The organism is Paenibacillus sp. Y568 (genome assembly GCF_059445545.1).
Map to the genome: position 1 here is coordinate 403,701 of NZ_JCAIUM010000002.1, position 57,550 is coordinate 461,250.

29 protein-coding genes and 1 pseudogene (1 of these 30 running past the window's edge) are annotated in these 57,550 nt (G+C 40.3%); 25 read left to right on the forward strand and 5 right to left on the reverse strand.

All coding sequences use genetic code 11. The annotated features are described in order from the left end of the window. Positions 1 to 180, reverse strand: partial view of an enoyl-ACP reductase FabV gene (gene fabV / locus AC1D7X_RS04935; RefSeq protein ID WP_495457828.1) — the 5' end (the start) only. Its footprint begins 1,011 nt before the window's first position; only the first 180 of its 1,191 coding nucleotides appear in the window; the start codon lies at positions 178 to 180; its stop codon lies off the left edge, out of view. 145 nt (positions 181 to 325) lie between these two features. Next, on the reverse strand, positions 326 to 1,489 hold the full coding sequence (locus AC1D7X_RS04940; protein ID WP_495457829.1) for an MFS transporter: 1,164 nt from the start codon (positions 1,487 to 1,489) through the stop codon (positions 326 to 328). 92 nt (positions 1,490 to 1,581) lie between these two features. Here AC1D7X_RS04940 and AC1D7X_RS04945 point away from each other — a divergent pair, with 92 nt between their 5' ends. The 8 genes from AC1D7X_RS04945 to AC1D7X_RS04980 all read left to right on the forward strand — a co-directional run bounded on the left by AC1D7X_RS04945 (position 1,582) and on the right by AC1D7X_RS04980 (position 8,980). After that, complete coding sequence (locus tag AC1D7X_RS04945) at positions 1,582 to 1,752, forward strand: DUF3977 family protein (protein ID WP_495457830.1); 171 nt, start codon at positions 1,582 to 1,584, stop codon at positions 1,750 to 1,752. Positions 1,753 to 1,830: 78 nt separating this feature from the next. Then, positions 1,831 to 1,977, forward strand: coding sequence for a hypothetical protein (locus tag AC1D7X_RS04950; RefSeq protein ID WP_495457831.1), 147 nt, complete (start codon positions 1,831 to 1,833; stop codon positions 1,975 to 1,977). A gap of 292 nt (positions 1,978 to 2,269) precedes the next feature. Beyond that, complete coding sequence (locus AC1D7X_RS04955) at positions 2,270 to 3,283, forward strand: LLM class flavin-dependent oxidoreductase (protein WP_495457832.1); 1,014 nt, start codon at positions 2,270 to 2,272, stop codon at positions 3,281 to 3,283. Between the two features lie 15 nt (positions 3,284 to 3,298). Continuing rightward, complete coding sequence (locus AC1D7X_RS04960; protein WP_495457833.1) at positions 3,299 to 4,201, forward strand: LysR family transcriptional regulator; 903 nt, start codon at positions 3,299 to 3,301, stop codon at positions 4,199 to 4,201. A gap of 299 nt (positions 4,202 to 4,500) precedes the next feature. Then, a complete protein-coding gene (locus AC1D7X_RS04965) occupies positions 4,501 to 6,567 on the forward strand; it encodes a BglG family transcription antiterminator (protein WP_495457834.1) in 2,067 nt (688 codons plus the stop codon). A gap of 27 nt (positions 6,568 to 6,594) precedes the next feature. Continuing rightward, a complete protein-coding gene (locus AC1D7X_RS04970; RefSeq protein WP_495457835.1) occupies positions 6,595 to 6,873 on the forward strand; it encodes a PTS sugar transporter subunit IIB in 279 nt (92 codons plus the stop codon). A 20-nt stretch (positions 6,874 to 6,893) separates the two neighbouring features. Continuing rightward, entirely contained in the window at positions 6,894 to 8,267 is a 1,374-nt protein-coding gene (gene ulaA / locus AC1D7X_RS04975; protein ID WP_495457861.1) for a PTS ascorbate transporter subunit IIC, read from the forward strand. A 2-nt stretch (positions 8,268 to 8,269) separates the two neighbouring features. After that, positions 8,270 to 8,980, forward strand: a complete 711-nt coding sequence (locus AC1D7X_RS04980; protein ID WP_495457836.1) for a transaldolase — start codon at positions 8,270 to 8,272, stop codon at positions 8,978 to 8,980. A gap of 506 nt (positions 8,981 to 9,486) precedes the next feature. Here AC1D7X_RS04980 and gdh read toward each other — a convergent pair. Both gdh and AC1D7X_RS04990 read right to left on the reverse strand, forming a co-directional pair. Continuing rightward, positions 9,487 to 10,272, reverse strand: a complete 786-nt coding sequence (gene gdh, locus AC1D7X_RS04985) for a glucose 1-dehydrogenase (protein WP_495457862.1) — start codon at positions 10,270 to 10,272, stop codon at positions 9,487 to 9,489. A 16-nt stretch (positions 10,273 to 10,288) separates the two neighbouring features. Beyond that, positions 10,289 to 11,155, reverse strand: a complete 867-nt coding sequence (locus AC1D7X_RS04990; RefSeq protein ID WP_495457837.1) for a GRP family sugar transporter — start codon at positions 11,153 to 11,155, stop codon at positions 10,289 to 10,291. A 244-nt stretch (positions 11,156 to 11,399) separates the two neighbouring features. Here AC1D7X_RS04990 and AC1D7X_RS04995 point away from each other — a divergent pair, with 244 nt between their 5' ends. From AC1D7X_RS04995 to AC1D7X_RS05025, 7 genes are all read left to right on the forward strand, one after another. Then, positions 11,400 to 13,142: an SGNH/GDSL hydrolase family protein gene (locus AC1D7X_RS04995; protein WP_495474760.1), complete on the forward strand. Its 1,743-nt coding sequence runs from the start codon at positions 11,400 to 11,402 to the stop codon at positions 13,140 to 13,142. 235 nt (positions 13,143 to 13,377) lie between these two features. Beyond that, complete coding sequence (locus AC1D7X_RS05000; RefSeq protein WP_495457839.1) at positions 13,378 to 14,256, forward strand: YitT family protein; 879 nt, start codon at positions 13,378 to 13,380, stop codon at positions 14,254 to 14,256. A 171-nt stretch (positions 14,257 to 14,427) separates the two neighbouring features. Further along, positions 14,428 to 15,315 (forward strand): ArsR/SmtB family transcription factor, encoded by an 888-nt coding sequence (locus AC1D7X_RS05005; protein WP_495457840.1) that lies wholly within the window; start codon positions 14,428 to 14,430, stop codon positions 15,313 to 15,315. A gap of 237 nt (positions 15,316 to 15,552) precedes the next feature. Continuing rightward, positions 15,553 to 16,851, forward strand: coding sequence for an ABC transporter substrate-binding protein (locus tag AC1D7X_RS05010; protein ID WP_495457841.1), 1,299 nt, complete (start codon positions 15,553 to 15,555; stop codon positions 16,849 to 16,851). 73 nt (positions 16,852 to 16,924) lie between these two features. Then, a complete protein-coding gene (locus AC1D7X_RS05015; protein ID WP_495457842.1) occupies positions 16,925 to 17,803 on the forward strand; it encodes a carbohydrate ABC transporter permease in 879 nt (292 codons plus the stop codon). Between the two features lie 18 nt (positions 17,804 to 17,821). Further along, entirely contained in the window at positions 17,822 to 18,661 is an 840-nt protein-coding gene (locus tag AC1D7X_RS05020) for a carbohydrate ABC transporter permease (RefSeq protein WP_495457843.1), read from the forward strand. Positions 18,662 to 18,674: 13 nt separating this feature from the next. Continuing rightward, positions 18,675 to 21,398, forward strand: a complete 2,724-nt coding sequence (locus AC1D7X_RS05025; RefSeq protein WP_495474761.1) for a glycoside hydrolase family 2 protein — start codon at positions 18,675 to 18,677, stop codon at positions 21,396 to 21,398. Positions 21,399 to 21,723: 325 nt separating this feature from the next. Here AC1D7X_RS05025 and AC1D7X_RS05030 read toward each other — a convergent pair. Next, positions 21,724 to 22,796, reverse strand: a pseudogene (locus AC1D7X_RS05030) (IS1182 family transposase); the annotation flags it as partial. A gap of 595 nt (positions 22,797 to 23,391) precedes the next feature. On the opposite strand from AC1D7X_RS05030, the gene AC1D7X_RS05035 reads away from it, so the two are divergent. The 10 genes from AC1D7X_RS05035 to AC1D7X_RS05080 form a co-directional block, all read left to right on the forward strand. Beyond that, the gene (locus tag AC1D7X_RS05035) at positions 23,392 to 23,715 is read left to right on the forward strand and encodes a PadR family transcriptional regulator (protein ID WP_495457845.1); all 324 of its coding nucleotides are present in this window, start codon (positions 23,392 to 23,394) and stop codon (positions 23,713 to 23,715) included. Beyond that, positions 23,708 to 24,250 carry a DUF1700 domain-containing protein gene (locus AC1D7X_RS05040; protein WP_495457846.1) on the forward strand — a complete coding sequence of 181 codons (543 nt, stop codon included), beginning with the start codon at positions 23,708 to 23,710 and terminating at the stop codon, positions 24,248 to 24,250. Before AC1D7X_RS05035 ends, AC1D7X_RS05040 begins: the two co-directional genes overlap by 8 nt. A gap of 5 nt (positions 24,251 to 24,255) precedes the next feature. Continuing rightward, on the forward strand, positions 24,256 to 24,999 hold the full coding sequence (locus AC1D7X_RS05045) for a DUF4097 family beta strand repeat-containing protein (RefSeq protein WP_495457847.1): 744 nt from the start codon (positions 24,256 to 24,258) through the stop codon (positions 24,997 to 24,999). Positions 25,000 to 25,061: 62 nt separating this feature from the next. Then, positions 25,062 to 25,790 carry a thioesterase II family protein gene (locus tag AC1D7X_RS05050; RefSeq protein ID WP_495457848.1) on the forward strand — a complete coding sequence of 243 codons (729 nt, stop codon included), beginning with the start codon at positions 25,062 to 25,064 and terminating at the stop codon, positions 25,788 to 25,790. A 5-nt stretch (positions 25,791 to 25,795) separates the two neighbouring features. Then, a complete protein-coding gene (locus tag AC1D7X_RS05055; RefSeq protein WP_495457849.1) occupies positions 25,796 to 26,578 on the forward strand; it encodes an ABC transporter ATP-binding protein in 783 nt (260 codons plus the stop codon). 6 nt (positions 26,579 to 26,584) lie between these two features. After that, positions 26,585 to 28,981, forward strand: a complete 2,397-nt coding sequence (locus AC1D7X_RS05060; RefSeq protein ID WP_495457850.1) for an ABC transporter permease — start codon at positions 26,585 to 26,587, stop codon at positions 28,979 to 28,981. Positions 28,982 to 29,328: 347 nt separating this feature from the next. Next, positions 29,329 to 30,531 carry an ACP S-malonyltransferase gene (fabD, locus tag AC1D7X_RS05065; RefSeq protein ID WP_495457851.1) on the forward strand — a complete coding sequence of 401 codons (1,203 nt, stop codon included), beginning with the start codon at positions 29,329 to 29,331 and terminating at the stop codon, positions 30,529 to 30,531. 51 nt (positions 30,532 to 30,582) lie between these two features. Beyond that, positions 30,583 to 46,443 carry an amino acid adenylation domain-containing protein gene (locus tag AC1D7X_RS05070; protein WP_495474762.1) on the forward strand — a complete coding sequence of 5,287 codons (15,861 nt, stop codon included), beginning with the start codon at positions 30,583 to 30,585 and terminating at the stop codon, positions 46,441 to 46,443. A gap of 55 nt (positions 46,444 to 46,498) precedes the next feature. After that, positions 46,499 to 54,226, forward strand: a complete 7,728-nt coding sequence (locus AC1D7X_RS05075; RefSeq protein WP_495474763.1) for an amino acid adenylation domain-containing protein — start codon at positions 46,499 to 46,501, stop codon at positions 54,224 to 54,226. Positions 54,227 to 54,262: 36 nt separating this feature from the next. Then, on the forward strand, positions 54,263 to 57,550 hold a 3,288-nt coding region (locus tag AC1D7X_RS05080; protein WP_495474764.1), incomplete at its 3' end, for a non-ribosomal peptide synthetase.

Here is a 57,550-nt window from a genome sequence, read left to right on the forward strand (position 1 = left end):
CGCAACTATACGAGATGCTAGGCCGTAACCCGTCGATGCTCCGACTACTAATACATTTCGTGGACCCTTTATTGCTGGATGTGCTTGTACATATTCTATTTGTTGCTGTACCTGACGGGCACAGCCCTCTGGATGGGATGTCGTGCAAATAAATCCACGTGTTCTCGGTTTAATAATCATGGGTCTGTAAATTCCTCTCTTTAACAGAAACTGCTTTAATATCTTATCTTAATTATATTCAAATTGTTGGCAGTTGTCTCGTTATGTAATCCACCCTATACAATAAAACTGTCATTTTCGGTGGAAATCGTTAGATAAAAGTGGTTTACACCTCGGTTTCGGCGTTCCGATGTGAACGTCCGTACATTCGGTAAAGGACGAGACCAAATATCATACCTATAAAGGACATAGCAGAGATGGTTAGAAAAAGTGCTTTTCCACCAAAAACTTCATATAAAGCTCCTCCAACATAAGATGAGATAATACCAGACACTCCGAAGAACAGAAGTGCTAATACCGTCTGACCGGTTGCACGCCATTCAACAGGTACGATCTGATAAAGATATTGAATGGCCGCTGTGTAGAATACCGGGAATGTAAGTAGTTGTAGAACTTGCAAATAAGCTAGCATGTGTGGATCTGTGATCCAAGCGGAAATAAAGAATCGAATGAAATAGAAACCGCCTGCAAGAGAGATAACGATGAGTTCTTTCCCTTTTCTCAACCACCAGAAGCTTAATGCAAATACGACAATTTCACTCCCTGCTGCAAGAAACCATGCTTGCCCAACCAGTCCAGGTGTTCCCCCAAGTTCGAGAATATAGACCCCTAGAAACGTATCGTTCATCCGTGCTGGAATAGAGCTAATGAAGACTAATAATAAGAATAATAAGGTTTCTTTTCCGCTCAAAAAATGCTTGAGACTCTTTATTGTAACTGGTTTGCTAGCGACAGGCGCATCAGGTATGGCAAGAATAACGATAAAGCTTAGGAGTCCTATTCCCGCAAAGAGTATCGCTAAACTGTGTGCTCCGAATTGAGTCATTAAGTAACCTGTCAATAACGACATAACCGCATAACCTAAAGCCCCAAACGTACGGATCGAACCATAGTTAATTCCTGCAGATTCAGATATCCGGAAATTTAAACTTTCTGTCAAAGGATCAATAGGCATTAAGAAGAAATAAGTTAGCATTGCGAACAGAACAAGTAAAGTGTAGCTACTCGTATTGTATAAAAAATATCCGGTGACAGAAGCAAAAACAATTAGCAATAACAGTACTTTACGAATCGTCTTCGTCCGGTCGCTTATCATTCCCCACAAAGGCTGGGCAATAATGGTGATGATACCACCTGTTCCAATGATGAATCCGATCTGTGACTTACTTAATCCCTGTTCAGCAAAATAAACGGGAAGAAAGGGAATAAACATAGCCAATAGAGCAAAATACAAAAAATTAAAGCCACGTAATGGTGTAGAAAGTTTCATAAGTTCTCATTGTCCTCACATGAATTGGTTTATTATAGATAAATGACAGCCTTAATATTGTACCATGAATGTAATGGGGAGAGATAAGTGTAATGAAATATATTGAAGTTAAAGGGATTTTGCGTCCTTTTAGACTTCAGTCGATATACATACGGCTGTGGGTAGGGAGAAGAGTATTCGTTATTGATTCCAAAGAAGGGTTCAAACAATACGCGAAAAGCAGAAAAAAACTAAAATTGATTCTTGGATTTCGTGGCATGTGATGCATAGTTGGGTTAGAATACTGCAACACTATTATAGTGAAAACCTGAATAAAAATCGATGCCAAGGAGGAATTAAATATGAGCCCAAGACATCCAGATAAGAATCTGATGAATACGGTAAAAGATTTAGAAACGACACCTGTAACGAGTCAGCAAGCACAGCAATTCCAACAAAAGAAAAATGATAGACGGAAAGAAATGCTTCAAGATGATTCAAAAGAATAGATTTTAAATCATACCGCTTGCCGAAGTCGTACAAGAAGAGGGGGAGATTGAAATAATCTCCTTCTATTATGTTATCTTCCCTACATGAATTGGATTACACAAGAATATGATGCTATACTATATGTTACTTTAATTTGCTAAGAGAATGGAACCTGCAAAAGTTAGTATGAAGATATAATATGATAATCACTTACTAAGCTCTTTGTTAAAAGGGCTTTTTATAAACCTTGGTAAGGTTTCTACTGGTATCACTTCAAGATTTCCACCATAGAGAAGAGGAGTTGTCTTTAGTATGTTAAAGTTAGGCGTGCTTGATCAGGTATATATCAATGAAGGGCAAAATGCAACGGAAGGTCTTCAGCTATCCACACGACTTGCTCAAGCTACGGATGGTCTAGGGTATACGCGATTCTGGGTATCTGAGCATCATTCTATGCGTGCACTTGCTTTCTCAAGCCCAGAGGTGTTAGTTGCACACCTTGCCGCTGCAACGAATCGCATTCGTGTCGGATCTGGTGGGATTATGCTCCCACATTACAGCGCGTATAAGGTCGCAGAGAATTTTCGATTGTTGGAAGCTCTTCATCCAGGACGTATTGATCTGGGTCTAGGTCGTGCTCCAGGGGGGATGCCACTCGCTACAAGAGCTTTGCAACAGGATAAGTACGTTGACGTGAATAAATATCCGCAACAGGTGCTTGATATTATCGGCTATTTACATAATTCCATTCCTGCTGGGCATCCGTTTGAGAAATTAGTGACTTCGCCAGTTATCTCTAGTGCACCTGAAATCTGGCTATTAGGTTCAAGCGGCGAAAGTGCGAGAATTGCTGCGACACTAGGTACCTCATATGCGTTCGCAGAGTTCTTTGGTACACCTGGAGGAGAGCAAGCGACTCAACATTATAATGAGAATTTTGAACCTAATCATGTATTAGAAGAGCATCCACGCTCAATGATTGCAACACTAGTTATTTGTGCGGAGACGGAAGAAGAAGCGGACGAATTGGCGAAGAGTGGGGATTTATTATTCCTTGGTATTAGAACAGGGTTAGAAATTCCGTTCTTGCCTTCGGTAGAGACTGCCACCAACTATCCATACACAGAGATGGATCTGCAACACATCGAGCAAATTCGTAAGCGTCGGATTATTGGGACTCCAGATCAGGTGAAGGAACAGCTACTACAAATGAGTAAGGATTTCCATGTTGGTGAGATTCTCATCAATAGTCCAATTCATAACGAACAAGCGAGAATCCATTCTTATAAGTTGATTGCAGATGCTTTTGGAATGAATGAGAAGTAGGGAGGATTAGATCGCTTGACACTACAACAATTGAAGTATGTAATCGAGATTGCTAGTCGTGGTTCCATGAACTTAGCTGCAAAACGTTTGTTTATTTCCCAGCCTAGTCTTTCGAATGCGATTAAGGATCTCGAAGAAGAAATTCAGATTACGATTTTTGAACGAACAAATAAAGGGATATCCTTGTCGAAGGAAGGGGTAGAATTCCTTGGTTATGCTCGTCAGGTTGTTGAGCAAGCAGAACTTCTGGAAGCCCGTTATCTAGATGCGAAGCCCTCACCACAGCATTTCTCAGTATCTACTCAACACTACGCTTTTGCGGTGAATGCATTTGTGAATATGGTTCGTGAATATGGTCAAGATGAATACGAATTGGCATTACATGAGACCAAGACCCATGAAATCATCCAGGATGTAAAGAGTTTACGTAGTGAGATCGGGATCATATATCTTAATGAATTTAATACAAAAGTCATCAGTAGACTTCTCAAGGATGCGAATCTACAGTTCAACCGTTTATTTACGGCAAAACCACATATTTTTATTAGTAGTAAGAATCCCTTAGCCAAGCAGGCTAGAGTTACCCTCGATCAACTACAGGAATATCCATATCTGTCCTTTGAGCAGGGTGAATACAATTCCTTTCATTTCTCTGAGGAGATTCTTAGTACGTTGTCGCATCAAAAAAGTATTCGTGTCAATGACCGAGCAACGCTCTTCAACTTATTGATAGGATTGAACGGATACACGATTTCGACAGGTGTTCTCAGTTCCGATCTGAATGGGAATGAGATCATTCCGGTTCCATTGGATTGTGATGAAGTGATCCATGTTGGATGGATTTCTCATAAAAATGTTGCACTCACGAAGCTCGCATCGGCTTATATTGAGCAACTTCACCAAGCCATTGTTGAATAATAATACGGGTATAGTTTAACGCTAACTAGATATTGGGCCATATAATAAGCACTCCACACCTGTGGAGTGCTTATTAGTTATATTTAGAAGTAAAGGCGTTGTAACAGTAAATCCATTTTCTCATAGTTATCAAAGGGTTGGAGGATAGCTTGGGTAACATCATGGGGAATTAGGAACTCGCCCAGCTGAGATATCGACCCAATCATGTACAAAGCAATGAACGATAATAGGGTTAAATGGAAGCGCATACATTGTTAAATCTATACTATAATTGGAAACGAGAGCAGAGGAGGGATGAGATGTTAGACGAACGAGCTGCTAAAGTATTGCATCTTATATTGTCTAATCGGGTTATAACTCTCAGACAGTTGGAACTTCAGCTTGATAGTTCAAGGCGTAAGGTGAATTACGATGTTCAAAAAATCAACGATTGGCTATTAGAAGAAAATTTACCGCTCATCCAAAATAAGCGTGCACACGGTTTCACCGTTGATAAAAAGACAAAAGAGAAAATCTCAGGTGCACTATTCAAAGTCACACTGAAGGAATTTATTCCGTCACCCATGTTAAGAAACGATATGATGCTCCTGAAGATTTTTATGAAGAATGATTATTTATCCGTTAACCATTTTATTTCAACGTTCAAAGTTAGTAGAAATACTGTGTTGACTTATATCCAAAATGTTCGCTCAGAGGCGAAACGAGCTGGAATCTCGCTGAAATACAGCCGTCAGGAGGGATACTGGCTGGATGGTGATGAGATGGACATCCGGACGTTAATCTTAAGTAGTCTAGCACGTGTGGTTCAGCAGCCAAGAGGACTTTATGTCCTTAAAACCGTATATGATGAGCAAAAACAAGACGGAGATTTTGACCAAAGCTATGAGGCTGTCATGGCATCTCTCAATCGAATTGAGGACAGCTTGGACATTACTTTTGTTGAGGAGCGCATGAAGGAATTCGCGTCCTTTACGACCCTTCTGCTTGCAAGACTAGAAGGAGAACACAACGTCTCTGTAACTAGCAGTATCATGAAAACCATTCAGGGAACAAAGGACTATCAGGCTGTGGAAAGCATGCTGGTTGAATTAAAAACCAAGCTCCCCGAGCAAGAAAAGACGTATATTACGATCCTTATGTTGGGGTTAAGTCTCAGGCATGATAAGAAGATTTATGAGCAACAAAATAGCAAAGAGTTCAATAGGATTACCAACGAAATTCTATCTGAATTTGAAATGCTGGCCTATGTGGAATTCAAAAATCGAGAGCATGCCATCAAATCATTGATGCTGCATTTGAAACCGGCTTATTATCGTCATATCTTTCACATTTCCCTGACCAATCCTTACTTGGAAACGATCAAGGATGAGCACTTTGACCTCTTTCTTCTTGTTAGAAAAGCACTTAGGAAATTTGAAATGTTTGTGGGTTCATCACTTTCTGATGATGAGATCGGTTACATTGCCCTGCATTTTGCTTCTTTCTTGAATGATCAAGCGATCATCGTAACTCGGAAGAAGGGTATTATCGTATGTCCGAACGGACTAGCCACATCCAATATGCTGAAGCGGCAAATTGAGAGAGTCGTTCCCGAACTGGAGATTGTGAAGGTCAGCTCTATCCGCGAATATGATGATTCTCACGAGGAAGTGGATATTATCTTTTCTACGGTTCTTCTCCGTACACAAAAGCCTTTAATCATCGTGCAGCCTATTCTGACATCGATGGATAAAGCTAAGATCATTCAGGAGGTTGATTTCATTTTACATGGAACCAAGACCTTGAAACCGAAGGTGAATCGTTTGATGCAAGTAATTAAATCTTTTGCGAATGTCCATGATGAGGAAGGCCTGTATACCGCCATTAATGACACTCTTAATGGAAATACGCTAGACAATATCGGGAGGTATAAGCCAGTGCTAAAGGAACTGCTTACGAAAGACATGATACGGTTTGAAGAAGGGGTGGACAATTGGGAGCAGGCAATTCGAATGGGAGCACGACCCTTATTGGATATCAATGCAATAGGAGACAGATATGTTGACGCAATGATCCATAATGTGAACACTCTGGGAGCCTATATTGTCTTGGCTCCGAGAGTAGCGGTACCCCATGCGCGACCAAGGGACGGCGTTTCCAAGTTGGGAATGAGTCTATTGAAGCTAGAACGTAGTGTGTCATTTGCGGACAATGATCCCGAGAAAGACGTGAATATTATCATCGTCTTGGCCGCTATAGATAATGAATCACATCTTAAAGCGCTGACACAGTTAATGGAACTACTTGAGGAAGAAGGGAATATTGAGAAACTGATTCAGGCCGATCGTTTAGAACCTATCCTTGCTTTAATCGAGCAGTATAGCTAGATATCGAATATATGAGGAGGAATAAGCATGTTGAATATTGTGACCGTATGCGGTAATGGAATTGGTAGTAGTCTGATGTTGAAACTGAAGATTGAGGAAATATGCTCTGAAAATGGGATCAAAGCTTCCGTTGAATCCTCGGATTTCAATGCAGCCAAAGGTCGAAATTGTGATCTAATCGTTACAGTGAATGAATTGGCATCCCAATTTGATAATAGCCAGCGAGTGGCTGTCACCCGTAGCTATATCAATAAGAAGAAGATCCAGGAAGACATATTAGAAATATTACTAGAGTTGAATAATTAAATATCGGAGGGGGAGTAATGATGAGTTTTTTATCTGGATTGTTGGAGTTTATAAAGGATATTTTGTCCCAACCGGCTCTTTTAATTGGAATTATGTCCTTTATTGGGTTGATTGCCTTAAAAAGACCAGGACACAAAGTATTAACTGGAACTTTGGGACCCATTCTCGGTTACCTTATGCTCAGTGCGGGAGCAGATTTCATCGTTGCCAATCTGAATCCACTAGGAGCATTGATCGAGAAAGGGTTTCATATCCAGGGCGTCGTTCCGAACAATGAGGCCATCGTAGCCTCAGCACAAAAGCTACTTGGAGTAGAAACCATGTCCATTCTGGTGCTTGGTCTAGTGCTCAATCTGGTGATCGCCCGTTTCACCAAATATAAATATATATTTCTAACGGGGCATCACAGCTTCTTTATGGCTTGTCTATTATCAGCAGTACTAGGTACTTCAGGAATGTCTGGTGCTCTCTTGATTATTGTAGGCGGGTTCCTTCTGGGCGCATGGAGTGCAATCTCACCAGCGATCGGTCAAAGATACACCTTGAAGGTTACTGATGGAGATGAAGTGGCGATGGGCCATTTCGGAAGCTTGGGTTATTATTTGGCGGCTTGGGTTGGTAAAAGAGTTGGTAAACCCGAAGATAGTACAGAAAAGATAAAAATTCCGGAAAAATGGAATTTCCTTCGCAATACGACAATTTCAACGGCTTTAACCATGGTTGTATTTTATTTAATCGCTGCATTTGCGGCCGGACCCGAATTTACATCGACGTTATCTGATGGGATGTCGCCGTATTTGTTCGCTGTCATGACAGGGTTGAAGTTTGCTATCGGTGTAACCATTGTTTATTCGGGAGTCCGGATGATCTTGGCAGATTTAATTCCCGCTTTCCAAGGGATTGCAACCCGAATCATTCCTAATGCCATCCCTGCGGTCGACTGTGCGGTATTCTTTACGTATGCGCAAACCGCTGTCATTATCGGTTTCGTATGTAGCTTCATCGGCGGTGTCATCGGAATGTTAATTCTAGGTGTGAGTGGAGGAGTGCTTATCATCCCCGGTCTCGTTGCTCACTTTTTCTGTGGTGCGACAGCAGGGATATACGGTAATGCGACAGGAGGTCGCAAAGGAGCAATTATAGGCTCTTTTGTCAATGGATTAGCGCTGTCATTCCTTCCTGCTCTTCTGCTACCTGTGCTTGGTAATTTAGGTTTCTCTAACACGACCTTCGGAGATATTGATTTTGCCGTACTGGGTATTACTCTTGGTCAAGCTGGTTCAACAGGAATATACGTTATTGTAGCTATATTAATCATCATTTTGTTAATCCCTAATTTTATCAAGACCAAATCAATTACGTTAAACAACTATGAAGATACTAAAGGAGACTAACTATGAATAATCTAAATATCAAAATTTATGCAGATGGTGCCGTTGTAGAGGATATGCTAGTTGCTTACCGATCCGGAAAAATAAAGGGGTTCACGACAAATCCTACTTTGATGAAGCAGGCTGGAATAAAAGACTATGAAGAGTTTGCTAAGGGAGTACTACAGAGTATACCAGATAGACCGATTTCATTTGAAGTCTTCTCCGATGATTTCGCTGTGATGGAGGAAGAAGCCAAAAAAATTGCTAGTTGGGGTTCAAATGTGTATATCAAAATCCCGATTACTAACGCTCAAGGAGAAACTTCTATTCCTTTAATCCGCAAGTTATCGGGACTAGGGTATTCACTGAATATTACTGCTATATTAACGCTTACTCAGGTCGAAGAGACCGTGAATGCTTTCGCACAAGGGACGACTAATGTGGTCTCGGTATTTGCAGGGAGAATGGCGGATTCTGGAGTAGACCCTGTACCGATGATGAAAGAAGCTGCAGCCATCTGTCATGCTAAAGAAGGAACCGAGCTACTATGGGCAAGCCCAAGAGAATTGCTTAACATTTTTCAGGCGGACCAATGTGGATGCGATATTATTACCTGTACACCAGCAATCTTGGGCAAACTACCCTATGTGGGGAAGAAAATGGAGCAAATCTCACTAGAGACCGTTCAGATGTTCTCCAAAGATATTCAAATGCTCGGCTATTCCATTGTGTAAGGTTCTAGTGGTTCTGAAAGGACGCTCCGCGAACGGACCGTTTCTCCAATCGCTGTGGTCTCCAAATTTCTAAATTGAAACCGCTCAGCGGTTAAAATTCGGAGACAGCGTATGCCTTCGAAGTAGCTTTCCTTTGGAAAGCTTTTAGGCGACCGCTATCGCTTTTACGAAATCGTTCCGTCCTCTGCGCTGCCTTAAGCATATTTTTGCAACTTTTCAACCAAAACAACAAAAAAATCGCTCTTATTGGTAAAATGGAAGTACGACCAACCATACCAAAGGGAGCGATTTTTTGTACATTCATGTACCTTGGATCAAATTTTCTAGTCGATGGGTTTAGAAGAAGACATTCCACAAAATCACCTAGTTCGTCTCGTCAATGCAGCTGTAAATCTAGCTGAACGATGCGATCTTTGACGCTGCTCTGCGTTTTTGATCAAACGCGGTTTGTTTCATTAGATTGTGGCCAAGTAAAAACCAACCGCTTGATCTAACGTACATCAATATTATCCACGGCCCGCTTGGAAAGATGGATATTTAGTCATTCCGCCATCGGCAAACAATGTAATGCCTGTGACATAGCTTGCTTCAGATGAGGCTAACCATGCGGCAACAGCAGCAATCTCTTCTGGTTCACCAATATAACCCATGGGGATCATACTTATTACATCTTGCTTCTGTTTGGGATCTGCAAACTTTTCTGCGTTAATGGGTGTATTAATTGCACCTGGACCAATGTTATTTACACGAATTCCCTTTGGTGCGTACTCTAAGGCTAATGTTTCAGTCATTAACTTTATGCCCCCTTTACTTGCTGCGTAATGAACGAATAAAGGCCATGGAATTTTCTCATGAACGCTAGACATGTTAATAACCGATCCCTTAATATTATTGTTCACAAAATATTTGATAGCTTCACGACTTCCTAAAAAAGCACCCGTTAAGTTTGTACTGATAACTTTGTTCCAATCCGATAAAGGTAGCTCATGTGAAGGGACTGCATTCTCAACTCCAGCATTATTGATCATAATATCTAATGTACCAAATTGCTTAACAGCAGATTGAACAAGGTTAATAACATCTTCTTCTTTCGTTACATCACCTGGAACGATCATTCCGTCTCCGCCTGCGGTTCTAATGGCTTCTAATACTTTTGCCGCTTCGTCTGCATTTGACCGGTAGTTTATGACTACGTTGGCATGTTCTTTACCGAATCGAATGCCCATTGCTTTTCCTAACCCTGTTGAACCGCCTGTGATTACGACCACTTTTCCTTTTAAATCTGCATACATCATGAAAACTCCTTTGTTAACTTTTAGCAAGACCTAACAGTACGCCAGCTGTGATAATAAGTAGGATGCCAATAGTGACCCAAATGTATTGACGTTTCGTTTTTTTTTCATGTAATATTAATATCCCGCCAAGGGTTGAAATAACAACGCCCATCTGAGATAGAGAGAAACTTGTGGCAACTCCCACGCGAGGTTGTGAAATAAATAAAAACATGTTTCCTGCAGCCCATATCAAACCTGGAATAATATTTCTAATTACATATTTGTTAAAGGGTTTATGTCTGAAGGTTAGTAGCACTCCACCGATCACCATTCCAATTGCTTGAGGTAAAAGAGCGGACCAGCCATCTACTTCAAATAGTCGTAAAATGACTACATAAACTAAATAACCAACGGTAGAAATTAAAAGAATCAGAATTCCCTTTTTAAAATCACCTGATTTGAGACCTTGTTTGTCTTGTTTGCCCTCTTTGTCCTCTAATGATGTTAAAATCACACCACCGATAATTAAGACTAACGCCAAAATGCCTAAAACAATGGATGTGATCGTAGACCATTCGTGAAAGACGATAACACCAAATAATGTTGTTGCAACTAATTGAAGTCCCGTTGAAATCGGAATTGTCTTGGATACGCCCATTAATTTAATGCTTTTTAATTGATTAACTTGACCAATTGCCCAGAATAGACCTGATACAATCCCAATTCCAAATATCAAGGGCGATAAAACAGGCCGAACAAACAGGTACACACAAATTGAAAAGATAAAAGCACCTATGGTAGTTCCTAGAGTTTGACTATAGGGCCCACCGCCTAGTTTTACATTGAAAAGGACGATGCTTCCCCAAAAAAATGCGGGTAAAATCGCAAACAAAATATCCATTTTTTATTACCTTTCCTTAAAAGATAATCATTCTATCCATAACATTCCCTTGAAGTCATTTTTGAATGCATACCATTTAATTAGTGCCGAAAGATTGAAGCGGAGACTTATTAAAATAAAGGGATTCAAAGATGATTTAAAGAAGTAGTTAACATGTTTTTAGTAATTCCTTGAATTTTCTATATACGGACTTGTATCAGAGGCAGGGTTCACATTTGATATTGAGAAAGGCTGGATGGTAAATATGACAGAGGAAAGTAAGCTATATTCTGGGGGAAGTAAAGGAGGCCCAACGGCGCCGAAGGATCCAGTAGATAGACGGAGTGGCTTTTTTTTAATGTACGATTCTCAGATTGAAGCTACTCCCCGAAATGAAGGCGAGCCTTCACAAGAAATCTATTTAGAGGGAGAACAAATAAAGAATAAGGCAAGGCTCGCAGGTGGCGTGACCGATGAGAATATACTGAAATTGTTGGAGAGTTGCGAGGGTTTCCATTCCTTGGTTCATAGCATAGGCATATCCATTAGATCCGAACAAGATCCTGGGGGAATTATCAACGTTGTACTGCAAAATTGGGGGAAAGTGAATAAATATGAATCAGGTACCCTACTCAGAATTCCATGTCCCAAGAACGGAAGTGAAGTAATTCTGAATCTGGAAGACTATGAATGGTCTCTGGAGGATGATGTCCTAGGCAAAATAGCATTTGAATTTGACCAAGCCGGACAAATAGCGATAGCAAGCATTAAGTTCTATCTGAATGACGGGTATCACGTTCCAGAAATAGAGATGGAACCCCCAGTAGATTTTGGATCAGCAGGCTATCAGGCTATGATTGCTAAGTCTCTGGTAAGCATGGGAAATTCACTCAGGTTGAAGACTGCAATAGAAAGAGCGGAACGTGGCGATGAGGTCACGATAGCTTATATTGGAGGATCAATCACTCAGGGAGCAGGGGCAAAGCCTATTCACACCGGTTGTTATGCATACAAATCCTATTTGAAATTCAAGGAGATGTTTGGACAGGGAGAGGGAGATCATCTCCATTTTATAAAAGCGGGAGTAGGAGGAACCCCCTCTGAACTGGGCATGATTCGCTATGAACGGGATGTATTAAGAGACGGCGACATACAACCTGATATTGTTGTGGTTGAGTTTGCCGTAAACGATGAGGGTGATGAGACTAAGGGGAACTGCTATGAAAGTCTGATTCTTAAGATTCTTGCCAGTGAGAACAAGCCAGCCGTTGTTTTATTATTCAGTGTATTTGTGAATGACTGGAATCTGCAAGATAGACTTTCACCTGTAGGCAGACATTATGATCTTCCCATGGTTAGTGTAAAAGACGCTGTTGTGGAACAGTTTGGACTAACTAAAGCGGCCGGAAACGTTATTTCGAAAAGACAATTCTTCTATGATATCTATCATCCGACCAATGATGGTCATCATGTTATGGCGGACTGTTTGGCTTATCTGTTCGCTGAATGCAAACGCAATTCTTCGAATCAGGTAGATATTACAATCCCTGAGTCCCCAGTGCTGGGGAATGACTTTGTGGATGTTCGGTTAGTCGACCGAAGTAGCGATCCAAGCGTTGCTAAGATCTCAGCAGGTGGATTTATAGAAATCGACCATGATCTGCAATTCGTGGAGCTGGATGATCGTCCTGAGCCAACACCGCAGTTTCCTCATAACTGGATGCACACGGTCTCTTCTGGTCAAGAAGGTTTTAAAATGACCATCCTGAGTCGTAGTCTCATTCTTGTTTATAAGGATTCGGGAAAAGGTGAGTTTGGAAGCGCGGAGGTTTTTGTGGATGGCTTGTTGGCTAAGACAGCGAATCCCCATGAGAACAACTGGACGCATTGTAATCCCGTCATTCTGTACAGTGAAGAGAGTTGCAAAGAGCATAATGTAGAAATTCGAATGGCCCCAGGTCATGAGGGAAATTCTTTTACTATCTTAGGGTTTGGATACACCATATAAGGGGATCATAATTTTAAAGATGAAGTCAAATTATCATATGAATGATATTCTGACTTTATCTTTTTTTTATGTTGAGAAAAAACGGATCTACAAACATAAAGTGTAACAACTTGCCAAAACTAAGCGATTTATTATAGACTATTTTCTATCGGCTCTTTTTTTAAAGACCCTTATGTGATGCAAAAGATTGAAGATATAGCAACAAAAAGAAATTAATCTGGAACGGGGAAATGAAATGAATGAAGTCGCAAGAAGACAACGTAAAGTCAATAAACTGAAGATTATTTCTAAAGTATTACTAATTATTATTGGGGGACTAATAGCTGCCTATGGTCTAGAAGCAGTATTAATACCTAACAACGTCTCAGACGGTGGTGTGACAGGTCTAAGTATCGTAGGCTCAGAATTATTTGGATTACCGTTAGGGTTATTAATTGCCTTAATCAACATTCCCTTTGTGTGGTTAGGATATAAGCAAATTGGTAAAAGTTTTGCCATTTATTCAGTTATTGGTATTGCGTCACTAGCTATCGGGACGATGCTTATGCATCACGTACATACAATTATTCATGGTGATACGTTGTTAGTTACCGTTGTGGGTGGTATTATCATCGGTTTTGGAATGGGACTAGCATTGCGTAATGGTGGCGCATTAGATGGGATTGATATGTTAGCCGTATTACTTTCACGGAAATTACCTTTCGGAACAAGTGATCTCATATTATTTTTAAACATGTTTGTGTTTATTATTGTTTCATTCGTATTTGATCTACAGGCTGCTATTCTATCAGCAATCGCATATTTTATTGCTTCAAAAGTCATCCATATTGTTGAAGAAGGATTAAGTGGGTCCAAAACTTTTAAAATCATTACAAGTCAACCCGAACTAATGGTAGAGACGATTCGTGATCGATTAGGTCGTGGTGCTACATATAGTGATGCTTACGGTGGTTATTCAAAAGAACAATTCAAGGAAATCACTTGTGTTATTAACCGTTTGGAAGAAAGCAAAATAAAAGAAATCATTAATGAAATTGACGAAAATGCTTTTGTTACGGTATATGATGTAGCAGAAGTTAAAGGTGGTAGTTTCAAAAAGAAGGATATTCATTAATGACAATTTAAAAAGAGTGTTGAACATGAGGGCTCAAGCACAATGCTTGAGTTTTTTTGTATCTTTTTAATTTGATCCTTTCGAGTTGCATCCATTTTCTGTTATAGTATTATAACAAGAATAGTTGTAATAAAAGCGGGGGTGCTTCTCATAAAGATATTACAGTTAACCATGGATGAAGCAGTTGAAATAAGCAAAGTAATCTCCAACGAACATCGGATGAATATTTTGAAAATATTAGGCACAGGTCCACACAACGTCAATGAATTATCAGAAAAGTTAGGTTTACCGTTTTCTACGACAGCCGTAAATGTAAGAAGGCTGGAAGATGTCAACTTAATTACTACTGAACTAGTGCCTGGACGAGGAACACAGAAGGTGAACACTAAAAATTACGATCGTATTATCATTGACTTGTTTACAGAGGAACCAGAACCAGAAAAGAATGTCATTACGATTGATATGCCGATTGGTGAATATGTTGATTGCCATGCAGAACCTAGTTGTGGACTGGTCAGTGATAAGGATTACATCGGGATGCAAGACGATCCACGTTCATTTTACGAGCCCGGTCATAGAGAGGCGCAATTGCTCTATTTCCGAATGGGTTATGTTGAATATCGTTATCCGAATCGGATTCCGTATGGGAATACGGCAACAGAAATAAACTTCAGCGCAGAAATATGTTCTGAAGCACCGTATCACAAGTTGGATTGGCCATCAGATATTACAGTTTGGGTTAATGATATCGAGATTGGTACATGGACTTCTCCTGGTGACTTTGGTGGGGTGCGAGGCTTCAATACACCTGAATGGTGGTTGATTTATTTCACGCAATATGGGCTTTTGAAGTATTGGAAGATCAATCAAGATGGAAGTTTTATTGATGGCGTGAAGATGTCAGATGTCACCATAGCCGAATTAAATCTTAGCGAAAAACCGTTTGTTTCGCTAAGGATCGGAGTCAAGAAAGATGCAGTCAATGCAGGTGGTCTCAATTTGTTCGGCCCGAACTTCGGTAATTATCGGCAAGGAATCATTATGAATGTACATTATTAAGACTTTGCTACAATAAAATAGACTATAAAAAAAGAGAGCGGACATGATTGTTCCTCTTTTTTTATAATATAACCCCATATAACCTATTAAAATGTTATTAATGTTAAAATAATACATTAATAGCGAGATTGAAGCTAAAATATCGAGATTTTTATTTAAAAATATATTGATATATAACAATAAAACATGTTATATTAATTTTGAAAAAAGACAAATCACTTTTTAGGGGGTTATGGAATGAAAAAAGTCATGTCTCAACTTGTACTTGTTCTGATGATTATTACGGTAGTATTGAGTGGTTGTTCGACGGGGGATAATTCTAAATCTAAAAATGAAAGCGCTAACAATGGTGGCGGTGAAAAAGGGAACGAGGTTGTGAAGTTAACATACTGGGTTCCGTTTAGTGGGTCTGATGGAGAATACATGGAGAATATGGTTAAGTCATTTAATGAATCGCAGAAAGAAATTCAAGTCGAGTTCATGAATAACAATTGGGATAATTACTATCCGAAGCTTCTATCTTCCCTTGCGGCAAAATCAGCACCAGATGTAGCAGTGGCGCACGTGTCACACTTGGCTGAATTGATTCCAACAGGGATGGTTGAACCGCTTGACGCGTTAGCGACAGAAGCTGGCCTTGATTGGTCAACCTACGGGAAGAATCAAGAGACGTCAGTTATTCGCGATGGTCAACATGTTGCCATACCGCTAGATACGCATGCGGTAGTCATGTACTACAACAAGAAGTATCTTGGTGATGCAGGGCTTCTAAACGCCGATGGTAGTATTAAAATGGATCCAGGCGCAGAAGGTTTCACTAAGATGCTAGAAGTTCTTAAAGAGAAGTTGCCTGCTGATGTATCGCCTATGGTTATCGGAAGTAACAATGTCTTTACGTACTGGATCTGGTATGCCCTTGTTCAACAACAAGGAGGTACTTATTTTAAAGATGGTCAGCCAACGATCAATACACCTGAGGGTAAAGTTGCGATGGAACTGCTTCAGACTTGGTTGAATAAGAAATTGATGTTACCTGACATCGGTGATAATAGTTACGATCTTTTCAAAACATCTAAAGCAGCAGTTACGTTTACTGGCGTATGGTCAACAGGGAACTTCGAGAGTGAAGCATCCCTTGATTTCGCAGCAGCTCCATTTCCTCAACTATATGACCAACCGGCCGCATGGGGTGACTCGCACACATTGATTGTACCTAAGCAAGATAACAAAGAAAAACAGGTCGCTGCCGTTAAATTCGCGGACTGGTTAGCAGAACATGGTGCAATGTGGGCAAAAGCAGGTCATGTACCATCTAAACCATCCGTATTAGCATCGGAAGATTACAAAGCAATGCCATATCGTGCAAGTTATGCAGCTGTTATGGATGTCGTAAAATATATGCCAGATACACCAAAGCTTGGTGCAATAAATGACACGGTTCTTGAATCGCTTGTTGAAATCAATTATGGACACCAAAGTATAGATGAAGGATTGGCAGCAGCACAGAAAAATGCAGAAAAATTAATGACGAGATAACCAAACAAATGATATATCTACGGGGTATTTAAGTGATATCCCGTGATATCTTCATTTGAAGGAGTGAGAAAATTTGAAATTCAAAAGCCAAAGTTATAAAAACTATTTAGCAGCCCTAGTCTTTTTGGCTCCGTTCATGATTCTCTATTTAGTATTTTGGATCTATCCGATACTCAAAGGGTTTATATCAAGCTTATTTGCTGGTACTTTAGGTGCGGAGAAAACCTTTGTGGGAGTGGACAATTATGAATATATGATGAGTGATGAGAAGTTCTGGAGCTCCTTATGGAATACATTGTACTTTATTGTCATCTCCACACCTTCAATTGTCATCTTAGGATTAGGAATGGCGTTACTTGTTAATATGAAGTTGAGAGGCACGACAATGCTCAGAACGGTTTATTTCATGCCTTACATGCTCTCAGTATCCGTTGTAGGTAGCATTTGGGTATTTATTCTGCAATCTAGAACAGGGTTGATCGCTGAAACGCTTAACTCTATGGGAATGACCATGGAGATATCCTGGTTTGGTAGCTGGGGTATGGGTTGGATCTCCATTTTGATCTCCACGCTTTGGTGGACGGCAGGATTTAATATGATATTATTTCTCGCAGGATTACAGGAAATTCCGGATGATTTATATGAAGCAGCAGATATCGATGGGGCCAATAGGTGGGCGAAATTTCGGTATATCACCATGCCTTCGTTAAAGGGTGTCACCGCATTGGTGATTCTGCTACAAACGATAGCCTCCTTCAAACTGTTTGGCCAAACCTGGCTCATTACCAAAGGGGGACCTGGATCATCCACAACCCCACTAGTTCACTATATTTATCAAATCGCGTTTAGGCAATGGGACACAGGGTATGCTTCAGCCGTATCTTTCGTTTTATTTTTGATCATTGCCATGATTTCATTGGCTCAGTTCAAACTATTGATGGGGAAGAAATAAAGAAGAGGTGAACCATGCATGAGTAACATAAAACGAATGATGAACATAAGAATTTGGGGCTACATTATTGCATATGCGTTTGCCATAATCATGCTCGCACCTTTGCTGTGGATGTTCATAGCTGCTTTCAAAGCGCCAGGATCCACGGTAACGATCGTCGGGGAACTGTTTACAACGAAGTTTTCTCTGGATAGTTTCATGAGCGTACTGAAACCTGATGGAACAGCTATGATGTGGCGATGGACATTGAACAGCATTATTGTCGGTATTGTACAGACAGGTATTACGGTATTGATTAGTTCATGGGCAGCATTTGCGGTGTCCAGAATTCAATTCAAAGGAAAGACCTTTGTATTTGCACTTATCCTAGTAGGGATGATGGTACCTGTAGAATCGATTGTAGTTCCATTATTCGAAATGATAACCGATCTAGGTTGGACGAATAGTTATAACGCGCTTATTTGGCCAGGGATGATGCTTCCGCTCGCATTCTTAATTCTTAAGCAATTTATAGATCAATTACCTAATGAATTATTGGAGGCTGCCAAAATAGACGGCGCAAGTATTTTTACGATTTGGTTGAAATTAATATGGCCATTATCTCGCAGCTCTATGGCTGCGGTCAGTATATTTATTTTCATACAGTCTTGGAATAACTTATTGTGGCCTTTGTTGGTGGCACAAGATACTTCAATGATGACATTACCTGTAGGAATTCCAACATTCCAAAGTATTTTCGCAACAGATTTGGCTGTACCAATGGCCTCAAATGTTCTTGCGAGTATTCCAGCTGTGCTCGTATTCCTGTTATTCCAAAAACACATCATTAAGGGTATCTCTACAACAGGTATCAAGTAAATGGGGGAAAAGTATGAGAGAGAACTGTAGCTTAAATGGGTCGTGGAATTTCCTGATTGACCGAAAGGATCAAGGAGAAAGAGATACTTGGTTTGTGAAAGGTTTAATAGATGCTCGACAAGTTGAAGTTCCACATATATGGCAAAGAGAAGAAGAATACGTGCACTATTGCGGTACAGGATGGTATGAGAAGCAATTCACTCAGGCAGAACTTTCCACCGGTATGAACCTGTATTTATGTTTTGGAGCTGTGGATTTTCAGGCAAGAGTATGGTTGAATGGGGTCTACATTGGTGAACATGAAGGTGGGTTTACACCATTTGAATTCGATGTTACCCAGGTAATAAATCAGGGGGGAATGAACCGCCTAACCGTGAGGGTGTTTGATCCTCAGGATAACGCTGAGATCCCAATTGGCAAACAAGGAAGTTGGTATACGAGAATCAGTGGCATCTGGCAGGAGGTATTCTTGGAGCAACGTTCTAATTGTTTCATTGAACATGTTCATATTTCTCCGAATATTGATGATGAAATAGTAGAAACATATTTACGTATTTCCGGAGAGTTCAATGAACCACTCATTGTTGAGTATACCATTACAAATCACGAGGATTCAGACAACAAGATTGTAGTATTCCAAGACATGATCATGAATAATGAATCTCGTCACCATATACCTCTTGAGAATGCGATTTGGTGGTGTCCCGATAATCCTCACTTATATGATATGACAGTTACCATCAAAGAAAATCATGGCGACGTTATCATCGATGAGTTCGTCACCTATTTCGGTATGCGGAAGATTGAATTTGAGGAAGGTCAGTTGTTGCTCAATCATCAACCTTTGTATGTCCGAGGGGCGCTAGATCAAGCATTTTACCCGGATACAATCTACATTGCGCCTTCAGACGAGTGGATATTAAATGAAATTAAGCTTGCCAAACAAATGGGATTTAACCTACTACGTAAGCATATTAAAATCGAAATTCCTCGTTACCTCTACTGGGCGGATCGCATGGGCATGTTAATATGGGCCGAGCCACCCAATGTAGTGAAGTGGTCAGCACAGAGCAGGCAAAGATTCTATAGCGAGCTTCGCGGAATGATTAACCGGGATTTCAACCATCCATCGATTCTTATATGGTCTTTGTATAATGAGGAATGGGGATTGGAATGGGACCTAGCTAACGATATTGAGAAGCAAGAACATGTGAAGATCATGTATGATGACATTAAAAAAATGGATTCGACCCGGTTGATCTGTGATAATTCAGGCTGGGTTCATGTGAAGACAGATATTAACGATCATCATCGTTATTTTGTACTGCCGGAACAAATCGAAGATTGGAAGACCGACATAGAAGAATATATGGTAGGAAATCCTGAGAAGAACTACGTTAACGGTTATAAACCACAAGGTGAGCCAATTATCGTATCTGAGTTCGGAGTATGGGGACTGCCTAGTGTTCAGAAATTGATAGATTACTATAAGGGTGAACCTTCGTGGTTCGCGAATCTTGGAGACGACACCCATCGAGAAGATTTTAAAAATCCACTTACCGCATTAGCGAATTTCGATAAGTATCAATTAAATCGAATTTTCGGAGATTTCGAGAATTTGTCGTTCTACTCTCAGCGCAGAATGGTTCGAGCTGTGAAATCATTAATTGAAGAGATGCGTAAACAACCACAAATCAACGGATATGTGGTTACTGAATTTACAGACGTTGAATGGGAAACAAATGGTTGGTTAGATTACACTAGAAACATGAAAATCGGTTTCGATAGAGCAGGAGATTTCAACGGAAGTCTTATCGTTATGGCAGATCGCTTGAAGCGTAATCTCTGGTGCGGGGAGACTCAATCTTGGGATGTGATCATATGTAATGACGACCTGCGTCCGCTACAAGGTGAATTGAAGTGGGAAATTAGGGGTACGGATGTGTCTGGCAGCATTCCGATTCATGAAGAGAATCAAGCTTATGTTCGACTGTCGGAAGGTATTCGATTTACTACGCCAAGGGTTCTTACTTCGGCATTTCATACATTAAGACTAACTTTGGTTATGGACAGCGAGGCCGTGGCAACGAACGAAGAGGAATTAACCATTACACCGCAGGAAATTATGCCTTCTGTTGCCGTCTACGCTTATAAAATGGATGCATGTTTTCAGGCTTCCCTTGAAGCCAATGGATGGACAGTGATTGAAAATTTCACATCTGCTCAAGTCGTTATTACTTCTGTCCTAGATGATTCAGTATTGGAGTATTACCGTAACGGGGGGCATGTATTGTTCTTAGCAGAAGAAGGAGATAGGTTATCCGACAAGGGGCAGTTTACGTTCCGAGAGCTTGTACGAGGCGAGAGTTGGAATCGCACTTCCTCATTCAATTACGTCGATCCGACCTATTTCGATGGCATTCCACTCCATCATGAGATGGGCTGGGAAATGGAAGGGATTTATCCTGAATATATTGTGCCATTTAGTAACTATGATAAATTGGGTGGAACGATGGGACGCATTGTCTATATGTTCGGCAATGAGAGTATTACCCACACAAGCGAGATTGTCTCAGGATATTTCCAAGGTTGGATTGGTCAAGCTGGCGGGTCTCTTGTAGTCCAGAGAAGTGCAGAAGGAAGTCTTACTTTAACAACATGGAAGTTAAAAGAAAGTTATGGAACCCATCCAATTGCAACGCAATTGGTGAATGCTTTGATCATGAAGTTCATATAGGTTGAGTTATCCAGGAAAAGATTGCAGAACAAAAGGTAGTTAGTGTTTTGATTTCGATATCCATATGAAGAAGGATCTTCATTATCCTCCTTTAAAATAAAGAAGAACCGTAAACACATGGGGTTACCTAAGGTGCTATAAAAGGGGCTGTCTCAAAAGTGGATAAATCATTTGAAGAGGTAGCCGATTTCCCAAAAAAATATTGATGCACAAAAAATAGTAGGTCAAGTGGGTTATCCTTGCCCTACTATTTGGCGCTTTTAATCCATTGTGGCTTGCTTCAACAGATTTTGGGCAAGTGAAAGCCACCCGACCTCAAGGCTAACTTTTTGCAAACCTCGAAGCAGACGACAGCTCGAATTTCTTCTGCCTCTTAGGTATGCATAGTTTTCTTCTCCACCATATCCAGCATCAGCGATAACTGTTTTCGGGACGACTCCCCATGTGGCTTTTATCTTCTCTAAATGCGGTTTCAGACAACGCGTATCCGTGGGTCTTTGATGGATATTGTACCCCACAATGAACTGGTTTTCTGTCCCGATTTGCACGTTGTATCCAGGTTTCAACTGACCATTCCGCATATGATCCTCTTTCATCCGCATGAATGTAACATCTGGATCCGTCTTATTAAAGCTGTTGCGTTGACCGAGTGTTTCCTGATATTTCTCGTACTTTTGTAGACGAGGGAGCAAGTCCTTACGAAGCACTCGAACTGCCTTTTTCAAGGGCTTGTCTTTCGGCGTTTCCAGATGACGGTTTTCGAGTTGTTGAACGGCTTTTTCTAGCTTTTGACTGGTAAGTTCATCCTGACCACTTAACTCGGCGAGATCTTGATCTTTGAATTCTTGATCTTCATGTTTTTGAGTTTCTTCGATGGTAGCAAATAGAATCTGTACTTTCTCCTGAAGTTTGGCCTTATGCTTGACGATAGCTTTACCCCAAACAAACGTATAGCGATTCGCATTTGCTTTGATCTTAGTCCATCCATAAAGTAATGTTCTAACGTAACATACTTTTCTTCGATGAGAAACTGAAGCACAGCAGTAAATGCCGTTTCAAGTACGTCTTTCATTCGCTTTGAACGAAAGCGATTAATAGTCCGGAAATCTGGGCGTTGTCGTCCGGCCAACCACATGAACGGAACTTGTTCTCGTATGGCTTTGGCAATTAAGCGAGAAGAATAAAGCCGCTGAGTGTACGGATAAATGATAACTTTAGTGAGCATTTTTGGGTGGTAACTATCCCTGCCACAACCGGGATAAGCGGCATCAAAAATAGAATCGTCGAGTCGATTCACAGCCGTGTTAATGAGGCGAACGAGGTGGCTTTGAGGAATCTCTTCTTCCAAATCCATTGGCAGAAAAAAGCTAGCTGGTCCATGGTATATTGAATGTACAAAAAAATCGCTCCTTTGGTATGGTTGGTGGTACTTCCATTTTACCAAAAAGAGCGATTTTTTTGTGTTGTTATCGGTTGAAAAGTTGAAAAAATACGCTTAAAGTAGCGTAGAGGACGGAACGATTTCGTAAAAAGCGATAGCGGTCGCCTAAAAGCTTTCCAAAGGAAAGCTACTCCGAAAGCATACACTGTCTCCGAATTTCAACCGCTGAGTGGTTCCAATCCAGAAATTTGGAGACTGAGAAACGGTCCGTTCGCGGAGCGTCCTCTCAGAACACCTAACTTTCTCCTACAAAAAAAATGGGGTGCCCCTAGCCATTTTCATGACTTATGGGACAGCCCCAGGTATAAACACCTTGGCATTAATTAAAATAAATGTGTACTTTCTAGTTGAATGTATAAATTGGAAATAAATTTCTTGAATACCTTGTAAAAATTAGTATTACATAGTATTATAATTCCAACAAATGTATATAATTATGAATAAATGGATTTTTTGATACAGTACCTTGTATAGCGAGGTACTGAAAAGTGGTTTTTTTTTGATCCGGTACCTTATATTGCGAGGTACTGAAAAAAAGAGATGGTGGTATATGTGAATATACAGTTTAAAAAGGGTGTGCTGGAACTATGTGTGCTAGTACTTACTGCCAAGAAGGATCGTTATGGGTATGAATTGGTAGAAATGATATCACGGAAATTCGAGATTGCGGAAGGAACCATCTATCCTCTACTGCGTCGACTAACGATGGAGAATATGTTCTCAACCTACTCAATTCAGTCAAGTGTGGGGCCACCACGGAAATATTATAAGTTGACGGAGCAAGGTAGGAAATCAATGGAAGAGATGTTAGCTCAGTGGAGTCTATTCGCTGATGGTGTGCAAGACATGATTGAGGAGGGTCTTCGCGGTGAATAAACAAGCGTATATGTCAGAGTTGGCACAGCATTTAAAGCCATTAAAACAATCCGAACTTCAAGTCGTTCTTCAAGATTATGAGGAACATTTCGCTAATGCTTTGTATGGGGGACGTGATGAAGGAGAAATAATACGACGATTGGGTAGCCCATTAATGGTATCGAAGGAAATATTCGCACAGACAAAGCTTCGAAATGCGACAGTTTCACCTTCACTTAACAAGGTGATTAAGGCAGTTTTAGCTATAACTGCTTTAACAACCTTCAATATAATTCCTGTGTTATTACCTTTTGTGCTCACATTGTTAGCGTTGGGGATTATGTATATTATTTCTATTATATTCATCGCGTCACCTGTGATTCTATTAATTCAAGACGGTATAAGTCAAACTTTCATGTATGAACTATTCTGGATATTGGGATTGGTTGGCTTTGGAATGATGATGATGTTGGGACTGATCAGATTGACGCAATGGTATTACCGCCAAGTATTACGTTATTTAAAGTTTAGCCTTCATAGATTGGAAAGGGGATGAGTAGATTGAATGGACTTTTATTGAAAATAGCGTTAATTCTAATTATTGTTGCAGTAGCTGGGAACATTATCTTATTCATGATAGGGGTATCGCCGTTCAATATGGTGTCAGTAAATGTTGAAAAAATGGTTAATCCCGCTGGTGTACGGAATATACAAGTGAAGTCAGATACAGAAGATATTGAATTCTTAACTTACTCAGGAACTGAAATTCAAGTGAAGTTACATGGCAAGACAGCAAAGCGATGGGAAAATGATTATGATCTTCAGATTGAAAGAAATAATGGGGAGGTATCTATATCTGTCCAAGAAAAAACGAAGCAGAAGTTTTTCAGTATCTACACCAATATTAAGTTGACCATTCAAGTTCCCGAAAATGTATTTGATCTAATCGACATAGAAACAGATACTGGCGACACAACAATTAATCATGTGGTGTCTAATGAATTTCGTTTAAATAGTGATACGGGGAATCTCAATGTCAATGTTGAAGAAGGAAAGTTTGATATATCTACAGATACAGGTGATGTTGCACTCCAATTGAAACGTATTACATCGGATATTGCGGCAACAACAGATACTGGGAATATAACCGTAACTGTAGCAGAATCGCCCAATAGCTTGCAGTACCAGTTAGTAACAGAAGATGGCAATCAAGAAGCTGATATCCCGCAAAGTTCAAGTGGTGAAGGTGGACCCAATGTAAATTTAACCTCGGATACAGGGGATCTAAAATTGGTTCAACGTTAATAGTATTTGTTCATAAATATGATTGAATATATGAATCTTAAAGAATAAGGAGTTAAACGCCAATGAAGCAGATTTCCTTATTTTGTATCCCTTATGCAGGAGGGTCCTCATCTATATATTATTCATGGAATGAGTATGCCCATCCTAATGTTAAATTGATCCCCATTGAATTGAGGGGTAGGGGTAAGCGATTTACAGAGCCGATGTTAGAAACAATGGCTGAGGCTATTGACGATCTTTATCAGGTTGTGGAATCAAGGCTAGATGATGCACCTTATAGTCTGTTCGGTCATAGCATGGGTGGGTTGTTAGCATACGGCCTAGCACATAAAATCAGGCAAAAAAAAGGATTGGAGCCGATACATCTGTTTATTTCCGCAAGCAGAGCTCCACATCTGCACAATAACACAAAACATCTTCATCAGCTTAAGGATCCGGAATTTCTAGCAAGAATTTCACTACTTGGCGGAATACCTAGTGAAGCATTGGAGAATCAAGAGCTCATGGATTTATTCACACCCATTATTAAATGGGACTACAAGCTTTTTGAGAGCTATAGATACTCGCCTCCCGAGAAAATTCTGAATTGTCCGCTAACCGTGTTTACAGGCTTATATGATAAAACAGTCTCATACTCGGAAGCTTTAGCTTGGAAAGAACACACAGATAACGAATGTAACGTCCTTCAAAAAAATGGTGGTCACTTCTTTATTAATAATCTATCGAGGCAAATGGTAAGTATGGTCAATTCCATATTAACAGATACAAACATGAATCATGAATGGGGATGAGTTAGATGAAAGTTCAATTACAGACCAGTGAAATTAAAAAAGTCATCCTGAGAGCTGAGAACTTGTACAAAACATATACAACTGGAACAGAAAAATTCCATGCAACAGAGAATATTAATCTGGATATTTATGAGCGAGATTTTACAGTTCTGATGGGGAGTTCAGGGTGTGGGAAGTCAACCTTGCTATACATGTTAAGCGGACTAGATGACGTCAGTTCCGGCAGTGTCTATTTCAGAGAAGAGCGTATAGATCAATTCTCAGAAGACAAGATTACCATGCTGAGATCGGAAAAAATCGGTTATGTATATCAATCCATTAATTTGGTACCAGATCTCACGATGTATGAGAATATAGCTCTACCAGGTTTTGTGGCAGGCAGGCCAAAAAAAGAAGTAAAGGAAAAGGCTATGTCACTTATGAAGTTAATGAGCATCGATGGTCAACAAAGTCGGTTACCATCTCAAGTATCTGGAGGTCAGCAGCAAAGGGCAGCGATTGCCAGAGCCTTGATTAATTCTCCAGAAGTTATATTTGCAGATGAACCCACAGGATCACTGAATCAAGAACAGGGAACGGTTATTTTAGATTTATTGACCAAAATTAATAATGAGGGACAATCGATCGTTATGGTGACTCATGATATTAAGGCGGCTTGTCGTGCAGATCGTGTCATTCTTATACGTGATGGAGAGATTGGCGGTTGTTTGGAACTCGATAAATATAAGCCGGAAAACCAAAAAGATAGAGAAAATAAGATATTTCTATTCGTTTCCGGAAAGGAGTAACAACCTATGTACCCAGTATGGTTATTATGCAGTTCCAACCTTAGAAAGAAGAAGGTTCAAAACTTTTTTATCGCTCTGATCATTCTGCTCTCTTCTGTACTGCTGATGACGGCCGTAGCTGTAATAAATAATTCTGATGACGTCTATTTGAAAACACATAGTCAATTGGACGGAGCGCATCAAATCTTGAAAATTGAAAATGGATTGCATGATCCTTACAAGGTTGAGCAGTGGTGGGAGAATCAGCAAGGGGTTACAGTATCTAAGATTATGAAATATCAAAATGTAACTGGAGTTACTCACGAAGGACAGGATTATTCGAACGTCGATGTTATTATGATTGATGGGCCAGATCAGCCATCTGCTGTCGATCGATTGTTATTCGATCAAGGGGAAGAAACGGTTGAACCGCAATCCGGGACGGTATGGATTCCAACCACACTGGCGAGATCAAAGGGGATTCTGCTAGGGGATACGATAGGATTTAAGACGGAACAAGGTTCGCTTGAATTTAAGGTTTCGGCAATTGTTGTAGATATATCTTACAGTGCACCTTTCACATCTACTGCGCGTATATGGATGAATTCGAATAATTACCAGCAGAATCTTTCAGCTATGCATGACTCAGACAAGTTCATGCTTGGATTGAGATACGAGGATTATAACCAAAGTCAGACTTATTGGAGAGCTTTTGAAGAGGGATTGGGATCACCTTATCTAGAATCAAAAGCGGAGTATGAAGGCCTATCATCCTTTTACTTGATTACCAATAAACTTATTGGTTTTGTCATGATATTTCTTGCATTAATCATGACTGCTATCGCATTATACACGATTTACTTTACGATCTCAGATGAAATAATTTCCTACTATAAAACGATTGGGATATTAAAGTCGGTCGGTCTCTCATCAAGGAAAATCATTCGTGTCTTTGTGATACAATATACATTTCTTGCCGTAGTTGCAGTAATTCCGGGAATATTGCTCAGCTATCTTTTCTCGGATTTTATTATTGACAGTTCAGTCTCTTCGCTCAAAACAGGAACATCAGATATTAACGTACTGTCTATTGGTTTCTCATCGTTAATGGGTGCTCTAATTATCTTGATCATTCTTGGAGCAGCATGGTTATTCTCAAATAAAGCGAGAAAAATTGAGCCAGCACAAGCCATTCGTTACGGGATGTCCGAGAAGAAATCTGCACGGAAATCTTCCCTTCTGGGTAGAATGATTCTTAGTTTCGAACGCCTGCCAGTGACACTTGTCATCGGATTAAGAGGAATTCTCAAGAACATTCGCGGTTCGTCTTTGATGATTATCATCTCAGGTATGACTTCTGCAGTGCTGGTATTCGGGTTTATCTTTATTTACAGTATTATTTCAATTGGGCAAACCATACCCAAGTGGGGTTACGATTCTTCTGATATATCCATGCGTATTGATGATCCCTCGAAACTATCATTTGAACAATTACAAACAGAGTTTCAAGCAGATGAACGAGTTGCTAACTTTAGTAGATTTGGAGAATTAAATGGCATTATTCCTATTTCTGCTGATGTGTTAGAACAAGAACAGACTTCAATCGGAATTTATTTAACCGTACTAGATGGGAATTATGATGACACAGGTGTTGTTAATATAAAAGGACGGAATCCTAGCAATGGGGATGAAATCGCCATCGGAGTAAGTGTGGCTAAGAAGTTAAATAAAGAGATTGGTGATTCCCTCGAAATTTATATTCAAGGACAGCCGATTACCTTGAATGTTACTGGGATCTATCAGGCGATTGCGAATGGGTCGAATTCCGCTAGAATCAAGGCGGAAGCCGTTCAGAAGATTCAACCTAACTACAAAGATATGGATTCGTTCCTTATAAATTTGAGAGATGGAGAATCAGCAGACTTCTACGTGAAGGAATTAAATCAAAAATATGGAATCGCATTATGGACTGCGACACAGCAGACTTTGGTAGATGAAGTATTCTCTGAAGCCGTGACTATACTTGTAATTCCATTGGCCATCATGGGAATATTGTTCATTATGGTTACGTTCATTATCATTTACAGTGTAAGTCGCATAAATATTAAAAAGGAAAGTAAAACCTACGGTATTTATAAAACGTTAGGAATGACTTCAAGAAATATCAGAATGTCTATCACTTCAGGCATTTTTGTACTTTCACTAATTGGTGGGTTGGTAGGATCGCTGATTGGAATATTCGCACTTCCACAACTGCTTAATATGGTATTATCGGACTTTGGAATTGTAGATATACCGTTAATAATGAATTGGATAGGAATCATACTGATGGTGCCTATAAGTGCATTAGCAGCTGGACTCGGATCATGGATGGCCTCTAAATTGGTACAGAGAACATCTCCTAAAATCTTGACAATTGAATAAAAGAAGGTTCAAAAAAGCTGAAAATCAATAATTGATTTTCAGCTTTTTTGCGATTCATATTTATGATAGATTAATATAAAAAGAACAATATTTTACACTAATTTACATAAAAGTGCTTGTCTTTATATATTAAATAGATTAAGATAATACCAAATTCTTATATATTTAATAATTTTTAGTGGATACCTGCGATATTCTGTACGTCTTTGGTCGGACTCAAGGAATATCTTGGGAGGGACATAATACCTAATAGAAAGATTGGATAAGTATGTCTATTATTAGTCTACTATGGTGTGAACATTGATATTCATTGTTGTAAATGATAAGAGAAATGGGGTGGCTTGCATATGGATAATGTTGCTTGTTTATTTCCAGGACAAGGCTCTCAGTATGTTGGAATGGGTCAAAAGTTCTGGCAGGAGTATCCTCTTGCAAGAGAGCGGTTTGAAGAGGCTGAAGAAGTATTAGGATGGAATCTCCGTAAATGCTGCTTTGAAGGAGATCTCAGCGAATTAACACAGACCATGAATGCTCAACCCGCAATTCTAACTCTAAGCGTCATCTCGTACGATATTTACATGCAGGAGATTGGTGTTCTTCCTCGATGGCTTGCTGGACATAGTCTGGGGGAATATTCAGCCTTGGTATGTAGTAAGGCGCTTGCATTTTCTGATGCTGTGAAACTTGTTCGTGCACGTGGGAAGTTCATGCAGCAGGCTGCTACATCAGGTATTGGGGCTATGATTGCCGTTTCTGGGATGGATACAACTGATCTAGAAATATTATGTTTTCAGAATTCGACAGAAGCTGAACCAGTTGTTATCGCCTGTCGAAATACTGAGTTCCAGAATGTCGTTTCAGGTTCTAGAATTGCAGTGGATCGCCTAATCGACCAATTGGAAGAACGTAATGTGAAGTATTCATTTTTGCAAGTTAGTGGTGCATTCCATAGTCCTCTGATGGCTACAGCCGCTATAAATTTAGAACAAGAGTTAAAGAAATATACCTTTCAAGACTTCCAAATCCCCGTCATTTCCAATGTTACAGCTGAAGTATACGACAATCCTCTACAAGTTACTGAATTATTGAAGCAACAAATGACAATGCCTGTTCGATGGCATGAATCAATGAAATTACTGAATCGTACTGGAGCGAGTACTACAATCGAACTAGGACCAAAAACAATATTAAGCCAAATGATGAAAAAAGTAGTACCAGCGGTTCAATGTCTTTCATTAGATTCTCCATCTGATTTAAATCGACTTCGTTCTCTAGTAAACAATGCTGACAAGAACTACCTAGAAAGTTTAGAAAGTTACTTTACCGCTGCTACGATAACAAGAAATTACAATGACAATATAGCGGAGTACGAGCAAGAAGCACTTCCACTAATAGCACGTTTGAGAAAGTTGATACTAAATTTCAACGAAAGTTCACATAAGCCGGGACAATTACAAGTGATTGAAGCGAAGGAACTATTGAGATTAGTGCTGTTCATGAAGAAGTTGCCGGAGGATGAACAAAGAATTATTTACAATTCAGTCAAATAATTTTTCAGGGAGAGAACATATATATAACTATTCCGATAGAGGAGGAGAATAATGTTTACACTGAAATTCAAGAGTTTGACAGAAGTTATTGAAAATCGAAGTCTCATTCAAGATAAGGGAATTACTATTATAGGTGGTGAACAAGAAGAGGAGCTTGTTACTTATTATGATCTTTATCAGGAATCACTTGGGTTTCTTAATAAACTTCAGAAGCAAGGATTACAAGCTAAGCAAGAAGTTATATTCCAAATCGAAGATAATCGGAAATTCATTGTAGCTTTCTGGGCTTGTTTATTGGGAGGTATGATTCCAGTACCTATCAGTATCGGAAAGAATGATGAACACAAATGGAAAGTGTTAAGAATCTGGGATATTCTTAATCGTCCTTATATGATTGCTACACCCAAAGCTTTTGAGGAGATACATAAGTTTATAGACAAACAACAAGAGTATAATTCACATCATTCTATGAAGGGAAATATCATGATGATGGATGGTGAGTTAGGCCAACCGAAACAAGCGGAAATCTATATATCCCAACCGGAAGATATTGCATTTATTCAGTTTTCATCCGGATCAACAGGGGATCCTAAAGGGGTAACGCTGACACATCGGAATCTTCTCTATAATGCCTGTGGAATAATTCATAATACGGAAATTAACGAGCAAGATTCATTCTTGTCTTGGATGCCTCTCACTCATGATATGGGTTTAATTGCTTGCCATATTACACCTTTAGTGATGGGAATTTCGCAGTACTTGATGTCTACAGAATTATTCATTCGCAAACCAATCTTATGGTTACAGAAAGCGGATGAACACCGGATTACAATACTATCATCTCCAAATTTTGGATATAAATACTTCTTGACCTTTTTTAAACCGGAGAAGATTGGTCAATGGGATCTATCGTCTGTTCGTGTCATTTACAATGGAGCAGAACCAGTATCTGCACTATTATGTAATGAATTCTTAAGTACTTTAGAACCATATGGTTTAAAAAGAACTTCAATGCTTACGGTATATGGGTTAGCAGAGGCGTCTGTAGGTGCTGCAATTCCTATTCCAGGAAAAGAGTTCGAAACTTTGTTCTTACATCGGAATCATCTTAATCTAAACGAACAGGTTGTGGATGTGCCACAGGATGATCTAACAGCTGTCAGCTTCGTCAAACTAGGCAAAGCTATTAAATATTGTGAGATTAGAGTTTGCAATGAAGAGTATCAACCATTGCCTGAGAATATAATTGGGAACATACATATAAGAGGAGAAAATGTGACAAAGAAATACTATAACAACGAGTTATCAACATTAGCTGTTACGACTCCTGATGGATGGATCATTACAGGAGATCTAGGTTTTTACAGGGATAACGAACTTGTTGTTACTGGAAGAGCGAAAGATATTATTTTTGTGAATGGTCAAAATGTATATCCTCATGACATCGAGAGGGTAGCTGAAGAAATAAATAATGTTGAACTTGGTAGAGTGGCTGCGTGTGGTGTGTGGGACGACGAGCAGGATAAAGAGGATATTGTTTTGTTTGTAGTGACTAAGTGGAAGTTGGAGAAATTTATTCCGTTGGCGCAAGAGTTGAAGAAACATCTTTACAGTGTAGGTGGATGGGATATTAAACAGATTATTCCAATCCGACAAATGCCTAAAACTACTAGTGGCAAAGTACAAAGATACAAGCTGAGTAAACAATATAACGAAGGTGAATATACGGACATTACCCGACAACTAGAGTCTTTGATCACTGCTGAGTCCATTCAACACGAAGTTCAAAATATTCATGATATCGCTATTCATGATATTGAAGAACAACTACAGCAAATTTGCAGAGATATATTGAAGCGGGAACGTATCGGCCTTCACGAAAGTTACTTTGATCTTGGGGCAAATTCTATCCAATTAGTACAAATATCGGAACGAATTGAGAATAAATTTGGAATATCTTTTGCAGTAACAGATTTATTCGCCTACCCGTCCCTTGCTCATCTTGCGAAGCATCTCTTTTCACAGATCGCAGAGAGTAAGGATCTACAGAGTGAACTTTCACATTCAACGAGTGAGGATGATATTGCAATTATTGGAATGGCCTTTCGCTTGCCTGGGGCTTCAACGAAAGAACAACTATGGAATAATCTGTGTGTTGGTGTTGATTCCATTCAACCTCTAAATTTCAAGCGCAAGCAGGACGCCAAACATTATCTATCTGTTCTTCAATGGGATAAGCCGGAAAGTGACTATGTTGAGGGTGGATATCTAGACGAGATTGATACTTTCGATTATTCATTCTTTAGAATGAATCCGAAGGAAGCCGTCATGATGGATCCAAATCAGAGGCTTTTTTTGCAAAATGTATGGCATACCCTTGAAGACGGTGGTTATGCTGGTAAACAATTACAAGGAAGGAAAGTTGGGGTATATGCAGGGTATTCCAAGGTTGGTTATGACTACGAAAGGCTAGTATCCAAATGTAATCCAGATTCATTACAGCAGTATATAGTGGGTAATCTACCTTCAGTTTTAACCAGCCGAATCTCGTATTATCTTGATTTGAAAGGGCCTGCTGTTACGGTTGATACGGCCTGTTCATCATCTCTTGTTGCTGTACATTTGGCGTGTAAAGCCATTCAGCAGGGAGACTGCGAGATGGCCATTGCAGGTGGAGTCAATACTACTCTTCTACCGATCCCATTGGGGTTAGATATGGAATCGTCTGATGCACGTGCCAGAACTTTTGATGCTCAATCTGATGGAACCGGTGTGGGTGAAGGCGTGGCTTCTATACTGCTTAAGCCATTGAACAAAGCCATCGAAGATGGGGATCATGTATATGCAGTAATTAAAGGTAGTGCAATCAATCAAGACGGTACAACGGTAGGAATAACGGCTCCCAATCCTATCGCACAATCAGATGTTGTGGAAGCGGCTTGGAAAGATGCTAGGATACATCCAGATACACTCACTTTTATTGAGGCTCACGGAACAGGTACAAAGCTTGGAGATCCAGTCGAAATTAGTGGTTTAACACGAGCGTTCAACAAATATACGAAGAGGAAACAATTCTGTGCTATTGGGTCAATCAAAACGAACATCGGACATTTATTCGAAGCGGCTGGCATTGCAGGGCTAATCAAGGCTACTCTGATGTTGAAGTACGCCAAGAATCCCCCGTTGCTTCATTTTAATAAGCCGAATCCGAATATACATTTTGAGAACTCTCCTTTCTATATTGATAGAACGGGTGTTCAGTTTACGAAGAGTGATCAACCGCTTCGTGGCGGTGTAAGTGCATTTGGGTTTAGCGGTACGAATGCACATGTTATATTGGAGCAATTTGTTGAACCTGTACAATTGAATCCTAAGGAAAAGGAAGACTGTTACGTCTTTACATTATCGGGCAAGACGGAAGAAGCGCTTCAACAACTGGTATCCATGTATCGATCAGATTTGATTGAACAAAAATCTGAGGATTTGGATGATATTTGTTTCACAGTAAATACAGGTAGAACACATTGGGAAAGAAGGATTGCTATTATATGTCCAAGTCGTGATGTTCTATTGAAGCAGTTGGAGAGTATTTCTGCAGGAGACCTGCAGATCGAAGGAGTATACCGTGGTCACTATTCAATAATTCCTGATTCATATGCACCTTCTTTTCCAGGTGCAATTAGTGAGACTTCTCTTAAGAATATACAGGAACAAGTGGATAAATATCTCCCATCCGTTGGTAATTCAGAGCGCTTGCAACAGGAACAATTACACACTATTTGTGAGCTTTATGTTCAGGGAGCGAGCGTGGACTGGAATACATTGTATGGCTCGAAAGCAATGAAGAAAGTTCCACTTTCTTTATATCCTTTTGCACGGAATCGATACTGGATTGAGGGAGGAATAGAATCCCCTGCGGTGATTTCTACAAATGGCAATGACCTGAATTCTAGGGGGGATGTTGAGGATGGTTCCCCATTTCAAACACAAATATCAGATGCTCTGATGAATATTGTGAGCAGGGCTTCTGGTCTGGAACTGACTGTGGGAGATATCAACACACACTTTCTCGAAATGGGACTGGATTCAATTATGTTGGTGCAAGTTAGAAAGGAAATTTCTGATAAGTTTAATATCCATATCCCTTTGGAGAACTTTTTTGAGACAGTCACTAATTTGTACAATTTAGAACAATATATTTCCAGTGTGGTTACTCCACACCTGCAAGTCGCAGCCACGGTCACAGCCACAGCGAATGTAGTGAAACATAATGACTCTATATTTAGCACTGAAGAGAAGATTGTACTTGGTAATATACCGAAGAAAGACTTGAAGGCTGACCAACAAGATCAGGCTCAAGGGATGAGCGAAAGTTTACCTTCTGCTAGGCAAGGAAGTCTGGACCATGTTATTTCACAACAATTAACGCTAATGAACGAACAGAATCTTCGATTCAGCCAATTAATGTCACAGCAACTAGATGCCTTGAAACAATGCGCCACACAACAATTTCGTGCTGATTCAAATGAAATTTGTTCAGCTCCTGAAATCCAAATTGCTCCTTCTAGGAGTAACATATCGAGTGAATCTGAATTGGTTTCTAAGCCATTTGTTCCGTATCAACCGATCAGCCTTGATATGTTGAGTGGTTTTACTAACAAACAACAAATTTACATGAATCATTTCTTGGCTGATTACCAACACAGAACACTGAAATCCAAACAGCTTACTCAAGCGACTCGATTTGTGCATGCTAATAATCGGAACGCTTCAGGATTTCGTTTATACTGGAAGGAAATGGTGTATCCGATCATTGCTGAGAGCTCGAAAGGATCCAGGATGGTGGATGTCGATGGCAATGAATATATTGATTTAACGATGGGTTTCGGTGTTAATCTATTTGGTCATAATCCCGAATGGATTCAAGAGGAATTGACTTTAAATGCTGGACGGAATCTGCCTCCTCTCGGTCCCATGTCTAATCAAGCAGGGGAAGTTGCCTCATTAATCTCAGAAATGACTGGGGTTGAACGTGTAGCCTTTTACAATTCTGGTACGGAAGCAGTGATGGTGGCTTTACGCTTAGCTAGAGCAGCGACAGGACGTAATAAAGTGGTTATCTTCTCGGGTTCATATCATGGAACCTTTGACGGTGTGCTCGGAGTTGCCAATCCGACACCAAATGAAGCAGGGGCAATACCTATGGCACCTGGCATTGCGTCAAATTACCTACATGATGTGCTGATGCTGAATTATAACCATCCTGAATCTCTGGATTATATTAGTAATCATGCTCATGAACTAGCTGCTGTACTGGTAGAACCAGTGCAGAGTCGTAGACCGGATATTCAACCTACCTCCTTCTTACAGCAACTTCGTGCCGTGACTGCGGAGGCTGGTGTTGCGCTAATCTTTGATGAGGTTATTACAGGATTCCGAATAGCACTTGGTGGAGCACAAGCATGGTTCGGGATTCAAGCTGATCTCGTTGTATACGGAAAAATTGTAGGCGGTGGACTACCAATCGGGATCGTTGCAGGTAAAGCTCGATTTATTGATCCTGTGGATGGGGGAGTGTGGTCATTCGGAGATGATTCTTATCCTGTAAATGCCGAACAGAAGACCTTTGTAGGAGGTACATTCTGTACACACCCACTAACGATGAATGTTTCACTTAAGGTCCTTCAATATTTGAAATCGCAGGGATCACAAATGTACGAGGGTCTGGATCAGAAAGCGGCCTATTTAATAGACGAATTGAACCTTTATTTCAAGAATGAGCATGTACCGATTCATATGATAAGATATGGAACGTTATTCCGCTTTGTGTCATATGGAGATATTGAAATATTCTATTATCATCTTATTCATAAAGGAATCTACATTTGGGAAGGACGCAATTGTTTCCTATCAACTGCGCATACCATGGATGATATCCAGAATATTATTCAGGCGGTTAAGGAAACAGTAGTGAATTTGCGAGGTGGAGGATTTTTGCCACCATCTCCTGATACCCCAGATGGTGGTGGATCGGGAATCCGCTCGGGCAGTGGAGCGAACCGTGAAATAGATGTAGTACCTTCAATATTCGGAGAAAGCTCTGGTGAAAAGCAATTCCCATTATCTAAGGAACAGAAACAAATGTGGATCGCTTCAGAATCCAATGAATTAGCATCAACAGCACTTCATCAGTCTGTTGTATTAAACATGCAAGGGAAACTAGATTTGGAGAAGCTTCATCAAGCGATTCAGATCATCATGGATAGACACGAAGCATTAAGAACCATTGTCAATCTGGATGGGGAGACTCAACATGTATTGAGCACTCCTGTGATTGATATCGAAGTGCACCATACAATGATGTCTGACGGTGATAAGCAAGATAAGGAATATGCAGTATGGCTGGAATCAGAAGCTGCGAAGCCTTTTGATCTGAAGTCGAAGAGTCCATTGTTTCGGATTTCATTGTTCAAAGTATCAGATATGGAGCATAACGTATTGCTCACCTTCCACCATCTGCTTTTGGATGGTTGGTCTATTGCTTTATTTATTGGTGAGTTGGAGAAATCATACACCGCACTGGTAACTGGTAAATCTCTGAAGCTTCCGAGTGCTGAACAGTTTAGCTCTTTCACTGTCTGGCAAGAAACTTTGATGGAAGGGGATCATGCAGAAGTAGCAATAGATTTCTGGCAAAAGCAGTTCAATCAAAAGTCTTCCCAAATATGTATCCCTTCGAAAAGCGCGGGAATTGTACAAGGATCATTTAATAGTCAAAGATATTCTATTGCACTTAACAAGGGTTTAACTACTGCATTGAAACAATTCAGTATCCATACAAAAAATAGTTTGTTTGTAACGATGTTAGCGGCCTATAAAGTGTTTCTGCATCGGATCACAGGTCAGGAAGATCTAGTCTTGGGTATACCGACTGCTGGGCAGTCTCATATGGGTCAATATTGCCTAATGGGGAACTGCGTGAATCTATTACCTCTTCGTAGTGAAATCAAAGGTCGATATTCATTTGTTGATTATCTAACTACGCTGAAGCACCAGATGCAAACATGGGAAGAACACCAACAAGTATCTTTTGCACATATATCTGAAACCCTGTTGGGGCTGAAAATACCTGCAATCAATGTACTATTTAATATGGATAGACCCGTTCGTCGTTTGCAATTTGCCAATCTGGAGACAAGGATATTACCGATTGCGGCGCAGCATTCACACTATGATCTATTCTTAAATGTAACGGAAATAGACAATGAATTGTGGTTAGATTTCGATTATAGTCTGGATTTAGTCGATAGGGATACTGTTTGTGAATGGGCGCAATGCTTTGTTCAGCTCCTTCAAGTTGTATCGTCTGATGGAGAGCAACTTATTAATCAGATACCAGTCATTACAGAACAACAGCACCATGATTTAGAGAGATTGTGGAAACTTCGCATGAATGACGTTATTAACATGCTAGAAAGTAAACCAATGATAGTTGACATAGATAGCATCCAGAAGATCAGGGTGAATGATCAATATGCACAACCTGCTATTTACGGAATTGTCGGTGAAATTCAGGTTTACACTGACAGATGGATACAAACGGGGTACCTAGCCAGTAATAAGAAAGACGGGACAATTGAGTGGAGGGGACAGGCTGATCGAATTGTAAATATACGGGGACGTCAAGTGAACTTATATGCACTAGAGATGTTCATTTCTTCGCTATTTTATGATAAGGATTGTTTCGTTTCAGAAAGGGAAACTGTGCTAGAAACGTATAATCCCTCTCAAACACAATCAGGTGAATTAAGTGTGTATCTTGTTTCCTCCGAGTCTGCAGGAGACATTAGAAACAAGCTAAGGGATAAGCTTCAAGATTACTTAATGCCAAGGTATATCCTTCCAGTGGAACAGATCCCTAAACATCCGAATGGGGAAGTTAATGTAGAATGTTTGCCTCGATCGATTACTCAGGATGAAGGAATAGAGTCACTGACAGCTACGGAAGAGCAACTATTACAAATATGGAGAGATATTCTAGGTTTATCTACCATATCGCAGTATGAGGATTTCTTCTTCCTAGGTGGAAATTCCTTGAAGGCTACTATTCTTTTATCACGAATATACGAAGAATTTAACATACAGATCCCATTAAGCCAATTTCTTATCCATAGGACGGTTGAAGAACTAGGGAATTATATCGATGGAGCGGATGCAGATGGATTTGTAAGAATACCATTTGCACCCATTCAACAGTCATACTCATTGACTCCAGCGCAACAAAGGGTGTTTATAGTTGAACAACTAGAAGCTGGAAGCATGGTTCATCACATTCCTGGTTACATCAAGATCAATGGTCTATTAAATCATGAACGTTTGTTCGAAGCGATACAACACATGGTGGATCGACATGCCATGCTACGTACATACTTCAAGATTCATGAAGATCAGCTTGTACAGGTAATTACAGACACAATAGATGTATCGATACCTGTGGTTTCTTTAGATCATTCTCAATGGAATGAGGATGAAGTGATGAGTAAGTTCGTCCGCACTTTCGACTTAGGTCAAGCACCTTTATTCCGGGCAGAGTTGCTGATGCTGGGAGACGAAGAAAGTGTTTTACTATTGGATATGCATCATATCATTTCGGATGGATTTTCTATGGCGGTATTTATGAAAGAACTAATGGCGGCTTATCAACAGGATCCTCTACCAGAAATGAAGATCCAATATCAGGATTTCGCACATTGGCAGCAACACTTCTTGGACAGTGAGCAAATGAATCAACAGAAATACTATTGGCTGGAGCAGTTTAGCGGGGATATTCCCGTTTTAAATATGCCGACCGATTATCATCGTCCGCAACAACTTAGCTACAAAGGTGCCCGAATTACTCACATGCTAGATGTAGCATTAAGTAACCGGTTGAATGAATTGGCACAAGAAACGGAAACAACGCTATTTATCATCATGTTCTCCGCATACAAACTGTTGCTACATAAGTATACTGGCCAGGAAGATATTGTTGTAGGGACTCCAATGTCGGGTAGAAATCATCCGGATTTGGAACGGTTAATTGGCATCTTTATTAATACAGTTTCCATTCGTAGCTATCCTCAAGCTAATCTGTCATTCACACAATTTGTAACACAGATTAAGGATCAGGTGCTTCAGGCTTACGACAATCAAGAATATCCGTTCGAACAACTGGTTGAACAATTGAACGTGAACAGAGATATAAGTAGAAATCCGTTGTTTGACACGATGTTCATTATGCAGAATATGGAGTTACATGAAACGAATAGCAAAGGATTGACTTGGATTCCTTCAGAATTTAATCCAGGCGTGTCGCAGTACGATATCACATTCAGTGCTGAAGATCGCGATCAGAGGATTACACTTCATGTCGATTACAGCACTTCGCTTTTTGCAGAGGAAACCATGCGGAGAATGGCTGAACATTATATTCAAATTCTGGAATCGGTATGTAAGTATCGTGATACCACATTATCGCAGATTAAGATGATTTCTCCTGTGGAAGAAGAGAAATTAATTCATGAATTTAATGATACTTTCCTGGAATATAACAAGCATATGATGATTCACGAGACTTTTGAAAGACAAGTAGCGAATACACCTGATGCAATATCCCTAATCTGTGGACAACGGCTAATGACATATCGTGAACTACATGAAAGGTCAAACCAATTAGCCCACTTTTTGCAGAAAAAAGGAGCGAAACGGGGGAGTATAGTCGGAGTTATGGTCGACCGTTCTGAAGAAATGATCATAGCGATCCTAGGAGTTCTCAAAACGGGAGGAGCCTATCTTCCGATTGACCCTGAATATCCTGACCAACGGATTAAATACATGCTATCCGATAGCGGAGCCACCTTACTATTGTCACAATCACATAGCCATGTTCCTGTTCAAGGTCAAGCGCTTAGGATATGTATAACTGATGAAGCGATTGCGCTAGAAAGCATAGATCAATTGCAGAATGTGAACTCATCCGAGGATCTGGCTTATCTTATCTACACTTCCGGTTCAACTGGAAACCCAAAGGGAGTTATGATTTCGCATAGCGCCGTACAGAACTTCATGGCAGCTATGTGTGCTGAAATCCCCTTTGAGGCGAACAAAACTATTCTGGCTTTGACGACGATTTCCTTTGATATCTTTGTCCTGGAAACACTGCTACCGCTTTGTCAGGGTATGAGGATTGTTATTGCGGATGAAACACAGCAAACGGATGTGAACGCTCTATATAAGATGATTACCGAACATCGTATAGATATGTTGCAGACGACACCATCTCGATTAAAAATGCTGTTAACCGGGGATAAGGAAGGTTCCTTTTTGTACCAGGTCAAGGAAATCATGATAGGTGGCGAAGCATTGCCAGCTTCCTTGCTAGAAGGAATTCGTAATGTTGAGAATTTGAAAATATACAATATGTATGGACCAACAGAAACGACGGTGTGGTCATGTGTAAGTGATGTGACGAATAAAGCGGTGGTTGATATAGGTAAGCCCATAGCGAACACCAGAGTGTATATCGTAGATCAACATAATCAACTTCAACCTATAGGAGTGCCTGGAGAACTGTGCATTGCAGGTGATGGTTTGGCTAAAGGTTATCATCTGAGGAATGACTTGACGGAGGAGAAATTCATTCCATGTCCTTTTGTAGAGAATGAAGTTATGTATCGCACTGGTGATCTGGCCAAATGGACACCTCAAGGAACTCTTGAATACTTGGGAAGAATGGATTTTCAAGTAAAAATCCGAGGATATCGTATTGAGCTTGAAGAAGTGGAGAAAGCGTTGCTAAGTCTAGATGGTGTTCAGGGGGCTGTAGTTGTCCCTCGTGAAGATGAATCTGGAACACCATTTCTATGTGCGTACGTACAGGTAGTAGAAGAGATAAGTATTGGCAAGTTACGGGTTGGACTTTCCCAACTGTTGCCGGAATATATGGTTCCGACATCTTATATGATCATGGAACAATTGCCTTTGACACCGAACGGGAAAATTGACAAAAAGTCACTACCTGAACCTGAAATTGTGCATAACAAGCAAGAATATATGCCACCAGAGAATAAATTACAGGAGCAATTGGTAGCCATGTGGCAAGAAGCACTATCTATTCCGTGTATTGGGATAAGTGATCATTTCTTTGAGATAGGCGGACATTCCTTGAGAGCAACGATGCTGGTTGCCCGCATCAATCAAGAACTTCATGTAGATATGCCTCTCCGTGAAATATTCAAACATCCGACTGTTAAACAAATGGCCAAATGGATAGAGAGTGCAAAGATCGAAAAGATTACGGTGATTCCACAGGCTTCAGAAAAGCCATATTATAAGGTCTCTCCCGCGCAGAAAAGATTGTTTGTCGTACAACAGTTAGATCCAGATAGTACGGCTTATCATATGACTGCAGCGATGAAACTAGAGGGTGATTTAGATCGGACTAGGTTGCAGCACACGCTACAGCAGCTCGTTGCACGGCATGATGCTTTTCGAACATCTTTTCAATTAATAGAAGATATCCCTGTGCAATGTATTGAACCTACCCTTAAGTTTGAAATTGAAGATTTAGGTCAGGTACGGACTGAAGATATGGATGAACTTGTGGAAAGGTTTGTACGTCCATTTGATCTAAGTAAAGCGCCTCTGTTTAGAGTAGGATTAGCGAGTATAGGATTAGAGTCATCTGTATTGCTAATGGATATGCATCACATTATTTCAGATGGAACATCCATTCGCATCATAATAGAAGAATTTAATCAGATCTATCAAGGTAAAGTATGTGGTCATCAGGAAATTCAATATAAGGATTACTCCGAATGGTTGAACAATGGTCTGGATAATGATCAAGGGCAGCAGCAGTATTGGTTGGATCAATTTCAAGGTGAAATACCCGTATTGGAAATGCCAACAAACTTCCCACGCCCATCCTTGCAGACATTTGACGGGGCACAGGTTGAATTCACGCTTAATCTCGAGGAAACCAGGCAGTTAAAGACTATCGCGAATGATACGGAAACGACACCATATATGATTCTGATGGCAGCATTTCATGTTCTTCTTGCTCGTTATAGTGGCCAGGAAGATATCATAGTGGGATCGCCAGTGGCGGGAAGACAACGTTCCGAGCTTCAGAATATGGTTGGTATGTTGGCCAATACGATAGCTTTACGTAGCCAACCTAAGGGAAGTGAAACTTTCCAAAATTACCTTATGGAAATGAAGGAACGGGTATTAGATTCCCTTGATCATCAGGACTATCCTTTAGAGCAACTGATAGAACATTTGCAACTCAAACGAGATATTAGCCGTAATCCATTGTTTGATGTCATGTTTACTTTTCAGAATATTGAAGTGGATGAATTCAGCTTAGAAGGAATAAACATCCAGTCATATGATTTACAGGTGCGCAAGACCAAATTCGATATCTCATTGACAGCACAAGCGAATGGAGAATGTATCTCGTTTGATTTTGTCTATGCACAGCAGCTTTATGAGCGGGATTTCATTATGATGCTTGCTGAGCATTTCTTGACCATTGTGCGTGTTGTGATCTCACAAATCGACATCACTCTTGCCGAAATCGATATTCTTTCTCCACAGGAAAAGCAGGAAATTATTAATGATTTTAATGATACGGATCTACCATTTTCTTCACAACGTACATTTATTCAGATGTTTGAACAACAAGTTGACCAGACATCTAACCATTCTATAATCTGCGGTGAGGATCGTCTCACTTATGTGGAATTAAATCGTATAGCGAATCAATTGGCAGGTGAGCTTCAAACTATACTGAACTCTTCAAGTGATTCAACTAGCACACAGCCTGTCATCGCTCTAAAGGCCGATTATCGACTCGAAACGATTGTAGGGATACTGGCTATTCAAAAAGTTGGTGCGGCATTCATGCCGATTGATCCCCAATTTCCAGTAGAACGAATGGACTTTATGATCCAAGACAGTGAATCTATGGTTCTCCTAACTTATGCTGAAGAGACAGAAAGTACTCTAGCTAGCATTAACACACTCTACCTTGACGATGTGCTAAGTTACACCGGAGAAGATAATAATGTCATTGTGGATTCAAATCCAGAGGATCTTATGTATGTGATCTACACATCTGGGACGACAGGGCAACCCAAGGGCGTTATGGTCGCGCAACAGAATGTAGTCAACTATATTCAGTGGTTCGTCAGAAATTTCGATATACATGATCAAGATAGGACCGTACTTCTCTCTTCACTAAGTTTCGATCTGGGGTATACAGCTTTATTATCCGCACTTACTCAAGGATGCGAACTTCATATTATGAAGAGGCATGATTATGTGGATCCAGTATTTATGCAGAAATATATATATGAACACAGAATTACGTACTTGAAAGCAACACCTTCCATGTTTCATTTGTTGATCCACAAGGAAGCGGGAATAAGCGACGATAGTTCGTTTAGGTCATTGAGACTAATTGTACTAGGAGGAGAGAAGATCAATGACTCCGATATAGGAACGTACCATGAACAGTATCCAGAAACAGTTATCATTAATCACTATGGCCCAACCGAAGCAACGATAGGATGCATTGCGTCACCTATTGACTATAAACATATCCGGGAATATAAGCATCAACCCGTACTAGGCAGACCGATTTCCAATGCCAAAGTATACATTATGAATCGGTATGGTAAGCTCCAACCCATTGGAATACCTGGAGAATTAGTAGTTGCTGGTGCTGGAATAACACGAGGATATTTGAATAATCCGAATCTGACAGACGAGAAATTTATACCTAATCCTTTCGGGTCACCAGGGAAAATGTATAGAACGGGAGATATCGCTAAGTGGACGACCGATGGAAGAATTCAATTTATAGGCAGATCTGATCATCAAGTTAAGATTAGAGGCTACCGGGTTGAGTGCTCTGAAATTGAGCAACGACTGTTGGAACATCACGATATTCAAGAAAATGTGGTGATCGCGAAGGAAGAAGGATCTATGTTATACCTCGTTGCCTATATCGTTAGTGATCCTCCGTTGGATACAGTTGAAGTTAAGCAATGGATAGCCGCAGCTCTTCCAGAATATATGGTTCCTGCAAATATAGTCTTCATGGATCACATACCGTTAAATCCGAATGGAAAGGTAGATGTGCGGGCACTACCGGAACCTCATCAAGAAGGAAATGATGAACTTCCATATGTTCTACCTTCAAATGAGGTGGAGTCAGCCTTGATCCAAGTATGGGGCGAGATATTAGGTCTACAACAGATCGGAACAGATCAGAATTTCTTCGAGTTAGGCGGAGATTCAATCAAGGCGCTACAGATATCCTCCAGATTGTTACGCTATGGCTTGAAGATGGAGGTGCGCCACTTGTTCCAGCATCCGAGAATACAACAATTAAGTAAATATGTCCAATCGGTTAAGGTGAAAAGTGATCAAGGGATTGTGACTGGCCCAGTCGAATTAACCCCAATTCAAATGCGTCTATTCGAGCAAAAGTGGGAGAATATACAGCATTACAATCACGCAGTCATGTTGTTAAACCGTAATCGCTTTGATGAAGAGGGGATAAGAGCCACCCTAACTACATTAATTGAACATCATGATGCTTTAAGAATGAAATTTACGTTTGACGGAAATACCGTTCTGCAATTTAACCGAGGAATAGAAGAACCCGGTTACGAACTTATCGTTATAGATTATAAGGATGAACAACTAGATGAGGAAGTAAGGATTGATATGGAGAGACAGGCAGAACAGATTCAAGCTTCTATGCGTATTGGGGAAGGGGCTCTGTTGAAGGCAGCATTGTTTAAGACGGCAATTGGAGATTACTTACTGCTCGTTATTCATCATCTTGTTGTAGATGGGGTGTCTTGGAGATTTATCCTGGAAGACCTTGAAACAGGTTATTCCCAGTTTATCCAGAAGCAGTCGATAAGACTTCCAGACAAAACAGACTCGTATCAGAGATGGGCGGAACAGTTAGTTGAATATGCGAGCAGTAAGAAAATGATGGAGGAAATACATTATTGGCACCAATGCGAGCAAACAGAGGTTAGAACTTTACCTAAAGATAAATTAGTGAACATTCGAACATCGAGGGAAAATGTCACAGCAACCATTAAGCTTGACTTGGGTACCACTCATAAGCTTCTCAATGAAGTGAATCAAACCTATAACACCGAAGTCAATGATATTCTACTCTCCGCATTACTCCTAACAATGTATGAATGGATTGGAGGAGATCAGAATGTTGCGGTTCATCTGGAAGGGCATGGACGAGAAGAGATGATAGAACAGATAGACCTGTCAAGAACAGTGGGCTGGTTCACGTCAATCTATCCTATACTACTCAATCTCTCCTATGCTTCGGATATAAGTCATTGCATTAAATCGATCAAAGACGATCTACGTCGTGTACCTAACAAAGGAGCGGGATACGGAATCCTGAAATCACTTACTTTGAGGGGCTTCCAATCAGAGATACCGTTACAGTTCAATGTACAGCCAGAGATTATTTTCAATTATTTGGGACAGTTCGACCAGTTGCTTCAATCAGATCATCTTGAGATTTCAGATCTCGGCACCGGAACGGAGATCGGTCCAGATATGGAGAAACGATATGCCCTTGAATTTAACGGAATGATTATTCAAGGAGAACTGGTCATGGATATTCATTACAACAAGGATGAGTACCGCCAAGAAACGGTCGAACGATTGGCGAAGTCTTACAGTACTCACTTGCAAGACATCATCAATCATTGTTCAGAGAAGGAAACATCGGAGAATACTCCAACTGATTTCCACTACAATAAGTTGTCTCAACAGCAGCTCGATAGAATATCGAAGTCAATCCAATTGAAGTTGTAATAGATAATATATGGCATGAAAAATAATTCCAATATATTTCGGGAGTGTTGATGCATTGAAACATGAAATTGAGAATATTTACACATTAACACCGCTACAGGAAGGAATGCTTTATCATGCCCTTCTTGATCCTCAATCCACAGCGTATTTCGAACAACTTACTTTCACTTTGCAAGGTCAAATTAATATTTCGCAGTTTGAGAAGAGCTTTAACATGCTAATCCAGCGATATGAAGTATTAAGAACTGTGTTTGTATTTAAAGAATCAGAACAACCCTTGCAGGTTGTTCTGCAGAATGTTGACACTAGCATTCATGTTATCGATATGACCGAATTTGAATATGAGGAACAGCAAGATGTTATATCACAATTTAAGCAACAGGATAAGAAGAATGGATTTGACCTTCAACAAGATGTGTTGATCAGGTTGGCACTTCTCCGCACTGGCGCTGAAGAATACAAGGCGGTAATGAGTTTCCCTCACATTATTATGGATGGCTGGTGCCTGGGTATTATTGCCACTGAATTGTTTGGGATTTATTCGGCCTTAGAGCAAGATGTCCCTGCACCGTTGAATGATAAGTATCCATATAGTGACTATATTGCTTGGTTGGTGAAACAGGATCAAGAGAAAGCACTGCAATATTGGTCCGATTATTTAATCGATTTCGAAGACCAGACCCAGGTTCCTATGCAACATAAATCGCTAGCAGAGCAAGGATTTGAGTACAGAAGACATTCATTTCAATTTAGTAAGGAAGTTACTCGGGGGTTGGAAAAACTCGCAGTTGACCATCAGGTTACATTAAGTACGGTCTTCCATGTCATGTGGGGGATGTTAATGCAGAAATATAATCACATAGATGACGTTGTGTTTGGAACAGTTGTTTCAGGTAGACCTTCTGAGGTTGCAGGTATAGAAGATATGGTTGGATTATTTATCAATACAGTACCCTTGCGTGTGAAAATAAGCGAGGGAACGTTGTTCTCTGAGCTCTTACAAGATGTGCATGCGGCAATGATAGAGGCGAACGTAAATAGTCACGTTTCATTAGCAGAAATTCAGTCTTTCACCGATCTGAAACAGCACTTAATTCAACATATTGTCGTATTTGAGAATTATCCGCTAGATTCCTCGCTCCTTAATGACAGTGGAGAGGGGAACAAGATCTCTATCTCGGATTTCGAGATGGAAGAGCATGCGAATTACGATTTTGATATATCCGTTTTTCCGCAGGAAGAATTGGAAGTTCAATTCACTTACAACGGTTTATTATACGAAGAATCCTTTGTTCAACGGATCGAGGGACATCTGATGCAGATGGCACATCAGATATTAAGAGATGCCGATAAAGAAGTTTCAGCTATCGATATCCTAACAGACAATGAAAGAACTCAGATTCTGCAGGGATTTCATTTAAATGAACCGGAATATCATCTGGATAAGACAGTCTCACAGCTCTTTGAAGAGCATGCACGTATCCAACCTCATGCGATTGCAACCCGATATCGGGGTACCCACTTGACCTATGATGAATTAAATAAAGAGGCCAATTGCCTTGCGAGGTGGCTAGTCAATCAGGGTGTCCAACGAGGGGATTTTGTGGGGATCATGATGAAACGCTCACCACTGATGCTGAAGAGCATTCTAGCGATCTGGAAAGCAGGAGCCGCATATATTCCACTGGATGTCCATTATCCCGAAGAACGCATTATTTCCATTATGGAAGATTCCAATGCAGCCCTGTTGTTGACGGAATCAGACTGTGGATCGGAATCATTACAACAACGATATGGTACAAAATGGGTCGAATTAGACATCAATAATGAACATAATAGGCATGAGAATTCAAGCAACCTGAATCTTCCAGTTGATCTTCGTGATCTAGCCTACTGCTTGTTTACATCAGGTTCAACAGGTCAACCGAAAGGAGTGATGATAGAGCAACTGGGGATGCTGAATCATATTATGGCTGAACGGGATGCTCTTGAATTATCCAACCAACTCATCTTTGCGCAGAATGCCAATCATTGCTTCGATATATCTGTTTGGCAATTCGTATGCGCGCTAGCATTGGGTGGGACGACGAGTATTATTCCTGACGAGATCGTATTGAATCCACAGCAATTCATTGAGTTGATTCATTCAGACAAGATAACTTTACTTGAGGTTGTTCCATCCTATTTATCCTTGCTAATGGACCATATTGAGCAACAGTCAATCCATCTTGATCATCTGGAACTTCTCATGATTACTGGGGAAACGGTGACACCAACAATCATACAGAGATGGTTCAGTTTATGTCCACATATTCCAATAATCAACGCTTATGGACCGGCTGAAGCTTCTGATGATGTATGCCAATATAGACTAGATCGCTCTCCAATAGGAGTAGAGAAGATTTCAATTGGAAGGCCCTTATCTAACATTCAAATGTACATTGTAGATCAGCACATGCAGTTATGTCCTGAAGGAATCACGGGTGAGATTTGTGTGAGTGGGATTGCAGTGGGCAGGGGATATTTGAATCAGCCTGAGAAGACATTGGAAGTGTTCCAAGATGATCCATTTGCTAATCAATTGGGTGTACGTATGTACAGAACAGGAGATTTAGGCAGATGGTGTGTAGATGGTCAGATTGAGTTTGAAGGCAGACGTGACCATCAGGTTAAGATTAGGGGATTTCGTATCGAATTAGGGGAAATTGAGAACACTCTATCTTCCCATACGAATGTTAGAGAGGCGGCAGCTGTAGCGTGGCAAGATGCAGGTGATCATTATTTATGCGCTTATTTCACAAGTGACCAAGAGATACCCGAGAACGAGATTAAATCGTACCTAAGCCACTTTCTACCAGAGTATATGATACCTGTTCATCTCATCCGTCTGGAAGAGATACCTTTGAATATGAATGGTAAAATTGACCGAAAAAGGTTACCGCGTCCAGTCGATAATGCTAAGCCTATGTGGATTGCTCCACGTAACGCAACAGATGAATTATTGTGTGGTATCTGGAAAGACGTGCTAGGCCAACAGCTTGCTGGAATTCAGGACAATTTCTTCGATTGCGGTGGACATTCCCTAAAGGCAATTATTATGGTATCCAAAATTTATAATCAATTAAATGTAAATGTAACCGTTCGTGATATATTCCGGCTCCCTACTATTCAGGAATTGTCTGATTATATATCTGAATTGACCGAAAGTATCGTTGAATCTATTCCTGTTATGGAACAACAAGCCTTTTATCCAGTAAGTTCAGCTCAAAAAAGGATGTTCATTCTTTATGAGTTAGAAGATCATAATAGTGTCGCATACAATATGTCAATGACATATCTAGTTAAGGGTGAATTGGACTGGGAACATTTCGAAAAATCCGTACAAGCACTGATTCGACGGCATGAAGTGTTGAGGACACAATTTGAGACGATAGATGATGAAATTGTGCAAAGAATACTGTCTGAAACTCCATTTGATATACAGAGAACGGATCTATCGAAATCACCGAACCTGATAGACAACGTGATTCAATCTTTCGTCCGACCTTTTAATCTGTGTCAAGCACCACTACTTCGAATTAAAGTCGTACAAACTGAAGATAACGAATACTATCTATTGGTCGACATGCACCATATTATTTCAGATGGACTAACAGGTCAGATCATTGTCCAAGAATTAATAGATATTTATCAGAATAAGGCATTGTCTCCGTTAACGATTCAATACAAAGACTTCGCAAAATGGCAGCGAGATCAACTTAGCTCAGATGTGATGAAAGAACATGAGACTTACTGGTTGCGACAATATTATGGTGAGTTACCGCTGTTGAATTTACCACTGGATTACCGGAGACCCGCCCGCCAAAGTTTCTCAGGGAGAACCCTTAGCTTCAATACCGGGAAGGAGTTAGCCAAGCAACTTCAGGATCTTTCTGTTCAACAAGGATCAACGTTATTTAATGTTCTACTTGCTGCATATCATGTGATGCTGTCGAAATATTCAGGTCAGAATGACATCATAATAGGAGCACCTGTCACTGGAAGAAATCATCCAGAATTACATAACATGTTAGGGATGTTTGTGAATACAATTGCTTTGCGAATAATATCTAACCAGGATACATCGTTCAGGAAATTTCTGAAAGAAGTAACTGAGCACACGCTTCAAGCAATTGAACATCAGGATTATCCATTTGAGCAACTGATTGACCGAATAGATGTGACACGTGATACTAGCCGCAATCCCTTATTTGATACCATGTTCAATCTATTTGATGCGGAAGATCAAGAGATTCTTCTAGATAAAGCGAGTATCACTCCTTATCAACGGGACAATGATGTGGCTAAATTTGATTTGCTAATGGATGCATATGAGGACAAAGGAAACATCTATTTCGATTTCCAATACTGCACTGATCTATTTAAAGAAGAGACGATTAACCAGATGTCGAAGCATTATTTATGGATACTGAAGGAACTTGTAAGTAATCTGGATATCTCACTTCGTAAAATTAGCTTGTTGTCGGAAAGTGAGAAGAATCGGATAGTCCAGCAGTTTAATGGTAAGAAAGTGTCATACGATTACAGTAGGAATGTGGCTGAGCGCTTCGAGAAGCACGCTGCGGATTGGCCAGATCGTATCGCTGTCATATTTGAGGAAACCAGAATTTCGTATGGGCAATTGAATGAGAGAGCGAATCAACTTGCTTCTTACTTACTAAATATTGGGTTTGGGCAAGGGAAGGTTGCAGCGGTGATGTTGGATCGCAGTCCACATTTTGTGGAAAGTGTGCTTGCGATTTGGAAAGTGGGAGGCGCTTATGTTCCTATTGATCCAGCTTACGGAAATGCAAGACAAGAGAATATTCTAGCCGATTCAGGAGCTGATGTGTGGATAACGACAACTGAACATCATGGAACTGGTCAAGCAGAATTTGATCAAGGGCAACTTATATACCTCGATCAGATTGAAGAGCAATTATTATCGGAATCTGCTGATAATGTTAACATTCCAGTGAATATTCACGATCTATCCTATATTTTATTTACGTCTGGATCAACGGGTAAACCCAAAGGAGTCATGATTGAGCATCTTGGAATGTTAAATCATATTCTGGCAGAAGCTGACGAATTAGGTCTTGATGAAGGGCTTGTGTTTGCACAAAATGCCAACCAATGTTTCGATATTTCCGTATGGCAGTTCTTCGGACCGCTTGCTCTAGGTGGAACGACAGTAATCTATTCCAATTCACTTATCTTGGATGTGGATTCATTCATGCAGCGAATGGATGAAGACGGTGTGACATTGTTAGAAGTAGTACCAACCTATCTTTCTGTCATGATGGACGTGATCGAGAGGAGAAAAGACTTACTGTCTACACTTCGTACGCTGATTATTACCGGCGAGGCTGTGAAGCCTGAAATGGTGAAGAGGTGGTTCATGCTATGTGAACATATTCCGATGGTCAATGCGTATGGACCTGCTGAAGCGTCGGATGACAGTGTTCAATACATGATGAAAGACTCACCCAAGGATGCACAACTTATTCCAATAGGTAAGCCGATCGCGAATATGACTGCCTACATTGTGGACGAAATGATGAGTCTTTGTCCTGTAGGTGTAATCGGTGAGATTTGTCTGGCTGGTATAGGTGTCGGAAGGGGATATATCCATGATCCAGAACGCACTCGTGCATCCTTCATGATCGATCCGTATGCAGAAGAGTCGGGGCAGCGTCTTTATCGTACTGGTGATAGAGGAAGATGGCTTCCCGATGGATCAATTGAATTTTATGGTAGACAGGATTATCAAGTGAAGATTCGTGGATTTCGAATTGAATTAGAAGAAATAGAGGCTGTACTTCTTCAACAAGATAATATAAAAGAGGCTGTTGTCATGGCTTTAGATGATGATGGAGGAAATCCTTATTTATGCGCTTATATGACATCGACAGTAAACATTGATTTACAAGCAATGAGAGTTGAACTTTCTCAGCTATTACCGGACTATATGATTCCACCATATATTATATGTTTGAGTACGATGCCCCTGCTGGATAATGGGAAAATAGATCGAAAATCATTGCCGAAACCGGATCGAAACATGGTCGTTGGTAATGAAGTAATTGAACCTATCGATGAGATGGAGCTTCTACTGGTCGAGATATGGCAGGAAGTATTAGGTATCGATAAGTTGGGGACGAACCATAACTTTTTCGAACTTGGTGGCGATTCGATTAAGGCAATACAAATCTCGTCTAAATTAAATTCGCGTGGGTTTCAATTGAAAATCAAGTATCTATTCCAGTATCCGCAAATCAGACTTTTAAGTAAATGGGTGAAGCAAGATGTCAGAGAAATTGACCAGGGGCTTGTAGAAGGAGAAGTATTATTAACTCCGATTCAGCACTGGTTCTTCGATAATAAGTTCGTGCATCCTCACCATTGGAATCAATCGGTTATGTTATTTAATCCTGAGGGGTTTGATGCAGAGAAGGTGCAAGCAGTATGGTCACATATCATGCTACATCATGATGCACTTCGTATGGTATATGAGCAAGTGTCGGACATGATCCGACAATTCAATCGAGGGATGGACATTCCGGTACTGGACCTTGAAATCATTGACGTCAATCATGCTGCGGATGCCATTTCTGAAATCAATCATGCTGTAGAAGTAATTCAATCGGGGATAGATCTCAGTACAGGAACTCTCGTGAAACTAACCTTATTTCACACCAATCAGGGAGATCATCTATTCATAGTGATACACCATCTGGTCGTAGACGGTGTATCATGGCGAATCCTCTTCGAGGACTTTACGACTGGATATATGCAACTGATTCGTAATGAAGAGGTTGTGTATCCTAGCAAAACTGATTCCTACAAACGTTGGGCAGAAGAGTTGCACAAATATGCAAATAGTAAAGCTATGACTCGTGAAATCCCATACTGGAGTCAAATAGAGAATAGGGTAGTTCCGACTTTGGCGAAGGACTTTACTAGAATGGATATTCGAGTGAAATATAATAACATCCGTAGCTTCCAACTGTCTGAGAATGAGACTGATTTACTATTAGGTGCTGCTCATACAGCTTATGGGACGGAAATAAATGATCTGTTGTTGACTGGCCTTGGGATGGCCATTCAAAAATGGGCGGGGCACGATCAGGTAGTAATCTCACTTGAAGGTCATGGTAGGGAAGAGATGATTGAATATATCAACATCAGCAGAACTGTAGGTTGGTTTACATCGGTTTATCCGGTTGTTCTAGATATGAATGGCTCGGATAATATGTCATTACTAATCAAAAGGGTGAAGGAAAACCTACGTCGTATTCCGAATAAAGGGGCTGGATACGGCATTCTTAAATATTTGACAACGAAAGAGAATAAACAAGGATTGATATTCTCATTGAAGCCTGAGATTAAATTTAATTACCTGGGACAATTCGATACAGATGTTAACACGGAAATATTTCAAGTATCTCCCCTTACTTGCGGGATGAATGAGAGTCCTGAAGATGAACGAGAAGTAGCTCTGAATATCAGCGGCTTAATTGAGAATGGGGCTTTACACATATCGATCGAATACAACACCAATGAATTCACGGATACAAACATAGGTTTGTTCGTAGAGGAATTCCAAGATGGGTTGTCCCAAATTATCAAACATTGTATTACGAAGGAAAGTAAGGAACTGACTCCTTCGGATGTAGGCGACGATAACTTATCCTTTGAAGAGTTGGATGAAATCCTGATGTTCTACAGCAATAAAGAGTGAGGAAAGGCCTTACTATTGTGAGAAGGAGTGAGCCAGGTGCAGAAATTATCTGTCAAGAGTGTTTATAATTTATCGACGATGCAGGAAGGTATGTTGTTCCACGCTTTGTTGGATCCAGAATCTCCCGCGTATTTTGAACAGTTCTTATGCACCATTCACGGAGAGCTAGATGTTCATTTACTTGAACAGAGCTTTAATATTCTTATTGAGAAATATGATGTTCTTCGAACTAATTTTATGCACGAGAACTTAAAGAGTCCCAAGCAGATCGTATTCAAAGAACGAAGTCTAAAGATTCATTATCTAGAGCTTTCATCCAAGTCAGAACAGGAAAGTAAGCAGGTTATTGAACAATATATCATTCAAGACAAACTTCAGGGCTTTGATCTAGTGAAGGATATGCTGATCAGGCTTGCAGTGTTCAAAATGGGGGAAGGACGATACCAAGTCATATGGAGTTACCACCATATCATAATGGATGGTTGGTGTTTGAAGATATTACTCCAGCAATGGCTTGAGTTGTATGTACTCCTTGCCGAAGGTCGCCCTATAACTATGGGAGAGGTTAGACCTTACTCAGAATATATCCAATGGCTGGATCAACAAGATACTCAAGAAGCTGAACAATTTTGGCGTCACTATCTTAGCGGGTACTCTCAGCAGGCTTCATTACCTACGTTACCCCTAGGAGAAGGAGATACACGATCGAAGAATGTGGAGTATCAACAGATCGATCATTCTTTTTATATTCAAGAGGATGTTGCGCATAAGCTTGAGAGAGTTGCTAAGAAATATCAGGTCACACTGAACATGCTACTTCAGACGGTATGGGGAGTTCTTCTTGGGAAGTATAACAGGACGGAAGATGTAGTGTTTGGTGTTGTGACTTCAGGTCGGCCTGCCGAAGTTGAGGGTATTGAAGAAATGATTGGATTGTTTATTAACACGATTCCGGTACGGGTCCGATGGAATTGGAAAGAGACATTTGCTGAACTGCTTAAGAATGTACAACAAGTCGTTATAGATTCACAAAATTATGATTATTACCCACTGGCAGATATTCAATCTTGTTCTGATCTATCACGAAATTTAATTCATCACCTGTATGGTTTTCAGAATAATTCTGATCAGGAGAAATCGGTATTGCGAGGAATCGAATCGCATTTCTCGATTGATGAAGGCAGTGATTTCGAACAATCGAATTATGATTTCAATATTATTATTAGTGCGAGCCAGGGATTGGAAGTCAATTTTAAATACAACGCTAACGTTATGCATCCACAGATAATACATAATATGGAGGAGCATTACCGTCACCTACTTAAACAGGTAAGTGATAATCCAGAAATATTGATCTGTAATATGGAACTTATTACTGATGATGAAAAAAAGGAAATACTGGATCAATTCAATGATACATGTATTCCGTATGAGCTCCATGAGACATTTATTCAGCATTTTGAGACCCAAGTATTCAAGACTCCAGATCAACTTGCCGTTGTATTTCGCGACCAGCGATGGACATATAAGCAGTTGAATGAAAAGGCTAATCAATTAGCACGTTGGCTGATGGAAAAGGGTGTGACGAAGAATCAGATCGTTGCCCTGATGTTGGATCACTCGTCCGAAATGATTGTAGGCATACTGGGGATAGCTAAGGCTGGAGCAGTTTTTCTACCTATCGACCATCAGTGTCCTACTGAACGCGTGAAATTCATGATGTTGGATAGTCAAGCTACATTACTTCTCTCTAGACAACGTTGGCTACAGGGAGCAAGTTGGGAGACTGAAAACGCGGATATTGATGAGATTTCTCTTGATACATATGAGACTACCAATATTCCTAGTACTAGTAATCCTTCGGATCTAGCATATATTATCTATACTTCTGGATCGACGGGTCAACCTAAAGGGGTCATGCTGGAACATCGATCTCTGTTGAATCAATCATTATGGCATGCGGAGTATTACAAAATTACGGAAGAAGACCGCTGTTCCAAATATATAGGGTTCGGATTTGATCCTTCAGTGATAGAGATTGTTCCTCCCTTGATTGTAGGGAGTGTCATTGAAATTATTCCAGAAGAGCTTCGATTAGATGTATTCGAATTAAACAGGTATTTGGAGGAGCGGGGCGTCACGGTTGTAATTCTCCCAACACCTATGTGTGAACAATTGATGAGGCTAGATAACCATTCGTTAACGAGAGTGATCACGGGTGGTGATAAACTGAAGTCATTTAGAGAGACTGGATATCAACTCTACAACAATTACGGTCCTACTGAAAACACCATTGTCACCACCTCCTTTAAAGTAGACCGGCTATACAATAATATCCCCATTGGACAGCCAATATCCAATGTCAGAACTTATATTGTGGATAATAACGACTGTTTGCTTCCAGTAGGAGTACTTGGTGAGTTGTGCATCGCAGGAGTAGGACTGGCTAGAGGTTATCTGAATCAGCCGGATCTAACCTTACAATCGTTTGTGCTTGATCCGTACTATCCGGGTGAACGGATGTATCGTACAGGAGATCTATGTAGGTGGCTACCAGATGGGAATATTGAATTCATTGGACGAATCGATCAGCAGGTCAAGATCAGAGGCTATCGTATTGAATTAGGAGAAATCGAATGTCGCTTGATCCAACAACCGGAAGTTAAGGAAGCGGTAGTTACGGTATTTGATCATATTAATGGTGAGAAGATGCTGTTTGCGTATATCGTGTGCAACATCTCTGTGACGACAAACCAAATTAGACGTAATTTGGCCAAAGAGTTGCCGGAATATATGATTCCAACCTATATGATGTTCTTGGATCAGATGCCTTTAACCGTGAACGGAAAGATCGACCGTAAAGGGTTACCTCAGCCTACGGTTCCTGAAGAGGAAGGAAAGGAAGATACGATACCCCGAAATGATATAGAAGCTAGACTTATTGAAATTTGGAAGAACGTATTGGGGGTCAGCAAAGTTGGGGTTTACAGCCATTTTTTTAATCTCGGTGGAAATTCCTTAAGCGCTATTAGGCTGGTATCTGCGATTAAGAAAGAACTTCAATCCAGCATACTATTGCAGGAAATATTTCAGAATCCTGTACTTTCAGATATGGCAAACCAAATCAGTGGGGAAGATAATGACTACTCCTCGATTGAGCCAGCTGCTCCCGCAGATTACTATCCTGTATCGTCAGCACAAAAGCGGTTGCTCATTGTAGAACAATTGGAAAGTGTAGGAGATGCGTATCATATTCCTGTGCTATTACGCATCCGTGGTGAGCTGGACTTGCATAAGTGGAAACGAACAATACATCAAATAATT

Excerpts from the sequence above, each read along its gene's own strand:
- ulaA (WP_495457861.1), top strand. The coding sequence starts at position 6,894 with ATGAGTTTTTTATCTGGATTGTTGGAGTTTATAAAGGATATTTTGTCC.
- AC1D7X_RS05000 (WP_495457839.1), top strand. The coding sequence starts at position 13,378 with ATGAATGAAGTCGCAAGAAGACAACGTAAAGTCAATAAACTGAAGATT.
- AC1D7X_RS04980 (WP_495457836.1), top strand. The coding sequence starts at position 8,270 with ATGAATAATCTAAATATCAAAATTTATGCAGATGGTGCCGTTGTAGAG.
- AC1D7X_RS05055 (WP_495457849.1), top strand. The coding sequence starts at position 25,796 with ATGAAAGTTCAATTACAGACCAGTGAAATTAAAAAAGTCATCCTGAGA.
- AC1D7X_RS04955 (WP_495457832.1), top strand. The coding sequence starts at position 2,270 with ATGTTAAAGTTAGGCGTGCTTGATCAGGTATATATCAATGAAGGGCAA.
- AC1D7X_RS05070 (WP_495474762.1), top strand. The coding sequence starts at position 30,583 with ATGTTTACACTGAAATTCAAGAGTTTGACAGAAGTTATTGAAAATCGA.
- AC1D7X_RS05050 (WP_495457848.1), top strand. The coding sequence starts at position 25,062 with ATGAAGCAGATTTCCTTATTTTGTATCCCTTATGCAGGAGGGTCCTCA.
- AC1D7X_RS05020 (WP_495457843.1), top strand. The coding sequence starts at position 17,822 with ATGAGTAACATAAAACGAATGATGAACATAAGAATTTGGGGCTACATT.
- AC1D7X_RS04940 (WP_495457829.1), bottom strand. The coding sequence starts at position 1,489 with ATGAAACTTTCTACACCATTACGTGGCTTTAATTTTTTGTATTTTGCT.
- AC1D7X_RS05010 (WP_495457841.1), top strand. The coding sequence starts at position 15,553 with ATGAAAAAAGTCATGTCTCAACTTGTACTTGTTCTGATGATTATTACG.
- gdh (WP_495457862.1), bottom strand. The coding sequence starts at position 10,272 with ATGTATGCAGATTTAAAAGGAAAAGTGGTCGTAATCACAGGCGGTTCA.
- AC1D7X_RS04990 (WP_495457837.1), bottom strand. The coding sequence starts at position 11,155 with ATGGATATTTTGTTTGCGATTTTACCCGCATTTTTTTGGGGAAGCATC.
- AC1D7X_RS04970 (WP_495457835.1), top strand. The coding sequence starts at position 6,595 with ATGTTGAATATTGTGACCGTATGCGGTAATGGAATTGGTAGTAGTCTG.
- AC1D7X_RS04965 (WP_495457834.1), top strand. The coding sequence starts at position 4,501 with ATGTTAGACGAACGAGCTGCTAAAGTATTGCATCTTATATTGTCTAAT.
- AC1D7X_RS05060 (WP_495457850.1), top strand. The coding sequence starts at position 26,585 with ATGTACCCAGTATGGTTATTATGCAGTTCCAACCTTAGAAAGAAGAAG.
- AC1D7X_RS04995 (WP_495474760.1), top strand. The coding sequence starts at position 11,400 with ATGACAGAGGAAAGTAAGCTATATTCTGGGGGAAGTAAAGGAGGCCCA.
- AC1D7X_RS05025 (WP_495474761.1), top strand. The coding sequence starts at position 18,675 with ATGAGAGAGAACTGTAGCTTAAATGGGTCGTGGAATTTCCTGATTGAC.
- AC1D7X_RS05005 (WP_495457840.1), top strand. The coding sequence starts at position 14,428 with ATGGATGAAGCAGTTGAAATAAGCAAAGTAATCTCCAACGAACATCGG.
- AC1D7X_RS04945 (WP_495457830.1), top strand. The coding sequence starts at position 1,582 with ATGAAATATATTGAAGTTAAAGGGATTTTGCGTCCTTTTAGACTTCAG.
- AC1D7X_RS04950 (WP_495457831.1), top strand. The coding sequence starts at position 1,831 with ATGAGCCCAAGACATCCAGATAAGAATCTGATGAATACGGTAAAAGAT.
- fabD (WP_495457851.1), top strand. The coding sequence starts at position 29,329 with ATGGATAATGTTGCTTGTTTATTTCCAGGACAAGGCTCTCAGTATGTT.